57 protein-coding genes, 7 tRNA genes and 1 other RNA gene (2 of these 65 cut by a window edge) are annotated in these 57,671 nt (G+C 41.8%); 35 read left to right on the top strand and 30 right to left on the bottom strand.

The window, feature by feature from the left end; genetic code table 11:
- Positions 1-194, bottom strand: partial view of an alkaline phosphatase gene (locus FTU70_RS02560; RefSeq protein ID WP_180059961.1) — the start only. It extends 1,579 nt beyond the left edge of the window; only the first 194 of its 1,773 coding nucleotides appear in the window; the start codon lies at positions 192-194; its stop codon lies off the left edge, out of view.
- Between the two features lie 209 nt (positions 195-403).
- On the opposite strand from FTU70_RS02560, the gene FTU70_RS02555 reads away from it, so the two are divergent.
- Positions 404-489: transfer RNA gene (locus tag FTU70_RS02555), tRNA-Leu, on the top strand.
- Between the two features lie 119 nt (positions 490-608).
- Positions 609-1,034: a hypothetical protein gene (locus FTU70_RS02550; protein WP_167845853.1), complete on the top strand. Its 426-nt coding sequence runs from the start codon at positions 609-611 to the stop codon at positions 1,032-1,034.
- Positions 1,035-1,059: 25 nt separating this feature from the next.
- Here the strand turns inward: FTU70_RS02550 and FTU70_RS02545 are convergent, their stop codons facing one another.
- The 4 genes from FTU70_RS02545 to rlmE form a co-directional block, all read right to left on the bottom strand.
- Positions 1,060-1,374 carry a DUF5713 family protein gene (locus FTU70_RS02545; RefSeq protein WP_131260668.1) on the bottom strand — a complete coding sequence of 105 codons (315 nt, stop codon included), beginning with the start codon at positions 1,372-1,374 and terminating at the stop codon, positions 1,060-1,062.
- A 91-nt stretch (positions 1,375-1,465) separates the two neighbouring features.
- Positions 1,466-2,320 carry a dihydropteroate synthase gene (gene folP / locus FTU70_RS02540; RefSeq protein ID WP_218946801.1) on the bottom strand — a complete coding sequence of 285 codons (855 nt, stop codon included), beginning with the start codon at positions 2,318-2,320 and terminating at the stop codon, positions 1,466-1,468.
- Between the two features lie 174 nt (positions 2,321-2,494).
- On the bottom strand, positions 2,495-4,384 hold the full coding sequence (gene ftsH / locus FTU70_RS02535) for an ATP-dependent zinc metalloprotease FtsH (RefSeq protein ID WP_004972155.1): 1,890 nt from the start codon (positions 4,382-4,384) through the stop codon (positions 2,495-2,497).
- Between the two features lie 136 nt (positions 4,385-4,520).
- Positions 4,521-5,171, bottom strand: a complete 651-nt coding sequence (gene rlmE, locus FTU70_RS02530) for a 23S rRNA (uridine(2552)-2'-O)-methyltransferase RlmE (RefSeq protein ID WP_004972157.1) — start codon at positions 5,169-5,171, stop codon at positions 4,521-4,523.
- Between the two features lie 297 nt (positions 5,172-5,468).
- Here rlmE and yhbY point away from each other — a divergent pair, with 297 nt between their 5' ends.
- Positions 5,469-5,792, top strand: coding sequence for a ribosome assembly RNA-binding protein YhbY (yhbY, locus tag FTU70_RS02525; RefSeq protein WP_004972158.1), 324 nt, complete (start codon positions 5,469-5,471; stop codon positions 5,790-5,792).
- A gap of 6 nt (positions 5,793-5,798) precedes the next feature.
- The gene (locus FTU70_RS02520) at positions 5,799-6,338 is read left to right on the top strand and encodes a DOMON-like domain-containing protein (RefSeq protein ID WP_180059959.1); all 540 of its coding nucleotides are present in this window, start codon (positions 5,799-5,801) and stop codon (positions 6,336-6,338) included.
- A 124-nt stretch (positions 6,339-6,462) separates the two neighbouring features.
- Here FTU70_RS02520 and FTU70_RS02515 read toward each other — a convergent pair whose 3' ends face one another.
- On the bottom strand, positions 6,463-6,945 hold the full coding sequence (locus FTU70_RS02515; RefSeq protein WP_167845852.1) for a hypothetical protein: 483 nt from the start codon (positions 6,943-6,945) through the stop codon (positions 6,463-6,465).
- A gap of 323 nt (positions 6,946-7,268) precedes the next feature.
- On the opposite strand from FTU70_RS02515, the gene carA reads away from it, so the two are divergent.
- The 6 genes from carA to FTU70_RS02485 all read left to right on the top strand — a co-directional run bounded on the left by carA (position 7,269) and on the right by FTU70_RS02485 (position 13,943).
- Positions 7,269-8,408 (top strand): glutamine-hydrolyzing carbamoyl-phosphate synthase small subunit, encoded by a 1,140-nt coding sequence (gene carA / locus FTU70_RS02510; RefSeq protein ID WP_154320968.1) that lies wholly within the window; start codon positions 7,269-7,271, stop codon positions 8,406-8,408.
- A 15-nt stretch (positions 8,409-8,423) separates the two neighbouring features.
- A complete protein-coding gene (gene carB, locus FTU70_RS02505; RefSeq protein ID WP_004972166.1) occupies positions 8,424-11,654 on the top strand; it encodes a carbamoyl-phosphate synthase large subunit in 3,231 nt (1,076 codons plus the stop codon).
- Positions 11,655-11,736: 82 nt separating this feature from the next.
- Positions 11,737-12,213 carry a transcription elongation factor GreA gene (gene greA / locus FTU70_RS02500; protein WP_004972169.1) on the top strand — a complete coding sequence of 159 codons (477 nt, stop codon included), beginning with the start codon at positions 11,737-11,739 and terminating at the stop codon, positions 12,211-12,213.
- Between the two features lie 50 nt (positions 12,214-12,263).
- The gene (locus FTU70_RS02495; RefSeq protein WP_225532530.1) at positions 12,264-12,539 is read left to right on the top strand and encodes a hypothetical protein; all 276 of its coding nucleotides are present in this window, start codon (positions 12,264-12,266) and stop codon (positions 12,537-12,539) included.
- Between the two features lie 135 nt (positions 12,540-12,674).
- Complete coding sequence (locus FTU70_RS02490) at positions 12,675-13,313, top strand: CatB-related O-acetyltransferase (RefSeq protein ID WP_096901002.1); 639 nt, start codon at positions 12,675-12,677, stop codon at positions 13,311-13,313.
- Positions 13,314-13,502: 189 nt separating this feature from the next.
- On the top strand, positions 13,503-13,943 hold the full coding sequence (locus FTU70_RS02485; protein ID WP_004972175.1) for a universal stress protein: 441 nt from the start codon (positions 13,503-13,505) through the stop codon (positions 13,941-13,943).
- Positions 13,944-14,098: 155 nt separating this feature from the next.
- Here the strand turns inward: FTU70_RS02485 and FTU70_RS02480 are convergent, their stop codons facing one another.
- The 3 genes from FTU70_RS02480 to FTU70_RS02470 form a co-directional block, all read right to left on the bottom strand.
- Entirely contained in the window at positions 14,099-14,434 is a 336-nt protein-coding gene (locus tag FTU70_RS02480) for an MGMT family protein (RefSeq protein ID WP_004972177.1), read from the bottom strand.
- A gap of 84 nt (positions 14,435-14,518) precedes the next feature.
- Positions 14,519-15,424, bottom strand: coding sequence for a neutral zinc metallopeptidase (locus FTU70_RS02475; RefSeq protein ID WP_096901006.1), 906 nt, complete (start codon positions 15,422-15,424; stop codon positions 14,519-14,521).
- 34 nt (positions 15,425-15,458) lie between these two features.
- Entirely contained in the window at positions 15,459-16,385 is a 927-nt protein-coding gene (locus FTU70_RS02470; protein ID WP_004972181.1) for a DUF808 domain-containing protein, read from the bottom strand.
- A gap of 206 nt (positions 16,386-16,591) precedes the next feature.
- Here FTU70_RS02470 and trpS point away from each other — a divergent pair, with 206 nt between their 5' ends.
- The gene (gene trpS / locus FTU70_RS02465) at positions 16,592-17,605 is read left to right on the top strand and encodes a tryptophan--tRNA ligase (RefSeq protein WP_004972183.1); all 1,014 of its coding nucleotides are present in this window, start codon (positions 16,592-16,594) and stop codon (positions 17,603-17,605) included.
- Positions 17,606-18,199: 594 nt separating this feature from the next.
- Here trpS and sucD read toward each other — a convergent pair.
- The 9 genes from sucD to sdhC all read right to left on the bottom strand — a co-directional run bounded on the left by sucD (position 18,200) and on the right by sdhC (position 30,276).
- Positions 18,200-19,093 carry a succinate--CoA ligase subunit alpha gene (gene sucD, locus FTU70_RS02460; RefSeq protein WP_180059957.1) on the bottom strand — a complete coding sequence of 298 codons (894 nt, stop codon included), beginning with the start codon at positions 19,091-19,093 and terminating at the stop codon, positions 18,200-18,202.
- A gap of 11 nt (positions 19,094-19,104) precedes the next feature.
- The gene (gene sucC, locus FTU70_RS02455; RefSeq protein ID WP_070153939.1) at positions 19,105-20,271 is read right to left on the bottom strand and encodes an ADP-forming succinate--CoA ligase subunit beta; all 1,167 of its coding nucleotides are present in this window, start codon (positions 20,269-20,271) and stop codon (positions 19,105-19,107) included.
- 174 nt (positions 20,272-20,445) lie between these two features.
- A complete protein-coding gene (gene lpdA / locus FTU70_RS02450) occupies positions 20,446-21,879 on the bottom strand; it encodes a dihydrolipoyl dehydrogenase (RefSeq protein ID WP_004972188.1) in 1,434 nt (477 codons plus the stop codon).
- 60 nt (positions 21,880-21,939) lie between these two features.
- Positions 21,940-23,154, bottom strand: a complete 1,215-nt coding sequence (odhB, locus tag FTU70_RS02445) for a 2-oxoglutarate dehydrogenase complex dihydrolipoyllysine-residue succinyltransferase (protein ID WP_004972191.1) — start codon at positions 23,152-23,154, stop codon at positions 21,940-21,942.
- Positions 23,155-23,170: 16 nt separating this feature from the next.
- The gene (locus FTU70_RS02440; RefSeq protein WP_180008596.1) at positions 23,171-25,993 is read right to left on the bottom strand and encodes a 2-oxoglutarate dehydrogenase E1 component; all 2,823 of its coding nucleotides are present in this window, start codon (positions 25,991-25,993) and stop codon (positions 23,171-23,173) included.
- Positions 25,994-26,876: 883 nt separating this feature from the next.
- A complete protein-coding gene (locus tag FTU70_RS02435) occupies positions 26,877-27,587 on the bottom strand; it encodes a succinate dehydrogenase iron-sulfur subunit (RefSeq protein ID WP_004972196.1) in 711 nt (236 codons plus the stop codon).
- A 14-nt stretch (positions 27,588-27,601) separates the two neighbouring features.
- Complete coding sequence (locus FTU70_RS02430) at positions 27,602-29,500, bottom strand: FAD-binding protein (RefSeq protein ID WP_004972199.1); 1,899 nt, start codon at positions 29,498-29,500, stop codon at positions 27,602-27,604.
- 12 nt (positions 29,501-29,512) lie between these two features.
- Entirely contained in the window at positions 29,513-29,878 is a 366-nt protein-coding gene (sdhD, locus tag FTU70_RS02425; RefSeq protein ID WP_004972200.1) for a succinate dehydrogenase, hydrophobic membrane anchor protein, read from the bottom strand.
- A complete protein-coding gene (sdhC, locus tag FTU70_RS02420) occupies positions 29,878-30,276 on the bottom strand; it encodes a succinate dehydrogenase, cytochrome b556 subunit (RefSeq protein WP_026438062.1) in 399 nt (132 codons plus the stop codon). The genes sdhD and sdhC overlap by 1 nt, the downstream gene beginning before the upstream one ends.
- Positions 30,277-31,430: 1,154 nt before the next feature.
- Here sdhC and gltA point away from each other — a divergent pair.
- From gltA to FTU70_RS02405, 3 genes are all read left to right on the top strand, one after another.
- Positions 31,431-32,705: a citrate synthase gene (gene gltA / locus FTU70_RS02415; RefSeq protein WP_004972202.1), complete on the top strand. Its 1,275-nt coding sequence runs from the start codon at positions 31,431-31,433 to the stop codon at positions 32,703-32,705.
- 195 nt (positions 32,706-32,900) lie between these two features.
- Positions 32,901-33,416 (top strand): hypothetical protein, encoded by a 516-nt coding sequence (locus FTU70_RS02410; protein WP_004972203.1) that lies wholly within the window; start codon positions 32,901-32,903, stop codon positions 33,414-33,416.
- 355 nt (positions 33,417-33,771) lie between these two features.
- A complete protein-coding gene (locus FTU70_RS02405) occupies positions 33,772-35,397 on the top strand; it encodes an NAD+ synthase (RefSeq protein WP_004972204.1) in 1,626 nt (541 codons plus the stop codon).
- Between the two features lie 143 nt (positions 35,398-35,540).
- Here FTU70_RS02405 and FTU70_RS02400 read toward each other — a convergent pair.
- Positions 35,541-35,617 (bottom strand) — tRNA-Met (locus FTU70_RS02400).
- Between the two features lie 193 nt (positions 35,618-35,810).
- Here FTU70_RS02400 and FTU70_RS02395 point away from each other — a divergent pair.
- Complete coding sequence (locus FTU70_RS02395; protein ID WP_179996279.1) at positions 35,811-36,224, top strand: hypothetical protein; 414 nt, start codon at positions 35,811-35,813, stop codon at positions 36,222-36,224.
- Between the two features lie 39 nt (positions 36,225-36,263).
- Here FTU70_RS02395 and FTU70_RS02390 read toward each other — a convergent pair.
- The 4 genes from FTU70_RS02390 to coaD all read right to left on the bottom strand — a co-directional run bounded on the left by FTU70_RS02390 (position 36,264) and on the right by coaD (position 37,575).
- A tRNA-Met gene (locus tag FTU70_RS02390) sits at positions 36,264-36,340 on the bottom strand.
- 73 nt (positions 36,341-36,413) lie between these two features.
- An RNA gene (gene rnpB / locus FTU70_RS02385) (RNase P RNA component class A) lies at positions 36,414-36,791 on the bottom strand.
- A 27-nt stretch (positions 36,792-36,818) separates the two neighbouring features.
- A complete protein-coding gene (locus tag FTU70_RS02380) occupies positions 36,819-37,082 on the bottom strand; it encodes a YfhL family 4Fe-4S dicluster ferredoxin (RefSeq protein WP_004972206.1) in 264 nt (87 codons plus the stop codon).
- Position 37,083: 1 nt separating this feature from the next.
- Positions 37,084-37,575: a pantetheine-phosphate adenylyltransferase gene (gene coaD, locus FTU70_RS02375; RefSeq protein ID WP_004972207.1), complete on the bottom strand. Its 492-nt coding sequence runs from the start codon at positions 37,573-37,575 to the stop codon at positions 37,084-37,086.
- Positions 37,576-37,754: 179 nt separating this feature from the next.
- Between coaD and smpB the strand changes: the two genes are divergently transcribed.
- The gene (gene smpB / locus FTU70_RS02370) at positions 37,755-38,231 is read left to right on the top strand and encodes an SsrA-binding protein SmpB (protein ID WP_004972209.1); all 477 of its coding nucleotides are present in this window, start codon (positions 37,755-37,757) and stop codon (positions 38,229-38,231) included.
- A 78-nt stretch (positions 38,232-38,309) separates the two neighbouring features.
- Here smpB and FTU70_RS02365 read toward each other — a convergent pair whose 3' ends face one another.
- From FTU70_RS02365 to rluD, 3 genes are all read right to left on the bottom strand, one after another.
- Positions 38,310-38,879: a flavodoxin family protein gene (locus FTU70_RS02365; protein WP_004972210.1), complete on the bottom strand. Its 570-nt coding sequence runs from the start codon at positions 38,877-38,879 to the stop codon at positions 38,310-38,312.
- A gap of 39 nt (positions 38,880-38,918) precedes the next feature.
- Complete coding sequence (gene pgeF, locus FTU70_RS02360) at positions 38,919-39,662, bottom strand: peptidoglycan editing factor PgeF (protein WP_167845845.1); 744 nt, start codon at positions 39,660-39,662, stop codon at positions 38,919-38,921.
- 71 nt (positions 39,663-39,733) lie between these two features.
- Positions 39,734-40,786, bottom strand: coding sequence for a 23S rRNA pseudouridine(1911/1915/1917) synthase RluD (gene rluD / locus FTU70_RS02355; protein ID WP_004972212.1), 1,053 nt, complete (start codon positions 40,784-40,786; stop codon positions 39,734-39,736).
- A 71-nt stretch (positions 40,787-40,857) separates the two neighbouring features.
- Here rluD and FTU70_RS02350 point away from each other — a divergent pair, with 71 nt between their 5' ends.
- Together FTU70_RS02350 and FTU70_RS02345 are read left to right on the top strand one after the other, a co-directional pair.
- Positions 40,858-41,838 (top strand): outer membrane protein assembly factor BamD, encoded by a 981-nt coding sequence (locus FTU70_RS02350; protein WP_154320974.1) that lies wholly within the window; start codon positions 40,858-40,860, stop codon positions 41,836-41,838.
- A gap of 198 nt (positions 41,839-42,036) precedes the next feature.
- Positions 42,037-43,992, top strand: coding sequence for a DNA primase (locus tag FTU70_RS02345; protein ID WP_131260678.1), 1,956 nt, complete (start codon positions 42,037-42,039; stop codon positions 43,990-43,992).
- 63 nt (positions 43,993-44,055) lie between these two features.
- On the opposite strand, the gene hemA is transcribed toward FTU70_RS02345, so the two are convergent.
- Positions 44,056-45,330: a glutamyl-tRNA reductase gene (gene hemA / locus FTU70_RS02340; protein ID WP_131260679.1), complete on the bottom strand. Its 1,275-nt coding sequence runs from the start codon at positions 45,328-45,330 to the stop codon at positions 44,056-44,058.
- 78 nt (positions 45,331-45,408) lie between these two features.
- Here hemA and FTU70_RS02335 point away from each other — a divergent pair, with 78 nt between their 5' ends.
- The 11 genes from FTU70_RS02335 to panD all read left to right on the top strand — a co-directional run bounded on the left by FTU70_RS02335 (position 45,409) and on the right by panD (position 51,508).
- Entirely contained in the window at positions 45,409-47,124 is a 1,716-nt protein-coding gene (locus FTU70_RS02335) for a tetratricopeptide repeat protein (RefSeq protein WP_180059955.1), read from the top strand.
- Positions 47,125-47,127: 3 nt separating this feature from the next.
- On the top strand, positions 47,128-47,706 hold the full coding sequence (gene lolB, locus FTU70_RS02330) for a lipoprotein insertase outer membrane protein LolB (RefSeq protein ID WP_179994697.1): 579 nt from the start codon (positions 47,128-47,130) through the stop codon (positions 47,704-47,706).
- Between the two features lie 19 nt (positions 47,707-47,725).
- A complete protein-coding gene (gene ispE, locus FTU70_RS02325) occupies positions 47,726-48,556 on the top strand; it encodes a 4-(cytidine 5'-diphospho)-2-C-methyl-D-erythritol kinase (RefSeq protein ID WP_131260682.1) in 831 nt (276 codons plus the stop codon).
- Positions 48,555-48,629, top strand: a tRNA-Gln gene (locus FTU70_RS02320). Before ispE ends, FTU70_RS02320 begins: the two co-directional genes overlap by 2 nt.
- 27 nt (positions 48,630-48,656) lie before the next feature.
- A tRNA-Gln gene (locus FTU70_RS02315) sits at positions 48,657-48,731 on the top strand.
- A gap of 19 nt (positions 48,732-48,750) precedes the next feature.
- Positions 48,751-48,825: transfer RNA gene (locus FTU70_RS02310), tRNA-Gln, on the top strand.
- A gap of 93 nt (positions 48,826-48,918) precedes the next feature.
- Positions 48,919-48,993, top strand: a tRNA-Gln gene (locus FTU70_RS02305).
- A gap of 36 nt (positions 48,994-49,029) precedes the next feature.
- A complete protein-coding gene (locus FTU70_RS02300; RefSeq protein WP_004972226.1) occupies positions 49,030-49,983 on the top strand; it encodes a ribose-phosphate pyrophosphokinase in 954 nt (317 codons plus the stop codon).
- A gap of 101 nt (positions 49,984-50,084) precedes the next feature.
- Complete coding sequence (gene rplY, locus FTU70_RS02295) at positions 50,085-50,381, top strand: 50S ribosomal protein L25 (RefSeq protein ID WP_004972228.1); 297 nt, start codon at positions 50,085-50,087, stop codon at positions 50,379-50,381.
- A gap of 18 nt (positions 50,382-50,399) precedes the next feature.
- Positions 50,400-50,981 (top strand): aminoacyl-tRNA hydrolase, encoded by a 582-nt coding sequence (gene pth, locus FTU70_RS02290; protein WP_179990210.1) that lies wholly within the window; start codon positions 50,400-50,402, stop codon positions 50,979-50,981.
- Between the two features lie 146 nt (positions 50,982-51,127).
- Positions 51,128-51,508, top strand: coding sequence for an aspartate 1-decarboxylase (gene panD, locus FTU70_RS02285; protein ID WP_004972232.1), 381 nt, complete (start codon positions 51,128-51,130; stop codon positions 51,506-51,508).
- 96 nt (positions 51,509-51,604) lie between these two features.
- Here panD and FTU70_RS02280 read toward each other — a convergent pair whose 3' ends face one another.
- Entirely contained in the window at positions 51,605-52,090 is a 486-nt protein-coding gene (locus tag FTU70_RS02280; RefSeq protein ID WP_179989235.1) for a DUF1289 domain-containing protein, read from the bottom strand.
- A 217-nt stretch (positions 52,091-52,307) separates the two neighbouring features.
- Between FTU70_RS02280 and FTU70_RS02275 the strand changes: the two genes are divergently transcribed.
- The 5 genes from FTU70_RS02275 to FTU70_RS02255 all read left to right on the top strand — a co-directional run bounded on the left by FTU70_RS02275 (position 52,308) and on the right by FTU70_RS02255 (position 55,792).
- The gene (locus FTU70_RS02275; protein ID WP_104853141.1) at positions 52,308-53,240 is read left to right on the top strand and encodes a rhodanese-related sulfurtransferase; all 933 of its coding nucleotides are present in this window, start codon (positions 52,308-52,310) and stop codon (positions 53,238-53,240) included.
- A gap of 342 nt (positions 53,241-53,582) precedes the next feature.
- Complete coding sequence (locus tag FTU70_RS02270) at positions 53,583-53,870, top strand: hypothetical protein (protein WP_096901025.1); 288 nt, start codon at positions 53,583-53,585, stop codon at positions 53,868-53,870.
- 75 nt (positions 53,871-53,945) lie between these two features.
- A complete protein-coding gene (locus tag FTU70_RS02265; protein ID WP_096901026.1) occupies positions 53,946-54,560 on the top strand; it encodes a DedA family protein in 615 nt (204 codons plus the stop codon).
- A gap of 48 nt (positions 54,561-54,608) precedes the next feature.
- Positions 54,609-55,025: an ABZJ_00895 family protein gene (locus FTU70_RS02260; RefSeq protein ID WP_004972241.1), complete on the top strand. Its 417-nt coding sequence runs from the start codon at positions 54,609-54,611 to the stop codon at positions 55,023-55,025.
- A 224-nt stretch (positions 55,026-55,249) separates the two neighbouring features.
- Positions 55,250-55,792, top strand: coding sequence for a hypothetical protein (locus FTU70_RS02255; protein WP_131260684.1), 543 nt, complete (start codon positions 55,250-55,252; stop codon positions 55,790-55,792).
- A 105-nt stretch (positions 55,793-55,897) separates the two neighbouring features.
- Here FTU70_RS02255 and FTU70_RS02250 read toward each other — a convergent pair whose 3' ends face one another.
- Together FTU70_RS02250 and FTU70_RS02245 are read right to left on the bottom strand one after the other, a co-directional pair.
- On the bottom strand, positions 55,898-56,422 hold the full coding sequence (locus FTU70_RS02250; RefSeq protein ID WP_004972244.1) for a YecA family protein: 525 nt from the start codon (positions 56,420-56,422) through the stop codon (positions 55,898-55,900).
- Between the two features lie 68 nt (positions 56,423-56,490).
- On the bottom strand, positions 56,491-56,700 hold the full coding sequence (locus FTU70_RS02245) for a PA3496 family putative envelope integrity protein (protein ID WP_004972246.1): 210 nt from the start codon (positions 56,698-56,700) through the stop codon (positions 56,491-56,493).
- Positions 56,701-57,073: 373 nt separating this feature from the next.
- Here FTU70_RS02245 and rpoD point away from each other — a divergent pair, with 373 nt between their 5' ends.
- A protein-coding gene (gene rpoD, locus FTU70_RS02240) for an RNA polymerase sigma factor RpoD (protein ID WP_004972247.1) crosses the window boundary here: on the top strand, positions 57,074-57,671 show its start. Its footprint extends 1,289 nt past the window's final position; the window shows 598 of its 1,887 coding nt (coding positions 1-598); it begins with the start codon at positions 57,074-57,076; the stop codon falls past the right edge of the window.

The raw sequence follows: 57,671 nt of genomic DNA, 5'->3' as shown, positions 1-57,671 counted from the left end.
CGTGTCCATAAAATGATACGATCATGCAGCGGATCACCACTGGCGACACCATGCAAAAACTGCACCTTTAATGCATTTTCTGCTGTATTTTCATTGTCATCACCACATGCAGTTAATGCGACTGGCAATGACAACGCCCCAAAACCAGCCAAACTTTTTTGAATCAGCTCTCGGCGAGTTAAGCGAATGTTCATGAATATTCCTTTTATTTTTCTTGAGCGCTCAACATAGAAATTTATGATTTCGCTTTGATCTCAAATTCATGAAATATTGATGACAAACAGCAGAAATATACTGCAAACCGAACTTTTTTCAAGCTAATAAGTTGAATTGATTGAAAAGAAAGCAATTGTAAATAAATTTACTTGCCAAGATTTATTTCGTCCTCTATTATTGCGCACATGCCCGAGTGGTGAAATCGGTAGACACAGGGGATTTAAAATCCCCCGCCCTCAAAGCGTGCCAGTTCGAGTCTGGCCTCGGGCACCATTTTAATGAATCAAATCATTCAAATGGTGCAAATAAAGAACTCCAGCATTAAGCTGGTTTTTTTATGCCTAAAAAATATAATATTGAAAACGATAACACTTATGTGCCGATGATTTGAAATGTCTCTACAACGCTTTATCTTCTCTTTCAAATGGGTGATCTGTTTATGCTGCTTGCTCAGTTTTGCAAGCCATGCACAAAATCCCAGCCTTGAGTCAGCAACCGAATCCGTAAACCCAATTGAAACTGATGCAGAATTTTATGATGTTTTTGCAGGAACATTGCAATATAAAAATCAAGAATTACAATTACGTCGTTGCAGCTTAGGCAACAATTTATATTTATTAAATTTCCAAAATCCTGAAGAAGAAAAGCAACTCAAAACTTTGCTGCAACAAAATACAAAGTTTTGGGTCAATTTAATTGCACAGCCGAATGAACATAATGGGCTATATACGTTGAATGTTCGGGAAATTGCAGAACTACATACACAGCAAAGTTGCCATTTGGATGATGTTTTAGATGATTTATTGAATCACCCATAAATTAAAGCTGAAAGAGAGTGACCTATCACCACTCTCTCGTTGCAATCAACTCTTCCATTTCAATCTCGAAATAGCCTTGATCTTGCAGCACCATCATCATCGCCTCAGCAATATAATCTGCTGCGGTATCGTCCAAATCTGAATCCAGATCTTCAAATTGTGGTTTCATTTTATTGATGGCTTGCACGGTCTGATCAGCAAAATGATAAATATCCGTTTCAGATAAATTGGATTTAGACACGTGTTTTGCAAACTGTTGAATCAGTTGTTTTAACTCAGCAACTAAAATATCAGGATAAAATTCATCATCAAACATCGGGAGAAGTAAATCTGCAAACATACAGGCACTCAAAAATACAGAGATTCAAGCGTGCCTATATAGCATAAGCAGGGCTTTAATTCTAGCTTCGCCCCAAATCTATAAACAGCGATTAATTTGCTAACAGCATTGCTTGCCAGACTTTAATGGCATCAGACATAGCCTTAACATCATGCGCACGCACCATACAAGCACCTTGCTGAATACTGAGTAAATGTGCCGCTACAGAACCAACTGCACGCTGTGTTGGCTCTGCCCCACCCAAAGCTTCACCAATAAAGCGTTTACGAGACAATGCCGATAAAATTGGATACCCCATACCATTCAGTTGATGCAACTCATTTAACAATTTCAGATTCTGTTGTACATTTTTCGCAAAACCAAAACCTGGATCAATCATGATATTTTCAGGCTTGACCCCTACCGCCAAAGCATCAGCGACACGTTGCTGCAATTCTGCAATCACATCTGCAGTGACATCATCATATTGATCTAAATTGTTCATGGTGGTCGGTTCACCACGCATGTGCATAATAATCACGGGGATATTTAACTCAGCAGCTGTTTGCAACGCATTTGGACGGGTCAGCGCACGTACATCATTCCAGATATGCGCCCCCGCAGCTACGGCAGCACGAATCACTTCAGGCTGTGACGTATCAATCGAAAGTACCACATCATAAGCAGATAAGGCTTCTACCACAGGAACCACACGACGAATTTCTTCTTCTACACTCACAGGACTAGCTCCCGGACGTGTTGACTCTCCACCCACATCAATTACGGTGGCACCATCAGCAATCATTTCCAGGGCTTTTACTACTGCCTGATCTTTCTGATTGTGCAGCCCCCCATCGCTAAAGGAATCCGGAGTCACATTTAAAATTCCCATTACATGCGGCTGAGATAAATCTAAACGCAAACGTCCACATTGCAATACGCGCTTGGGTAATGGCATCAGCTGCATGCTGGTCTTCCTTTCAATTTGAAAAGCTTATTTTAACAAGGCTAATTTTGAAGATGTTGAATTCTTTTCAGTGCGCTTCAACATTACCAATATTCCTGTTGCAACGGCGCATAAACCACACGAATAAAAAAAGAGCCTTTATACAAAGACTCTTTTTAACATTATGTGAACTGATTAGCTCGCTGGTAATGGTGGCGGTGTGCTTGGACCATCAGTTGGTGTTACATCAATCACAGGATTGTCTGCAATATACACTTTCGGTGGCTGTGGCTCACGACCTTCCATAATGTCGCGGATTTGGTCACGATCAATGGTTTCCCATTCCAACAATGCTTTTACCATTGCGTGGGCAATATCTTGGTTATTTTCCAAAATATCGCGGGCAACTTTATATTGCTCATCAATAATACGACGAACTTCAGCATCCACTTGTTGTTGGGTTGCTTCAGAAATCGTACGGCTGCCTAAACTACCCATGAATGATTGTTGTGTATCATCTTCATAGACCATTACGCCTAACTTGTCAGACATACCGTATTTGGTCACCATCGCACGCGCCAATTTGGTTGCACGCTCAAAGTCATTCGATGCACCTGTTGACATTTGATTAATAAAGACTTCTTCTGCAATACGACCACCAAACAAGATAGACAAGTCGTTCAGCATTTTGTCTTTATAATGGCTAGTTTGGTCATGTTCAGGCAATTGCCATGTCACACCCAATGCCCAGCCACGTGGCATAATCGTTACTTTATGCACAGGGTCTGTACCCGGCAGCATTTCAGCAACAATCGCATGACCTGCTTCATGATAAGCCGTTGCACGACGTTCTTCTTCACGCAGCACCATCGACTTACGTTCAGGGCCCATATACAACTTATCTTTAGCATCTTCAAAGTCGTGCATATCCACCGTATTTTTATTACGACGGGCAGCAAACAATGCAGCTTCATTCACAAGGTTTGCCAATTGCGCACCAGAGAAGCCTGGTGTACCACGTGCCAAGACTTTGACATCTACACCTGTAACTGAAGGCAGTTTTTTCAAGTGAACATTCAGAATTTGCTCACGACCTTTAATGTCTGGCAAGCCAACCATGACTTGACGGTCAAAACGACCTGGACGCAATAAAGCTTTATCCAGTACATCGGCACGGTTTGTCGCAGCGATAACAATAATGCCTTCATTGCCTTCAAAACCATCCATTTCAACAAGCATTTGGTTAAGTGTTTGCTCACGTTCATCGTGACCACCACCTGTACCTGAACCACGGTGACGACCTACCGCATCAATCTCATCAATAAAGATGATACACGGTGCATGACGTTTAGCTTGCTCGAACATATCACGGACACGAGAAGCACCCACACCCACGAACATTTCAACGAAGTCAGAACCAGAAATGCTAAAGAATGGCACTTTGGCTTCGCCAGCAATGGCTTTGGCCAATAAGGTTTTACCTGTACCCGGTGGACCCACCATCAACACACCTTTAGGAATAGTTGCACCTAAACGCTTGAATTTAGCAGGGTCTTTTAAGAAATCTACAATTTCAACCACTTCTTGTTTTGCTTCGTCACAACCTGCAACATCGGCAAATGTGACTTTAATTTGGTCTTCAGACAACATTTTGGCTTTAGATTTACCAAAGCTCATCGGGCCGTTTTTACCACCTGCACCGCCACCCATGTTGCGCATAAAGAACATGAATAACAAAATGATTAAAAGTACAGGGAAACTTGCGATCAATAGTTGCATTAACAAACCTTGACGTTGAGGTGCAGTACCTTCAACAACAACGTTGTTTTTAATCAGATTCGGCATCAGTTCAGGGTCTTGAACTGCTGGACGAATGCTTTCAAAGGACGAGCCGTTGACTTTTTCGCCACTAATTCTTTCGCCATCAATTGTGACTTGCTTAATTTGACCAGCATTCACCGCTGTAACGAACTCTGAATAGTTCATTGCAGTTGGCTTTTCACTGTTATTGATGTTGCTGAAAATTAGAATCAGCACACCAAGTATAATCAGCCACAATACGGCATTCTTGAAGAGATCGCTCAAAGCTTTATTCCCATATCAATCTAATTTGATCATGCCCGTTACTGGGTGACCTTTCATTCAAAAAGCTGAAGATCAGCTAGACAATTCATTAAAAACGTACAAAATGCACAATTTTTAACGGCTTGGCAAGTAAACTTTATTTAGACGCTTTTTTACGTCCTTGTCCAATAAGGAATACTTCTTTGGAACGCGCGCGTGAAGCAGCGGGTTTTGCTGTCTTTAACACATCAAAACTGTCCACGACCTGTTTACGAAATTCGTCAAATCCCGAACCTTGGAACACTTTGACCACAAACTGACCATTAGGTCCCAATACGCGATTGGCAAAATCGAGAGCCAACTCACATAAGTAAATTTGACGCGGTTGATCTACAGCTTTATTACCTGATGTATTGGGGGCCATATCGGAAATTACAACGTCTACCGTGCGTCCGTTTAAAATATTTAACAATTTTTCGAAAACTTCTTCTTCGCGGAAGTCACCTTGTAAAAAGGTCACATCTGGTAGTGCATCCATTTCCAAAATATCGGAAGCGATCACCAAACCTTTGTCGCCGACAAGTTTCCCTGCGATTTGCGACCAACTACCCGGTGCTGCACCTAAGTCCACCACCGTCATGCCCGGTTTGATCAGTTTATATTTTTCTTGAATCTCAAGTAGTTTGTATGCAGCACGTGCACGATACCCTTCTTTTTGCGCTCTTTTCACAAAGGGATCATCTAGGTGCTCTCTCATCCACGCACGACTACTTTTGGATAACTTTTGGTTGGTAATGCGTGTTGCCATAACTCTCTTAGTAACGAATAGCCATCTAAATTGCGATTGTACGTGAAAATTAGCAAGCTTGCAGTAGACATCTGTATCTAAATGCCAATAACTAACAAGTTTTTTCTATTAAATCCATCGCTTATTTCTGTACTGTGGCATAAAAAACCTCTCTCATCACTAATGGATAAACCTAAGCAAATGTTCAATTTTGATATTTTTGTACTGCTGCAAGATCGCGGATTATTTGCATAGAATTTACAGCGTTTCAAATTGGCTTTTGTTATACTAAGCCGTTTTTAAAATTAGGTTATCTTTATGGCGGCTCTCTCTATTCAGGAACGCAAGCGTTTACGTCAAATTGGTCATGCACTTAACCCTGTAGTGATGGTTGGCGGTCAAGGTTTGACTGAAAATGTAATTGAAGAAACCAACCGTGCTTTAAACGATCACGAATTGATTAAAGTTAAAATTGGTGGTGAAGACCGTGAAGTACGTGCAGCTGTAATTACTGAAATTGCTGCAGCAACAGGTTCTGAAGTGGTACAAACAATTGGTAAAATTGCTTTACTTTATAAAAAAGCAGCAAAACAAAATGCCAAGTTGTCAAATTTAGTTCGTCACGCTCATTTGTCTAACTAAGCTTATATGGCAAGTTACGAACTCAGCGCCTTTGATCGTCAGTTTCAAGCGATTTCTTTGGTCGGTGCAATTGAACAACAAAGTCCGTTTAGCTTAAATGTAGGTTATTGGCTGCGTGATCCGAATCAGTGGGTCGAATGGCCTGCATTGGTAGCTTCACATCCACGTCAGGACTTTTTGTGGAAACAGACCTGCTTTGAAATTTTCATTGGCGTTCAGGGCGAAGATTTTTATCGTGAAATCAATCTCTCCTCTTCTCAAGCTTGGCAAGCCTATGCCTTTGAAGAATATCGTTATCCTGAGCAAATGCCACCTGTGGCCGCTTATGATATTGAGTTGAATCAGCTAAAACGTACGCATTACGGTTTAAATGTCAGTTTGGATTTAACCGAATTTATGCTGAAACATAAACTGAAATGGACAGATTTGTTTATTGGGCTGACGGCTGTGCTCAAAACCAGTCAAGGCGAGCAATTTTATGCCATGCAACACAGCAGCCCTGCCGCCGATTTTCACAATAAGCGCGATTGGCTACATCAGTTCTAACTGTGATTAATAGTAGTTTAGATTGAAACAACTAGTTTTTGGTTTGAGCAAGAAATTTAAATAAAAAGTGAGGCGCATGACCTCACTTTTTTTTATGGCTGAATCAGCAACAGATTAAACTGGATTATGCTTGATCAGTTTCATCATTAGTTTCAGTTTTTGATGGATTTACTTTTTTCCACGCTTCTAGTGTGTGCTCTTTAGAACGCTTAAAAGTTTCAGCCAATTGATCTTTGTGTTTTACTGAAATGCTGCTGACATCTTCTTTCAACTCTTTACCAAGTTTAGAAAGATCTTCAATAATTGCGCTAAATTCAGTTTTTACAAAGTCTTTTAATTCGCCTAAATCTTTAGGTGAACTACCAAATTGTGCTTTTAAAGCTTCAATTTTTTGCAACACATCTTGCTTTAACTGACCCAATTGCTCTTGCACGCTGGCATTGAGTTGTTTTGCTTCGGCTTGAAGTTTTTCTTGCGTTTCCGCAACTACATCAAGCACCTGCTCTTTGGCATCATGCGTTACTTTTTCAAGCCTTTCAGCGCCTTCACTTACTGCTTTGATTGCACTGTTTTGTGGTTCAGTGGCTGATTTATCTTGTTCAGTCATTCGCTTTTACCCAAGGTCGTTGTTGTCTATAAATTAAGCATAAGGCAATTTAGACTCAAATGGGTTTTGGATTGTCTAACAATCGTAGATTGCTTACATTTGGACTACACGCTAAAACATAAACCTAGCAAAAAAAGCAAGTCTTTTATCTTACATATTCGTTAGATTCACAATGGACTTTTGGCGAGTTCATGCGTATAATGCAATGTTAAGTTCAAGCGAGCAGACATAGGAGGGTAGGTTTAAATATTGACCTTCCTTTTTTTTCGTCTACTCGCTTTTTTACAGCCCTATTTTTGTGGTTTTAGTTCAGGAGCTTTGGTTTGAGCACCCCCGCCATTTTAGCCCTCGCCGACGGTACAATCTTTAAAGGTACGTCTATCGGTGCAACGGGAAGCACGACTGGTGAAGTCGTTTTTAACACTGCCATGACTGGCTATCAAGAAATTTTGACCGACCCGAGTTATGCACAACAACTTGTGACTTTAACTTACCCACATATTGGGAACACTGGTTGCAATGATGAAGATGTTGAGTCAGGTCGAATTCATAAAGTATGGGCAAACGGTTTAATTATCCGTGATTTGCCTTTATTACACAGTAACTTCCGTTCTACTCAATCTTTAGGCGAATACTTACAACAACACAATGTTGTTGCAATTGCCGATATTGATACCCGTAAATTGACCCGTATTTTACGTTCCAAAGGTGCGCAAAACGGTTGTATTCTTGCTGGTGAAAATATCACTGAAGAAGAAGCAATTGCAAAAGCACGTGCATTTGGCGGCTTAAACGGCTTAGATCTTGCAAAAGTATGCTGCGACCCTGAAGGTTTTGAATGGACTGAAGGTTCATGGGAACTTGGCAAAGGCTTTACTCAACCTGAACTTAAATATCATGTGGTTGCATACGATTACGGTGTCAAAACCAACATCCTGCGTATGCTCGCAGACCGCGGTTGCAAATTAACCGTTGTTCCTGCACAAACCCCTGCTGAAAAAGTCCTTGCGTTAAACCCAGATGGCATTTTCTTGTCAAATGGCCCTGGCGATCCTGCTGCATGTGACTACGCAATTGAAGCTGTAAAAACAATTGTAGAAACCACGAATACTCCTGTATTTGGTATCTGTTTAGGTCACCAAATTCTTGCACTTGCATCAGGTGCAAAAACAATGAAAATGCCGCACGGTCACCACGGCGCAAACCATCCTGTACAGAACTTAGAAACTGGTACAGTGATGATTACTTCTCAGAACCACGGCTTCGCGGTAGATGAAAGCACCTTACCAAGCAATGTATGTTCAACGCATCGTTCATTGTTCGATGGCACAAACCAAGGTATTCATCGTACAGACAAGCCTGCATTTAGCTTCCAAGGTCACCCAGAAGCAAGTTCAGGTCCACATGACTGCGCACTCTTGTTCGATCATTTCATCGAACTTATTGAAGCCGCTAAGAAGTAATTAAGGAGCGAAATAATGCCTAAACGTACGGATATTAAAAGCATCTTAATTATTGGTGCTGGTCCTATTGTTATTGGTCAGGCTTGTGAGTTTGACTATTCTGGTGCTCAAGCATGTAAAGCGCTGCGTGAAGAAGGTTACCGCGTTATTTTGGTAAACTCGAACCCTGCGACCATCATGACTGACCCTGCAATGGCAGATGCAACTTATATCGAGCCAATCACTTGGCAGACTGTTGCAGCAATCATTGAAAAAGAACGTCCAGATGCAGTACTTCCGACCATGGGTGGTCAAACTGCATTGAACTGTGCGCTTGCATTAGATGCCAACGGTATTTTAGCCAAATACAATGTTGAATTAATTGGTGCAACCAAAGACGCGATTGAAAAAGCCGAAGACCGTAAATTGTTTGATGAAGCAATGCGCAAAATTGGTCTTGAGTGTCCAAAAGCAGCAATTGCTGAATCTATGGAAGAAGCACTTGAGATTCAATCTCGCTTTGGCTTCCCTGTGATTATTCGTCCATCATTCACCATGGGTGGTTCTGGTGGCGGTATCGCATATAACAAAGAAGAATTCCTTGAAATCTGTGAACGCGGTTTCGATCTTTCTCCAACCAAACAATTATTGATTGATGAATCACTTATTGGTTGGAAAGAATATGAGATGGAAGTTGTACGTGATAAAAACGACAACTGTATCATCGTATGTTCAATCGAAAACTTTGACCCAATGGGCGTGCACACTGGTGACTCAATCACCGTTGCTCCTGCGCAAACTTTGACGGACAAAGAATACCAATTGATGCGTAATGCATCTTTAGCGGTACTTCGTGAAATTGGTGTAGAAACAGGTGGTTCTAACGTTCAGTTCGGTATTTGCCCGAATACTGGTCGTATGGTTGTGATTGAGATGAACCCACGTGTATCTCGTTCATCTGCACTTGCATCTAAAGCCACTGGTTTCCCAATTGCAAAAGTTGCAGCGAAATTGGCTGTGGGTTATACCCTTGATGAACTGAAAAATGACATCACAGGCGGTACCACTCCTGCGGCATTTGAACCATCAATTGACTACGTTGTCACTAAAGTTCCACGTTTCAACTTTGAAAAGTTCCCGCAAGCAGACGCGACTTTAACCACGCAGATGAAATCTGTAGGTGAAGTCATGGCGATTGGTCGTAACTTCCAAGAATCTGTAAACAAAGCCCTTCGTGGTTTAGAAACTGGCGCTTGTGGTTTTGACGAACAAATTGAAGTGGGTGCTGAAGGCGCACGCGACAAGATTTTAGTTGAATTGAAAGTTCCAGGTCCTGAGCGTATTTGGTACGTGGCAGACGCATTCCGTCACGGCTTTAGCTTGGACGAAGTTTTTGAAGCGACCAAAATTGACCGTTGGTTCTTGATTCAAATTCAAGACATCGTGAACACTGAAAACGAAATCAAAACTTTAGGTTTTGGCGATCTAAACGCTGACAACATCCGTTCGTTCAAACGTAAAGGTTTATCTGACTTGCGTATTGCGAACTTGATGGGAATTTCACAAAAGCAATTCCGTAAACACCGTTGGAACTTGGGCGTAACCCCAGTTTACAAACGTGTGGATACCTGTGCTGCAGAGTTTGAATCTGACACAGCATATATGTATTCAACTTACGATGAAGAGTGTGAATCAAATCCTTCAGCGAAAGACAAGATCATGGTGATTGGCGGTGGTCCAAACCGTATTGGTCAAGGTATCGAATTCGATTACTGCTGTGTACACGCTGCGCTTGCAATGCGTGAAGATGGTTTTGAGACCATCATGGTGAACTGTAACCCTGAAACAGTATCTACCGATTACGACACTTCAGACCGTTTGTACTTTGAACCAATTACTTTGGAAGATGTACTTGAAATCGTACGTACTGAAAAGCCAAAAGGCATTATCGTACAGTACGGTGGTCAAACTCCATTGAAATTGGCACGCGCTTTAGAAGAGGCAGGTGCGCCAATTATTGGTACATCACCAGATGCAATTGACCGTGCAGAAGACCGTGAGCGTTTCCAGCAAATGATTCAACGTCTGCAATTGCGTCAGCCTAACAACAGCATTGTAAAATCTGCTGAAGAAGGTATCGCAGAAGCAGCGAAAGTGGGTTACCCGCTCGTTGTTCGTCCATCTTATGTATTGGGTGGTCGTGCAATGGAAATCGTGTATAACGAAGAAGAATTGAAACGCTACTTGCGTGATGCAGTTCAAGCATCTAACGATGCACCTGTACTGTTAGACCGTTTCTTGGATGATGCGATTGAAGTTGACGTAGACTGCGTATCTGACGGTAAAGATGTGGTGATTGGCGGTATTATGCAGCACATCGAACAAGCAGGTATTCACTCTGGCGACTCAGCATGTTCAATTCCACCTTATTCATTGTCAGATGAAGTACAGGACGAAATGCGTCGTCAAACTGTTGCAATGGCAAAAGAGTTGGGCGTTATTGGTCTAATGAACGTACAGTTTGCAGTGAAAGGCAATGACGTTTATATCTTGGAAGTGAACCCACGTGCATCACGTACTGTTCCGTTCGTTTCTAAGTGTATTGGCGAATCATTGGCTAAAGTTGCAGCACGTTGTATGGCAGGTCAATCTTTAGAAGCACAAGGCTTTACTAAAGAAATTATTCCGCAACACTTCTCTGTGAAAGAAGCTGTGTTCCCATTCAACAAGTTCCCTGGTGTAGACCCTGTGCTTGGGCCTGAGATGAAATCTACAGGTGAAGTGATGGGTGTGGGCAAAACTTTTGGTGAAGCATTCTATAAAGCTGTGTTAGGCTCGAATGATCGCTTACCAGGAATCCCAACTGAAGGCGAAGTAAAACATGCATTCTTATCTGTACGTGAGTCAGATAAACCGCATGTGGCGCGTATTGCAAAACAATTGGCTGATTTTGGCTTCAAACTTGTTGCAACGGGTGGTACGCATAAAGTCATCACCGATGCAGGTATTGAGTGTGAACGTGTGAATAAAGTGACTGAAGGTCGCCCACACATTGTAGACCGCTTGAAAAATGGTGAGATTCACCTCATCATCAATACTTCTGAAGGCAAACAAGCTCAGCAGGATTCATTCTCAATCCGTCGTTCTGCATTGCAAGGTAAAGTGTATTACACCACGACCTTGAATGGCGCAGATGCTGTATGCCAAGCCTTAGCGATTAAATTACCAATGGATGTATATCGCCTGCAAGATCTTACTGTAGGTTAATACATTTCAATAAAGTCCCGTCACCTTTCGGGTGGCGGGCTTTTTTCATTTATAGACTTCAATATTTTTAAAGAGGGACAACATGCAACGTTATCCTATGACGCCTGAAGGTAAACACGCTTTAGAGCAAGAATTACAACAACTTAAATCGGTTGAACGTCCACGTATTACTGCAGCGATTGCAGAAGCGCGTGAACATGGCGATTTAAAAGAAAATGCTGAATACCATGCCGCACGTGAACAGCAAGGTTTCTGCGAAGGTCGTATCCAAGACATCGAAGGTAAATTAGGCGCTTGCCAAGTAATTGATGTTAAAGAATTGGAACAAAACGGACGTGTGGTTTTTGGTGTGACTGTGACCATTGAAAACCTAGACACCGAAGAGCAAAAAACCTACAAAATTGTAGGTGATGATGAAGCTGATTTTAAAATCAATAAAATTTCAGTGAATTCGCCTATTGCACGCGGTTTGTTGGGCAAAAATGAAGGCGATGAAGCCAAAATTGTCACTCCGCAAGGCGAAGTGGAATATGAAATTGTGAATGTAGAATATCTTTAAGTTTTAATAAAGATGACTACACGCGATGCCCCTCTTTGAGGGGTTTTTTATTGCCTATAAATCATACAGCCGAGCTTATAGATTATACTGCGATAAAAATAGAGGAAAATAAGATGGAAAATCGCATCATTCATGCATTTGTTTATGCGCTTTCTGGGGCTGTGTTAGGACTGATTTTAATTCCAGTCTGGGGACTCTTTATCAATACACAAACCAGTCCTGTCAGTATCGTATTGGCATCATCACTCTTTTTTGCTATTTGGGGATTCTTATTTCCAAACAGTGTTAAAAATGTTTTTATGTATTTGTGGAATTTTTTAAGATAGATACTTTAAGCTTTCAAATCACTAAAGTGTAGTGGTCAACTAATATTTTGAACATTCCCTCTCCTTCTAGGAAAGGGCTAGGGAGAGGTTCAAAATTTCAGATATAATCCCCTCATCTCTCCACACGAAAAAACCATGTCCGAAACGCTGATTAATTCCCCTGTTAAACACTGGTGCGAATTTGAGTTCATCTCCAAAACTGTGAAAAACCCCAACATCCACATCAAAGGCAATTACTCTTATTATTCAGCCTATTGGGATCAGGGTTTTGAACGTTGTGTGGTGCGTTATTTACATGACAAACCTGCAACAGCAGACAAGCCAATTGATCAATTACATATTGGCAATTTTGTCTGTTTTGGTGCGGAATGCGTGATTATGATGGGTGGCAATCAATTGCATCGCAGTGACTGGGTTTCGGCTTTTCCGTTTGATACTCGCAGTTTTGTTGCGGCAGGTGATACCACAATTGGCGATGGCTGCTGGATTGGCAGTCGCGCCATGATTATGCAAGGTGTTGAACTAGGCGAAGGTGCAATTGTGGCGACAGGTGCAGTGGTTACGCAAGATGTACCGCCTTACGCTATTGTGGCAGGTGTGCCTGCCAAAGTAATTAAATACCGCTTTAGTGAAACAGAGATTGCTCAACTTTTGGCGCTAAAACTGTATGATTTTGATGAAAAATATTTACTGAAAATCCGCGAACAATTGCAGAGTAATGATGTCAATCAACTGATCGATTTTTTGACAAACACGCAAACAAAAAATGACTAAAACTTTAGTTGAATTGAAAGCACAGCTTCATAATTTCATGCTAAATTAAGGTGAAATAAGGACTTACAGCACTCAATTATCTTTATGAAATTACTGGGTTTTATTCTATATGAATTCAGCGTAAGATAAGACAGGACTCAGAGCGAATATTTTATTAAAGTATTGAAATTACAATAAGGAGAAACACTCATGGCTTACCAAAACATCCTCGTACCAGTGGACGGTTCTGAAACTTCTTTTGCCGCTGTTGCAAAAGCTGCTGAACTTGCAAAAGCATTTGGTAGTAAAATCACTGTGGTACAAGTACTTACACTTGACCCGTATATTGCTGCAGAATACATCACTGCAAACCAAACCAATGACTTGATTGAACGCGCTCGCGCTTCTATCGTAAAAACTTTAGAAGAAGCAAAGCAAAAATTCACTGAACAAGGTGTTGAAGCTGAAACTAAACTACTTGAAGGTCAAGTAATTGCACGCGAAATTACCAATGCTGCAAAAGACTTAAATGCTGACCTTATCGTGATTGGTTCACATGGCCGCACTGGCTTGAAAAAATTATTCTTAGGTAGCGTTGCGCAAAGCATCCTAAGTGAAGGTACAACACCTGTATTGGTTGTACGTCAATAAGATTGCGTGTTCCTCATTTCTACGGAAGTGAGGAACTTCCCCTCTCATTTAGATTTCTTTGTTTGTTCTAAAATTTTTATTTGCAGCACTCTATTCAGCAAATTTTCTCAGTATCACCATATCTCAATATTAAACGCTCGATTTAGCAGCTCAGTTTAATTCTGCCATTGGTATTGTTTTAAATTCACCTTTTCTGCAATTACCACAATCCCTTCTTCCTGTAATTTTAAAGTTTGTATATTTTCTCCTTGGGCGTTTAGTTTGCTTAGGCTAATTTTTCCTTGCGCATTAATCACCCGATGCCACGGCACAGTATGTTCTGCCGATAAATGCCTGAGGACATAACCGACCAAACGTGCATGTTTGGGCAGACCCGCTAGGCGTGCCACTTGCCCATAGGTCGCAACCTGACCTGCTGGAATCAAACACACCACGTTCAAAATCATGTGTGCTAATTCATCACTCGGTTTACGGCTTAACGTTGTTTGCATCTATCCACTCGCATTCATTTAGCCTATAAAAAAGGAGCGACTGGCAGCACTCCTTTTGTTTATAAAACTTGATTTTTAAGTCAGTTAAATTGCGGCATTGAATGTATCACAATCACTGATCAAGCCTGATTTTAAGCCAGTCTGGAACCATTGTACGCGCTGTGCACTGGTACCATGCGTAAAGCTATCAGGCACGACTTGCCCACGTGCACGTTTTTGTAAATAGTCATCGCCAATTTTATGTGCCGCATCCATTGCTTCTTCAATATCACCTTGTTCGAGGAATTGAGTACGTTGATGGTTATGATGCGCCCACACTCCCGATAAACAGTCCGCTTGTAATTCCTGACGTATCGAAAGCTGATTACCCTGTACTTCGCTGACTTGCTGACGTGCTTTATGCACTTGTTCTGAAATCCCTAAAATGGTCTGAATATGATGCCCAACTTCATGCGCCACCACATAGGCTTGAGCAAAATCGCCCGCCTGATCATTTCGGCTTAATTCAGTCTGATTTTGTTCACCACCAATGCCCATTTGCTGACGCATGGCTTGGAAGAATGAAGTATCAATATATACTTTTTGATCGGCAGGACAATAAAATGGCCCCATTGCCGATTGTGCCGTACCACAGCCAGAATTGACCACACCTGTAAATAACACCAGTTTAGGTGGTATATATTGGCTATTTAACTGCTGCTGAAACACTTGTGACCACGTATCTTCTGTATCGGCCAAAACAGTGCCCACAAACTCCATCGCCTCTTGTTGTTCAGGACTTGGATTATCTAAACCTTTAGTTTCAGCACTTTGCGCATGTGAGGTGACTTGCTTGGTCGCTTGATAAGCCGATTGCGGATCGATGCCAAAGAACTTCCATGCAACAAAGGCCACCACTAAGCCCAAAATACTGATACCGCCCGCTTTTGCTCCACCGCCACCACGGCGGTCTTCTACATTCGTGCTAACTCGACGACCTTTCCAACGCATTATTCTTATCCTTCTCTTAAACTCTGATAATAGATTAAGCCGATTTAGACTTTGACCACACTTTTTGAACAAGTGCGACCACAATCACCACCAAGATGCCTGCCAAAATACCCACGACAAGGTTCATCAACATTGGCGTGACTGAACCTACAATACTGCCCATCGTTGGGATGTCTTGTACATACTCTACCGTATCTTCTGTGAAATGGTGCACAAAAGGAATAGCATGATTGATAATTCCTCCACCAACCAAGAACATCGCTGCAGTACCCACCACAGATAAAGTCTTCATTAAAATTGGAGCAAATGCCAGTAAACCACTCCCAATACGTTGTTTAAAATTGGCAGCTTGTTCTGTGAGGTATAAACCAATGTCATCAATTTTGACAATTAACGCAACGAACCCATAGACACCCACCGTCATGGCAATCGCAATTAAACTTAATACTGTCACTTTGGTTAGAAAGCCTGCCGCAGCTACAGTCCCCAAAGAAATCACCACAATTTCCGCCGATAAAATAAAGTCAGTACGCACAGCACCTTTAATTTTTTCGGTTTCATAAGCCGCAAGGTCTTGCTCAGTTTGAATTAGCTCAAGTTGCGCTTCTTTAGCCGTTTGGGCTTTTTTGTGTTGTAAGGTGTGCATGATTTTTTCCACACCTTCATAACTTAAAAATAGACCACCAACCACCAATAAAGGATTGATTAACCACGGCGCAACGACACTAATTAATAACGCGAGCGGTACTAAAATTAGCTTATTGATGAATGAACCTTTAGCCACACGCCATACCACAGGCAACTCACGCTCTGCACGTACACCACTGACTTGCTGCGCATTCAACGCCAAATCATCGCCCAAAACCCCTGCGGTTTTTTTTGCAGCCATTTTGCTCATAACTGCCACATCATCTAAAACTGTTGCAATGTCATCTAATAAAAGTAATAAGCTGCTCGCCATTGCGTTGTTATCCTTATATGATTTTCAAGTTATTTTAAAACTGAATTTATATAGGGTCTGTATTTACTTCATTAATTTTTACAGCAAAATTTTTTACAGTAAATTCTATTCAACTCACTTAAGGAAGTGACATTGAAAAATGTTATGCCTTACAATGTAGCAATTCATCGGTACATAGATGTCGTAGATACGACTTGGAATAAAAAATGAGTAATCAAGATAATCGTCCTGTGATTTTGACAGGCGATCGTCCAACTGGACAACTACATTTAGGTCACTTTGTGGGTTCTTTACGTTCACGTGTAGGTTTACAAGACTCACATCATCAACATCTGTTACTTGCCGATGCTCAAGCCTTAACTGACAATGCCGATAACTTTGAAAAAGTCCGTCGTAATATTATTGAGGTAGCAACCGATTATTTAGCGGTGGGGATTGATCCAACAAAAACCACCATTTGCGTGCAATCTTGCCTGCCTGCATTAAACGAACTCACCATGTTGTATTTAAACTTCGTGACTGTGGCACGTTTGGAGCGTAACCCAACCATTAAATCTGAAATTCAGATGCGTGGTTTTGAGCGTGATATTCCTGCAGGTTTCCTGTGCTACCCTGTAGCTCAAGCAGCCGATATTACTGCATTTAAAGCAACGGTCGTTCCTGTAGGTGAAGACCAAATTCCAATGATTGAACAGACCAATGAAATTGTGCGTCGGGTGAATCGTCAAATTGGTCATGACTTGCTACCTGAATGTCAGGCATTGTTGTCAAATGTCGGACGTTTACCTGGTTTTGATGGTAAAGCGAAAATGTCAAAATCACTGGGCAATACCATTGTGTTAGATGCCACAGACAAAGACATTAAAAAAGCTGTCAATGCAATGTACACCGACCCAAATCACCTGCGTATCGAAGACCCAGGTCAGGTTGAAGGCAACGTAGTATTTACTTATTTAGATGCCTTCGATACCAACAAAGAAGAACTTGAAGAACTGAAAGCGCATTATCGTCGTGGTGGTTTGGGCGATGGTACGGTGAAAAAGCGTTTGGAAGGCATTCTAAAAGAATTGATTGGGCCGATCCGTGAACGTCGTATCGAACTTGCTAAAGATCCTGACTACATTATGGATATTTTGAAAACAGGCACCGACAAATGCCGTGATATTACCCAGCAAACTTTAGATGAAGTGAAAGCTGGCTTGGGTGTATTCCGCTTCTAAGCATTTTGTAGATACAAATATTTTAAAGTCTCTTATTCACATGAATAAGAGACTTTTTATTTGAGTGAAAAATCAACATAAGATGACGTGATTCACAAAAAACACTTATTACTTACGTGATTTAACATCACGTAACCTGAATACTGCGGATTAGTATTTCTTCTCAGTTTAGTATACTTACATGCTTTAGGAGTAATCCTAATTTCATAACATTTCTCCGTTATCGAAGCTGTGAAAGCAGATTCGTTTTCATACGCAATGATCACCCCAATCATTGCGTATTTTTTTTATTTGAATCAGCTGTTTATACAGCTTGTTCAACAATAAAAAATCATTTCCCTAGATGCAAAAACTACTTGAACGGCTTTGTCGCACAAAGATTTCATAACTATATGATTTAAAAGTTTTGATTATTTTTTGATACAAAATTAAATTTATTTAAACCAGATGCTTACATATTTATGCAACAAAGCAATACCAAATTAACTCATAACAAATACTTTATCTTTTAAGTATGGCTAATTTTTCAGCATAAGAAAATCCCCAATATTGGGGATTGAGTGCTAAATAAAATCAAGCTCTTCAAAATTTGACTTATTTAAGCATACCTTGATCTTTTAATACTTGCCACATGGTAGAACCCAGTTCTGCAGGGCTACGCGTATAAGCAATTCCAGCACGCTCAAAGGCTGCAAATTTTTCTTCCGCAGTGCCTTTACCGCCTGAAATAATTGCACCCGCATGTCCCATACGCTTACCTTTAGGTGCCGTCACTCCTGCAATATAACCCACCACAGGTTTGCTGACATTCGACTGGATATATTCCGCAGCCTCTTCTTCTGCTGTACCACCAATTTCACCAATCATAATAATCGCATCGGTATCTGGGTCGTCTTGGAACAGTTTTAAAGCATCAATTTGGTTCATACCTGGAATCGGGTCACCACCAATTCCGATACAAGTCGATTGTCCTAAACCTAACTTAGTGGTTTGTGCCACAGCTTCATAGGTCAAAGTACCTGAACGTGAAATAATGCCAATTCGTCCTGGTTGATGAATATGCCCTGGCATGATGCCAATTTTACATTCACCTGGTGTAATCACACCTGGGCAGTTTGGTCCCACCAAACGTGTACCATTGCCATTGGTTTCTAAATAACGCTTGGCTTTGAGCATGTCGATGGTTGGCACACCTTCCGTAATCACCACAATCAAACCTACTCCAGAATCGACTGCTTCTACAATCGAATCTAAAACAAACGGTGCAGGCACATAAATCACCGATGCATCTGCACCTGTTTCACGTACAGCTTCTTTCATGGTGTTAAATACAGGTAATTCCAAATGGGTTTGACCACCTTTTCCTGGCGTTACCCCACCCACCACTTTAGTTCCATAATCAAGTGCTTGTGCTGAGTGAAAAGTACCATTTTTACCAGTGAAACCTTGTACCAATACTTTGGTGTCTTTATTAATTAATACGCTCATCCTGATTCTCCTTAAGCTTTCACTGCAGCAACAATTTTTTCTGCGGCATCAGACAAGCCGTTTGCAGAAATAAGTTTTAATCCTGATTCATCGAGTAATTTTGCACCAAGTTCCGAGTTGTTCCCTTCTAGGCGAACCACTACAGGTACTGTCACATTTACTTCCTGAACCGCTGCAATAATTGCTTCCGCAATCATGTCACAACGTACAATTCCACCAAAAATATTAATCAGTACGCCTTTAACCGAGTGATCTGCCAAAATAATTTTAAAGGCTTCAATTACGCGTTCTTTGGTTGCACCACCACCTACATCCAAGAAGTTCGCAGGCTGACCACCATAGAGTTTAATAATATCCATAGTTGCCATTGCTAAACCTGCACCATTCACCATACAACCGATATTGCCTTCTAAAGCAACATAGTTCAGGTCAAATTCTGATGCACGCAATTCACGTTCATTTTCTTGTGTTTTATCGCGCAGTGCCAAGACTTCAGGCAAACGATACAGCGCATTGGAATCAATACCGACTTTGGCATCGACACATAAAATGTCGCCATTTTCACGTACAGACAATGGGTTAATTTCAAATAAGGCAAAATCATTGTCGATAAATGCCTGATAAGCCGCTGTCATAATCTTCACAAACTGCGTGATTTGACTGTCTTTGAGTTTTAATGCAAAAGCCACTTCACGTGCCTGAAATGGCAATAAACCCACTAAAGGATCAACTTCTACTTTAATAATTTTTTCTGGGGTTTCTTCTGCCACTTTCTCAATTTCAACACCACCTTCAGTAGATGCCATAAAAGTGACGCGACGGCTAGAACGATCTACCACTGCACCCAAATACAGTTCACGCTCTACAGGATAAACATCTTCAGCCACTAAAATACTGTTTACAGGCTGACCATAGGCATCGGTTTGATAGGTGACCAAACGTGTTCCAAGAATTTGGTTGGCATAGTCTGCTGCTTCTTGTGCAGATTTTACGACCTTCACGCCGCCCGCTTTACCGCGACCACCTGCATGCACCTGAGCTTTCATCACTGCAAATTTACCGCCCAGTTGCTCGAAAGCTTGCACGGCTTCTACGGCTGTAGTTGCCAAAATGCCTTCTTGTACTGGCATACCATATTTTTTTAATAGCGCTTTTGCTTGATACTCATGTAGATTCATTGACTAACCTTTTACTACTTCTTTTATTCAGTTATCACCACCAATATCAAACCTGCGTTTTAATATTGCTTTCCTTGTGTGGTGTTTTTCCTATGCTCTTTACTTTTAGATGATTATTCCCATAAATACAACCATCAAATGCAAAAAGAGCGGCCTAAGCCGCTCTTTTTAGTGTTATTTGCGTTTACGCTGAATCGCGTGAATCGCACGCCCATCTACAGCTAAAGCGGCTTCATGCACCACTTCAGAGAAGGTTGGGTGACCAAATGTCATTAATTGTAAATCTTCAACTGAAGATACAAACTCAAGTGCAATCATACCTTGGTGAACGATGTCAGACGCAGCAGGTCCAATCACGTGCATACCCAATAAACGATCTGTTTTTGCATCTGCAACAAACTTCACGAAACCAGCACCTTCGCCTGCAGCTAAAGCACGACCATTTACCGCGAAACCGAATTGACCAGTTTTCACTTCGTGGCCTTTTTCTTTCGCTTGCTCTTCAGTTAAACCAACCCACGCCGCTTCAGGGTGTGTGTAGATTACTGAAATGATTGTGTCGTAGTTAACTTGTGCAGCATGACCGTGAATACGCTCAACTGCCATTACGCCTTCTTCCATTGCTTTGTGTGCAAGCATTGGACCACGTACTAAGTCACCAATTGCATATACACCTTCAACAGAAGTTGCACACCAATCGTTTACTTCAACCAAACCACGTTCAGTCAGTTTAATACCGCAGTCATCTGCCAATAAACCTTCAGCATAAGCACGACGACCTACACAAACGATCAATTTATCGAAAGTTTGTTCTTTGTCTTCGCCGCCTTGGGTATATTTAACAGTCACTTCACGACCATTAACTTCAGTACCTGAAACTTTCGCACCGATACGGATATCCATACCTTGCTTAGTCAATAGTTTTTGGTAGTCTTTCGCCAAAGCTTTGTCAGCCATTGGTAAGAATGCATCCATTGCTTCAAATACAACAACTTCTGCACCTAGACGACGCCATACTGAACCAAGTTCAAGACCAATTACGCCTGCACCAATCACACCTAAACGCTTAGGCACTTCTGGGAATTCTAATGCACCAGTAGAATCAACAATAATGTCTTGATCTACAGGAGCAACAGGAATATTTACAGGAACTGAACCAGTCGCAAGAATCACATATTTAGGCTCTAAAACTTGAGTTTCACCTTCGTGAGAAACGAACTCAACTTTTTTACCTGCAAGTAATTTACCTGTACCTTTTAACCACTCAACACCGTTACCTTTTAATAACTGATCAATACCGCCAGTTAATTGGTCAACGATTTTGTCTTTACGTGCTAATAGCTTCGCAAGGTCAAACTGTACTTCACCTGTGGTGATACCATGATCAGCCAAGTGATGAACCGTATCTTCATAACGATGTGAAGAATCAAGTAATGCTTTAGATGGGATACAACCCACGTTTAAGCATGTACCGCCCAAAGATGGTTTACCTTTGTGAATACGTTTTTCGATACACGCAACTTTAAAGCCAAGTTGAGCCGCACGAATTGCCGCTTCATAACCACCTGGGCCACCGCCAATAACAACAAGATCAAATTGTTGAGACATTTTTATCTCCAAAAATGGGCTTAGAGGATCGCTCCAAGCCCACTGATTTATTCTTTAGAATTAAAGGTCAAGGATGAGTTTAGCTGGCTCTTCTAACAATTCTTTGATTGTTACAAGGAAACCTACAGCTTCTTTACCATCAATTAAACGGTGGTCATAAGAAAGCGCTAAGTACATCATTGGCAAGATTTCAACTTGACCATTTACCGCCATAGGACGCTCTTGGATTTTGTGCATGCCCAAAATAGCAGTTTGTGGCGTGTTTAGAATTGGTGTAGATAACAATGAACCGAAAGTACCACCGTTAGTAATGGTGAATGTACCGCCAGTCATATCTTCAATACCAAGCTTACCGTCACGTGCTTTGTAAGCATAGTCACGAATACCGTTTTCAACTTCAGCATAGTTCATGCGGTCTGTATCACGTAATACAGGAACCACTAAACCACGGTCAGAAGAAACCGCTACACCGATGTCGTAGTAACCGTGATATACGATATCTTCACCATCAATAGAAGCGTTTACTGCTGGGTAACGTTTCAATGCTTCAGTTGCAGCTTTTACGAAGAAAGACATAAAGCCTAAACGTGCACCATGGCGTTTCTCAAATGCGTCTTTGTATTGTGCACGCATTTCCATGATTGGCTTCATGTTCACTTCGTTGAATGTTGTCAACATTGCAGTTTCTTGAGTCGCTGCAAGTAAACGCTCTGCAACACGCTTACGTAAACGTGTCATAGGAACACGTTTCTCGATACGCTCACCTACCGCAACGCTTAATGGCGCAGCTGCAGCAGCAGGTTTAGCTTGATGATTTGCAACATCTTCTTTAGTGATACGACCACCACGACCTGTACCTGACACGTCTGCAGCATTGATACCTGTTTCAGTCAACGCTTTACGTACTGCCGGTGCTTGGTCAGCAACAGGTTGTGCACGCTCAACAACTGGCGCAGCGCCCGCTTCAGTTTTCGCCGCAGCTTGCTCTACTTGTGCTTCAGACTGAACTGCTTGAGTTTGAGCAGCGCCAGAAACAGCACCCGCTTCAAATTGAGCAATTACTTCGTCAGAAAGAACTGTATCGCCTTCGTTTTTGATGATTGCAGAGATTGTGCCATCAGCAGGAGCGACTACTTCCAAAACAACTTTATCGGTTTCAATATCACAGATCACCTCATCACGTGAAACTGCTTCACCTGGTTGTTTGTGCCAAGTTGCAATCGTACCGTCTGCAACTGACTCTGGAAATACCGGTGCTTTAATTTCGGTTGCCATTACTTCGAATCTCCTGTTATTCAGCTACGATCGCAAGCGCGTCATTGATGAGCTGAGCTTGTTGTTTTGCATGCAAATATGGTGAACCACACGCTGGTGCTGCAGATGCTTCACGACCCGCATAACTAATGCGAATCTGTTTACCAGTTTTCATTACGTCATCATATAAACGTGGCGCGATGAATAACCAAGCACCTTGGTTCTTCGGCTCTTCTTGAGTCCAAACTAATTCTTTTACGTTTGGATAAGAAGCAAGAACTTCAGCAAGACGTTGTTCTGGATATGGGTACAACTGTTCAATACGAACAATTGCAGTATTGTTCAATTCTAATTCACGACGCTTTTCAAGCAAGTCGTAATACACTTTACCACCACACAATACCAAACGCGTCACGTCTGATTTGTTGATGTTGTCAATTTCATCAATCACAGTCTGGAATGTACCAGTTGCAAGCTCATCAAGGTTAGACACTGCTAACTTGTGACGAAGTAAAGACTTCGGCGACATGATGATCATTGGCTTACGGATTGGACGAATCGCCTGACGACGTAAAGCGTGGAAAATCTGTGCAGGTGTTGTTGGTGTCATCACTTGCATGTTTTCTTCCGCACAAAGCTGTAAGAAACGCTCTAAACGTGCAGATGAGTGCTCAGGACCTTGACCTTCAAAACCGTGTGGAAGAAGCATCGTTAAACCACATACACGCTCCCATTTGGTTTCGCCAGATGAGATGAACTGGTCAATCACCACTTGAGCACAGTTTGCGAAGTCACCAAATTGTGCTTCCCAAATGATCAAGCTCTTTGGAAGTGTCGTTGCATAACCATATTCGAATGCCAATACTGCCATTTCAGACAATAAAGAGTCGTAGATTGCAACACGTGGTTGGTTCTCTTTGATATGGCATAACGGAATATAAGTTTTACCATCGACTTGGTTGTGCAATTTCGCATGACGGTGTGAGAAAGTACCACGACCTACGTCTTCACCAGTCAAACGAACTAAATAGCCTTCATCCAACAAAGTTGCATAAGCTAAAGTTTCAGCTGCACCCCAGTTCAGTGGCATTTCACCTGTTTGCATTTTCAAGCGATCGTCAATCACTTTGGCAACTTGGCGCTGCATCACGAAACCTTCTGGAAGTTTACGCATGGTTTGACCAAGTTCTTTCAAACGCTCAACAGGGAAAGTTGTATCCCAAACGTCTGTATAGTCGTGACCCAAGTATGGCGACCAATCTACAAACATTTTGGTATTTGGCTCAAGTACCAATGCGTTCGCAACGTGATTACCCGCTTCTAAATCTGCGCGGTAATCTTCAATCATTTGATCTGCTGCTGCGCGATCCAACACACCTTCTTGCACCAATTGGTCAGCATACAAAGTACGTGTAGTGGTCTTTTTGTTGATCACTTGATACATCATTGGCTGAGTTGCTGCAGGTTCATCAGCTTCGTTGTGACCACGACGACGGTAGCAGAACAAATCAATCACAACGTCTTTACGGAATGTATGACGGAAATCGTGTGCCAATTGAGATACAAAAATCACCGCTTCAGGATCATCGCCATTCACGTGGAAAATTGGCGCCTGAATCATTTTTGCAATGTCAGTACAGTATTCAGTAGAACGTGCGTCACGTGGGTCAGATGTTGTGAAACCAACTTGGTTGTTAATCACAATGTGAACTGTACCACCTACGGTATAACCGCGAGTTTGTGACATTTGGAAGGTTTCTTGGTTAACACCTTGACCTGCAAATGCGGCATCACCGTGAACGATTAATGGCAATACATCATCACCACCAATGTCTTTACGACGTACTTGGCGCGCACGTACAGAACCCTCAACCACAGGTCCAACAATTTCTAAGTGCGATGGGTTAAACGCAAGTGCCAAGTGCACTTCACCACCCGGAGTCATCACGTTAGATGAGAAACCTTGGTGATATTTTACGTCGCCAGAACCTTTTTTATGCAAGCTCTTACCTTCGAACTCACCAAATAGGTCTGCAGGGTTTTTACCCATGATGTTCACAAGCAGGTTCAAACGACCACGGTGTGGCATGCCAATCACGACTTCTTTACAGCCAACAGCACCCGCACGTTGAATGATTTCATTCACCATAGGGATAAATGATTCACCGCCTTCTACACCAAAGCGTTTCGCACCAACGTATTTATTACCTAGATATTTTTCTAGACCCTCAGCTGCTGTTAAGCGTTCAAGAACGTGTTTCTTTTGATCTGCAGTAAATGTGAACTTACCACGTGCGCTTTCTAAGCGTTGTTGAATCCAGCGTCTTTCTTTGGTATCAACAATGTGCATGTATTCTGCACCAATTGAACCGCAGTAGATCGCCTGCATGGCATCAACCATTTCGCCTAGTGTTGCTTCAGACTTACCAATTTCCAAATTACCTGTATGGAAAACAGTATCTAAATCAGACTTGGTTAAACCATGTGCAGCAAGATCAAGATCTGGCACGTCTTCACGTTTTGCCAAACCTAGTGGATCTAATTTTGCTTTTTGGTGACCACGGTTACGGTAAGCAGCAATCAGTTGCAACACGCCAATTTGACGTTGTTCATGTTCAGAACTCACTGAACCTTGAACAATCGCTTGAACGCGATTTGAATTACGACCTAATAAAAGGAATTGCTCACGTACATTACTGTGTGGTTGATCACCCTTCGGGAATTTATCGAAATATTCGCGCCAATCAGCACCGACTGATTCCGGTGACGTCAAATAATGCTCGTAAAGTTCTTCAATATACGCTGCACTATCAGCGGAAAGTTCAGTGTCAAGACGCAGTGCGTCAGCAACTTCTTGCATTTGTGGACCCATTTCCTATTGCAAAAACATTTTCCAGGATGCTTTTTAAGCAAAACCCATGATTGATAATGTCAAATTGGTAACATGACATTAGTCCCCAGTTGACATATGTCATGAGGCGTTATCACTACATTAGGAAAACCCAATGTCATTTATGAATCATAACGCCCTCATTGGCATCATCACTCATTTATATACTCGACCCAAGCCGAGCAATTTTTTGCAAAATCGTTTTAGAAAAAATAAGTGCTCAGTCTTAGCTTTTCTAATACGACTTTTCTGCAATAGTCCTGATTTAATAACACATCATTTGCACTTAAAATGTTGATAAAATGTACGAAAATTCAACATTTTTCAGATATAGTCATTTGTTAATCGTAACATGATCTCAGAAATGCAATTGATTTTTTTGACACATACCTCCTATAAATTGGCGAAATACACTGATTCTATTTTCATCTAACATATGGTGCTTTATTTAAAAAACAGATGCAATTTAGACCAAAGTCCAACACCGCTATTTCAGATAAAATAAAAGAGAGCACATCTCTCAATCTGCCCTCTCACTTACACGTTACATGATAACATCTAAAAATAAATATTGCAGCTAAACTTGGCATTTGCCCATGCTTTACAACAAAATAGCAGCACTGGATTACAATTGTGTGCAACTTTAGTCGGCTAAATGCTGTTTTTGTCTATTTATCCAACAGTTATACCTAAAAAATATCAAATACTCACTTTTTAATCACTTCTTTGCATGCAACATTTTTCATTTATGTACTCATCAAAAACAAGCAACTTATCACACGACTTTTATCGTAATTTTGGCACAAAAAAAAGCACACCTAGGTGTGCTTTTTTCAACTGATCACGCAGTCTATTAGCCAGCCATATCTAAAAGCATGTTACGGATGTGACCGATTGCTTTAGTTGGGTTCAAGCCTTTAGGACATACAGATACACAGTTCATAATACCTTTACAACGGAACAAAGAGAATGGATCGTCAAGACGAGCCAAACGCTCTTGAGTTGCAGTATCACGCGAATCGATAATGAAACGATATGCATTCAACAACGCTGAAGGACCCAAGAACTTGTCTGGGTTCCACCAGAATGATGGGCATGAAGTTGAACAACATGCACAAAGAATACATTCATACAAACCATCAAGATGCTCACGCTCTTCTTGAGATTGTAAACGCTCTTTTGGTGGCGCAGGTTGGTTGTTGATCAAGAACGGATGAATCTTGTTATACTGATCGTAGAACTGATTCATGTCTACAACCAAGTCTTTAATTACAGGAAGACCCGGAAGTGGACGAATTGTGATCACTTCTGGTAAATCGTTTAGGTTCCAAAGACACGCTAAACCGTTTTTACCATTGATGTTTACACCATCAGAACCACAAATACCTTCACGACATGAACGACGGAATGTCAAAGATTCGTCTTGTACTTTCAATTCAAGAAGTGCATCAAGCAACATACGGTGCTTATCAGTCAATTCAAGCTTAAAAGTTTGCATGTACGGTGCTTTATCCTTATCAGGATCGTAGCGGTAGATATTAAATGTACGAGTACCTCTACTCATCTTACTTCTCCCAATTAGAATGTACGTGGTTTAGGTGGAATAGCAGCTACAGTAAGCGGCTTGTAACGTACTGGTTTGTACTCAAGACGGTTATCTGTAGAGAACCATAAAGTATGCTTCATCCACTCATCATCACGACGACCATAAGAATAAGTTGGGTGATCTGGTGGTAACTCAAAGTCTACAACCGTATGCGCACCACGACATTCTTTACGTGCAGCAGCTGAGATTAGTGTCGCTTTAGCAACTTCATACAAGTTTTCAACTTCTAATGCTTCTACACGTGCAGTGTTGAATACTTTAGATTTGTCTTTCAAATGAATGTTGCGAACACGTGGCTCAAGCGCAAGAATTTGTTTCACACCTTCATCAAGCAATGCTGAAGTACGGAATACACCTGCGTGGTCTTGAACGATGTTACGAATTGCATCAGCAACTTCTTGAGCGTTTTCACCTGAAGTCGATTCGTCAAGTTTACGAATACGGTTCACAGTATTTTCAAGTACAGTTGTTGGAAGTGGTTCGTACTCACCATCATGTTGCTTAGTCACATACTCAATGATGTGTTGACCAGCAGCCTTACCAAATACAACCAAGTCAAGCAATGAGTTTGTACCTAAACGGTTTGCACCGTGTACAGATACACATGAACACTCACCAATTGCATAGAAACCTTTTACTGGTTTAGCAAAGTCACGGTCACCCGCGTTGGTTGTATATGTATCAGTTTCTGCGTTGTAGTTCGCAACCAACTCTTGAGTTTCACGGCTTTCTGGAACAACCACTTGACCATGAATATTGGTTGGAATACCACCCATTTGGTAATGGATTGTAGGCACAACAGGAATTGGCTCTTTAGTACAGTCAACGTTCGCGAATTTCTTACCAATCTCAAATACAGATGGAAGACGCTTCATGATTGTGTCTGCACCTAAGTGCGTCATATCAAGCAAGATGTAGTCTTTGTTTGGACCACAACCACGACCTTCTTTAATTTCTTGGTCCATAGAACGTGATACGAAGTCACGTGGCGCCAAGTCTTTCAAAGTTGGTGCATAACGCTCCATGAACGGTTCGCCTGAATCGTTACGAAGGATACCACCCTCACCACGACAGCCTTCCGTTAACAATACGCCCGCGCCCGCAACACCTGTTGGGTGGAACTGCCAGAATTCCATATCTTGTAATGGAATACCTGCACGCGCAGCCATACCAAGACCGTCACCAGTGTTGATATATGCGTTTGTAGATGCACGGTACACACGACCTGCACCACCTGTAGCAAACAATGTCGCTTTCGCTTGGAATACTGCGATTTTACCTGTTTCTTGGTCAATTGCAGTCACACCTAGTACATCGCCAGCTTCGTTACGGATCAAATCAAGAGCAATCCATTCTACGAAGAATTGAGTACCCATTTTCACGTTGCTTTGATAAAGCGTGTGAAGAAGTGCGTGACCTGTACGGTCAGCTGCAGCACATGCACGTGGAACTGCTTTTTCACCGTAGTTTGCAGAGTGACCACCGAATGGACGTTGGTAAATTGTACCGTCTGCGTTACGGTCAAATGGCATACCCAAGTGTTCTAATTCATAAACCACTTGTGGCGCTTCACGCGTCATGAATTCAATCGCGTCTTGGTCGCCCAACCAGTCAGAACCTTTTACCGTGTCGTAAAAGTGGTAGTGCCAGTTATCTTCTTGCATGTTACCAAGAGATGCACCAATACCACCCTGCGCTGCAACAGTGTGTGAACGTGTAGGGAATACTTTAGTCAATACCGCAACTTTCAAACCTGCTTGAGCAAGTTGGTAAGATGCACGCATACCTGAACCACCACCACCAACAATGACTGCGTCAAAGAATTGGTGTGGAATATTTGTATAATCTTCTTTAGGGTTAATCGCGCCCATGATATTTTCCTATCAATTCGCCCAGAAAATCTGGATTGCCCAGATTGCGTATGCAAAAACAGCAATAATCACTGCTGAAGTCAGCACTAGGCGTAAACCTGAAGCTGAAGGACCCATTTGACGAGTAGTCACATAGTCAGTGAATACTTGCCACATACCGATCCAAGCATGTGCAACAAGAGATAAGACTGCCAATAAAGACATAATCTTCATTGGTAATGTCATCATAAAGCCGTACCACTGTTCAAAGTTGAATCCACCGTTAAGAAGAATCCAACCAAATACCACAACGGTATAAACAGCAAGAACAACAGCACTAATACGTTGGATAAACCAATCGCGAGAACCTGAACCCGTTAAACCTGTAGCACTTTTCATTAGATTACAATCCATACAAATGCTGCAACGATACCGATAGCAGACAAGATCAATGAAATAGTAGCTGCAATGCGACCACTTTGCAGTTCTTCTGCAAAACCAAGGTCAGCAAGTAAGTGCTTAACACCAGCAATGAAGTGATAGATTAAGCCGGCTACAAATACCCATACGATAAAGCGCACAAAGAAACCGTTAAAAATTTCTTGAACTTGAGCAAAACCTTCAGGTGAAGACAAAGACTTGTCTAACAACCATAAAAGTACCGGTACGAGTAAAAATACGATGACACCAGAAAGACGGTGTAGAATTGATGCAATAGCCACGGGCGATTTTAAGTTTACTTCTAAAACTTGACCCATGGACAAATTGACAGGTCTGTTGCTTTTCACAGCGGGCATCCTGTAAGTAAAAACTCCATCCGGAGTTTGTTGGAATAAATTCGAAGGAAAGCTGGCATTGTTAGGCAAATTCATGCCTAACCTTAAAACGACACTGAATTATAAAACGTCAACTGTTAAAATACAAACAACTCTACTCGGCTTTTTGGCTAAAAAACCCTTAAATAAGAATCATTAACAAGTATAAAGACAAACCAATTACCATCCACAACCACACAAGCAAACATAAATCTATGTTTTTAAATAAATTATTAAAGTGAAAACTCTTGATGACACAATCAGTGGCTTTAGAATATTTAGACTAAAGATAAATTTGTACTTTGTTTTTCAGATGTTCTTCGGGTTTTCACATACTTATATATAAGTAGCAGCACTATATATGTGTGTACTCCACTGTTTGCAGCAATTTACAACCACAACACAAGACTCTTAGATCCAGACAGCCCATCACTTTGCTTTGGTCAAGGTACACCTGATCATGGATTAAACTTTAATGTCGGCACATACCTCAATCTTTTTATACAACTTATATTTACTTTAAACACCACACCTAAATAAATATTAAAAATGATAATCATCATGCGAATGAATGACTTATCCAGTATTTTTTGTATCTGTATGGATAAATAACCGCGCTTTATTCACAAAGATTTCATCATTTCCCACTCAAAATATGATGGATCATGGCTATTTTCAGGAGTTTAATCAGTCATTTTTTGATCAATCAATATCGAATTTAAATACCAGACTTACTGCCTATTACAAACAATCTGACCACCCTACCGTGTATGTAAAAACGTGTAAGTTATGAGAATTAGATAAATTTAAGTATTGGACTGAATCCTGCTAAAGAAATAGCACATCAAAACTAGTATTTAAAATTGCTTACAATTAATCCGTATTGATGATTTTTTTCTGCACATCCGACAAATTTTGACTTATGATACGGCGGCTGTGCTGTGATTTTATTGATTTTTTTACTGGAATTTTTTCGGCTTTTTCTATAAACAGTCGTCTGCTTAATCCATAAGTATAATTGACAAAATTTCAGTACTCTCTAATCTTAGAGCTAATTTTTAATCCGTCTGACTTGCGCATTAAAAGATTGATACTTCGAGTCAGATCAACATTCACCAGGACAGGAGATCTATTGAATGTCTGAAGCAACTGGCAAAAAAGCCGTATTACAGCTTGATGGAAAAGAAATTGAATTACCAATTTACAGCGGCACATTAGGCCCAGATGTAATTGACGTTAAGGATGTGTTGGCGGCAGGTCACTTTACTTTTGATCCTGGTTTTATGGCAACAGCGTCTTGCGAGTCTAAAATTACGTTCATTGATGGTAACAAAGGTATTCTTTTACACCGTGGTTACCCAATTGACCAATTAGCGACTAAAGCTGACTACTTAGAAACTTGCTACTTATTATTAAATGGTGAGCTTCCAACTGCAGAACAAAAAGCTGATTTTGACGCTAAAGTTCGCAACCACACTATGGTTCACGACCAAGTAAAACGTTTCTATAACGGTTTCCGTCGTGACGCTCACCCTATGGCAATCATGGTAGGTGTTGTTGGTGCGTTATCTGCGTTCTATCACAACAACTTAGACATCGAAGATGTTAACCACCGTGAAATCACAGCGATTCGTTTAATCGCGAAGATTCCTACTTTAGCGGCTTGGAGCTACAAGTACACTGTTGGTCAACCATTTGTTTACCCACGTAACGACTTAAGCTACGCAGAAAACTTCTTGTACATGATGTTTGCTACACCAGCAGACCGTGATTACAAAGTAAACCCTGTTCACGCTCGCGCAATGGATCGTATTTTCACGCTTCACGCTGACCACGAACAAAACGCGTCTACTTCAACTGTACGTTTAGCAGGTTCTACCGGCGCTAACCCATACGCATGTATCTCTGCAGGTATTTCTGCACTTTGGGGTCCTGCTCACGGTGGTGCGAACGAAGCTGTTCTTAAGATGCTTGATGAAATCGGCTCTGTAGAACACGTTGCTGAGTTCATGGAAAAAGTGAAGACTAAAGAAGTTAAACTTATGGGCTTTGGTCACCGCGTTTATAAAAACCATGACCCACGTGCGACTGTAATGAAGCAAACTTGTGACGAAGTACTTAACGACTTAGGTATCAACGATCCACAACTTGCACTTGCAATGGAACTTGAGCGTATTGCGTTATCTGATGAATACTTCATCAAGCGTAACTTATACCCTAACGTAGACTTCTACTCAGGTATCATCCTTAAAGCGATTGGTATCCCAACAGAAATGTTTACTGTAATTTTCGCACTTGCACGTACAGTTGGTTGGATCAGCCACTGGTTAGAAATGCACAGCGGTCCTTACAAAATCGGTCGTCCTCGTCAGCTTTACACTGGCCACACTCAACGCGACATCAACCGTTAATTCGGTCTGCGTTGTAGCATGTAAAACGACACGACAAAAAAACCACCTTCGGGTGGTTTTTTATTGCTTTTATTTAGCCGATAAAACTCGTTACTGCTTTACTTATTCCAAACAACCACCAAGCCACAAAATAAAATTTAGATCATTGCAGATTTAGGCTATATTTTTGATGTCAGCTACTTACAACTCATTTCTATGCTACAACTGCATTTATTCATTCTCAGCTTATTGATGCGACTGCTCAAACTAGATCAGTTTAGATGTCGAAGCCTAACTGCAATGGAAATACAGTTGTGCCAATCTGTGTTTGGCAATCTGATTGACTACAGCCAAGTCAAAGTCATGAACCATCCTTATTTGCCTTGGCAGCCACAGCACATTTTTATGGCCCCCTGTGGCTATATTCATGTGCGTAATCGGCATTATCTAGCCGACTACAGCCAAGCACACCGTGGCTATCAAGCGATCTTTATTCATGAGATGGCGCACATTTTACAGCATCAACATCACATCAATGTCTTACTGCGTGGTGCGGTATTGCAAACCGCGTATTTTTTGAGTTTTAAGCGTTACAATCCATATCATTATCGCTTAATTGAAGCGAAACCTTTTTTTGCTTACAACATTGAGCAACAAGGTGAAATTGCCAAAGATATTTTTCTTAAAAAAATAGACAATATTATTTTAAACAGCCCGCACCGCTCGACTTAGCTCACTCATCTTGGTACATGCTTATTTCACGAAAAACACATGCATCATACAACCTAAAAATATAATGCTTTTCAAATAAATAGCATAAAAATTCTGTCACATTTCAATGATATTCTTGCAGACAAGACAATAAAGTGTATTCGATGCTAGCATCTATTCTAAATTAAGATAAAATAGCAAAAGTCTCCATTTTTGCACTGCAAAATAAGATCTTTATCTGTTAGATAATAAATGGTTTTTATTTGTGCCTTTCGGCAGTCGTTTAATCCACAATACACTACGCTGAAATTTTTATAACAATAATCATCAGCCACTTACGTGTATTCTACACCTATAGGAATAGGACTTAATTTAAATGAAATCTTTTAAAATTGCCCTTGCACAGTTCTCTCCACACATTGGCAATCTCGAAGCAAACGCGCAAAAAATGCTTGAACAAGCAAATGAAGCGAAAAAACAACATGCAGATTTGATTATTTTTCCTGAACTTTCAATTTTGGGCTACCCTGCAGAAGATTTATTACTGCGCCCAAGCTTGAATCAACGCACACAACAAGCATTTGAACAATTACGTGAAATTAAAGATATTGTTTTAGTTTTCGGCTTTGTCAATGAAACTGAAGATGGTCAGCGCTTTAACTCGGCTGCCGTCATGAAAGATGGCAACATCTTAGGTATTTACAACAAGCAAAATTTACCAAATTATGCTGTATTTGATGAAAAACGCTATTTTGATGAAGGTCATCAACACTTAGTTTTTGAATACCTTGGTCATAAATTTGGCGTTTTGATTTGCGAAGATTTATGGTCTTTGCCAACCGTGCAGCAATTGGCACAGTTGAATGTAGAAACTGCATTGGTCTTGAACGCATCGCCTTATGAAGTGGGTAAACCGCAGCATCGTGTACAGACCATGACCGAACTGGCAAAACAATTACATCTCAATGTGGTGTATGTAAACCAAGTTGGCGGTCAAGATGATTTAATCTTCGATGGTACGAGCTTTGTGATTAACCAAGCAGGCAATGTTGCATTACAAGCCCCAACCTACCAAGAAGGTTTATTCTACGCAGAATATGACGCTGCACAGAAGCACTTTAAAACTGCCGAAATTAGCCCAGCTTTAGACACCCTTGCAGAAATCTATCAAGGTTTAGTATTAGCAACCCGTGACTATGTGCAACGCTCTGGCTTTCCAGGTGTAATTCTAGGCTTGTCGGGTGGAATTGATTCAGCGCTCACTCTTGCTATTGCGGTTGATGCAATTGGTGCAGATAAGGTACAAGCGGTAATGATGCCATACACTTATACCGCGCAAATTAGTGTGGAAGATGCTGCAGAGCAAGCCAAAACTTTAGGCGTGACTTTTGGTATTGCCGAAATTCACCCGATCGTAAATAGCTTTATGCAAACGCTGTATCCTTTCTTTGGTAACAGCCCTAGCGATACCACAGAAGAAAATCTACAAGCCCGTGCCCGCGGCACAATCTTAATGGGTCTGTCGAATAAGTTTGGTAACCTCGTGCTTTCTACAGGTAACAAATCTGAGTTAGCAGTTGGCTATTGCACGCTTTATGGCGATATGGTCGGTGGTTATGCGGTACTCAAAGATGTGTACAAAACCATTGTGTTTGAACTGGCTAAATACCGTAACAGTATTGCCGATACTCCTGTGATTCCTGAGCGTGTGATCACGCGCCCACCTTCAGCAGAATTACGTCCTGACCAAAAAGACCAAGATTCTTTACCACCATACGAAGTGCTCGATGCGATTTTGTATGCGTATATTGAAGAAGATCAGAGCCAAGAAGACATCATTAGCAAAGGCTTTGAACGCGCGATGGTCGAGAAAGTCATTCAATTGGTTGATCGCAACGAGTACAAGCGTCGCCAAGGTGCATTAGGACCACGTATTAGTTCACGCGCTTTTGGTCGTGAACGTCGCTATCCGCTCGTTAATGGTTGGAAAGCAGGGATTTAACGCTAAAGCATTGCTTAAACAAAGATATAAAAAACCAAGCTACGGCTTGGTTTTTTTGTACCTGCCATTAAACCAATGCTGCAAAAAGTAGCCTAAAATTTTGACATAAAAAAAGACCAAGCTGAGAGCTTAGTCTATAAAAATGGTGGCTATGACGGGACTTGAACCTGTGACCCCCGCATTATGAGTGCGGTGCTCTAACCAACTGAGCTACATAGCCATAAACTGTGTGCGCATTATCTAAACTTAGCCCTGCATCGTCAAGTATTTTAATTTACAAACGCTCACAGTTTAAGCAAAAACAGTGCAATTTGTTTAATTTTAATCAAATTACTATTTTCTTACGGAGATTCTTAAATATTTGCAGCAAAATCTATATCAAGTCACACAGAAAAAAGAGAATAAATTCAACCATGATCTTGAAGTCTATAATACTGAATAGCCTTGTTGTTGGCTTAAGTTCCTGCGCTTTGGTTTCACCTATTTTTGTAGATTACAACGGTGTACGGCGTGATGTTGCGCAATTTATTAATTCTAAAATGAGTTATAGCATCGCAGACCGACGTGTCTTGGTTGCTTATGCCAAAGGGCAGCAAAAGATTTTAACGGCACATCAACTCAATGCTGCAGCGCAGCAACAACTGGCTTATGAGCGTGCTGTAGGGCGTTATTGTGCATCACAACACATTTCGCTAAAAAAATTAAATCAGGTCGATGCCAAAATTTTTGCTCACTCTGATCAACAAGCCAATTGGCAACAGATTCAAAACCTACAAATGCAGATTCAACTGGATACAGCTCAAATAGATTGCACAGACAAATTTTAAACAAAAAAAAGACCACGTTAGTGAACGTGGTCTGAAAAATGGTGGCTATGACGGGACTTGAACCTGTGACCCCCGCATTATGAGTGCGGTGCTCTAACCAACTGAGCTACATAGCCAAAAACTGTGCGCGCATTATCTGCTGTAATCTAGGTAACGTCAAGCCTTATCACGCATCAATTGCTTAAAATTTGGTGAAGTGAACCGATAAGCCGGGTTCTGTCGAGAACGATCATTCCTCTAGGCGTACAATCACTCATACGCTCAAGCGACCTACCCGAATCCAGTACGGGCCGTACCTCAGGATTCCTATTTGGTCTTGCTTCTGGTGGGGTTTACCATGCCATGAACTGTTACCAGCCATGCGGTGCGCTCTTACCGCACCCTTTCACCCTTACCTTCAATTTCTTCCGAAAAAGAAACCATACGAAGGCGGTCTACTCTCTGCTGCACTTTCCGTCGGCTCACGCCGCCCAGGCGTTACCTGGCACCCTGCCCTATGAAGCCCGGACTTTCCTCCCCTGTTTCAGTCACGGAGACCTCCACAGCAGCGATCGTCTGGTTCACTTCGAAGGCGCATCTTAGCAAAATTATAAGTTAATTGCTTGCGCTTTTTTGAGCAATCAGTTTTTTATATTTTTCCAGCAATTGTTCCTGTGTTTCTACATGCTCTGGATCGAGCGGAATACAATCGACTGGGCAAAATAACTGACACTGCGGCTGCTCGTGATGTCCTACACATTCAGTACATAATGCTGGATTAATCTCATAAATCAGCTCACCCATATAAATTGCCTCATTTGGGCATACAGGTTCACAGACATCACAGTTAATACATTCATCGGTAATATATAAAGACACGCTACCAACCTTGTCGTAATTTACGCTCAAAGGCTTCGACCACAACAGGTGCAACAAATTTAGTCACATCACCTTTTAAGCGTGCAATTTCACGAACTAATGTAGAAGAAATAAATGAATATTGCTCTGAAGGAGTCAGAAATACCGCTTCATATTTCGCATCTAATTGACGGTTCATATTTGCCAACTGAAATTCGTATTCAAAATCTGAAACAGCACGCAAACCACGCAAAACTGCAGTCGCATTTTGCTCACGGAAAAAATTAACCAATAAACCATCAAATCCGACAAATTCAACATTAGGCAAATGCTTTAAAGATGCCTGTGCCAATTCCACACGTTCTTCCAAAGTAAAAATTGGATTTTTATGATGTCCAATGGCAATTGCGACCACGACTTCATCAAACATTTTTGCAGCACGTGTCACCAAGTCAATATGACCATTAGTAATCGGGTCAAAGGTGCCCGGATAAATTACGCGAGTTTTAGACATCCATTATGCTCTAGTTGGTTTTGTCAAAGTTAGTTTAACAAATACAAAAAATTTTAGTGAACTAAAGTCTACCAAATTATGAAATATCAAAGCAGTTTAGCCAACAGTTGTGATGATTTTGATTTGTCAGCAAGCCTTGGTTTGAGGCACAATAGTCATAAGTTTGGAAGTAATTGAATATGGCGAAGCTAACTGTAGTTAAAAAAAATACGGGCGGAACAATTGCACAGAATAAACGTGCACGCCACGATTATTTTATTGAAGAAAAATTTGAAGCAGGACTTTCTTTGCAAGGTTGGGAAGTCAAATCTTTGCGTGCAGGACGTATGACTATTACCGAAAGTTATATCCTGTTTCGTGACAATGAAGCCTTTTTATTTGGTGCACAAATTCAACCACTCTTGTCGGCTTCAACGCATGTAGTGCCTGAAGCGACCCGTACCCGCAAACTCTTACTTTCACGACGTGAAATTGAAAAGTTGATGGGTGCAGTCAATCAAAAAGGTTATTCTTGCGTACCTTTAGCATGTTATTGGAAAGGCCCTTTAGCGAAGCTTGAAATTGCTTTGGTGAAAGGTAAACAATTGCACGATAAACGCGCTTCTGAAAAAGACCGCGATTGGCAGCGTGATAAAGCACGTTTGATGCACAAATAATTTTGCACATTCCGCCCATAAAAAATGCTCGAGATCAACATCGAGCATTTTTTATGGAAGTTGTAAAACTAAAAATGCTTAGTCTTTAAGTTTTAATTCCACCAAATATTTACCAAATTTGACTGCAGTTTCCAAATCACCTTCGGGTGGCGTAACTTCAACACTGGCATTATCAGACTGCGTCATTAAACCCAAAAAGCTCGACATGCGGTTAATATCGTGTGGACTACGCCCTGTCGGCATAAACGGTAAACCTGACCACAACATGCCATGCTGCATCGCAAATAAATTAATTTGTTGCAGCACCGCCAGTTTATCGCCACTTAAACCACCGCCATTGGTAAAACCTGCCGCCAGTTTGCCCTGCCAAGTTCTGGCCAACCAACGCTTAGACGATTGCTCCATAAACTGTTTTAAAGCCGAAGTAATGCTGCCCATATAAGTTGGACAGCCCATAATGATAATATCGGCTTGATCTAGGCTATCCCATTCAATTTCAGCCACATCCATCAAAGTCACCTGAGCATCCATTTGCGCAGCACCTTGTGCAATATGCTGTGCCACCTTAGCAGTATGACCATAAGGACTGTGATAAACCACCGCCACACGAATAGCAGCGCAAGAAGATGTTGAATGAGTCACTGACATGAGAATGTTTAAAACCAAATAATTAAGTCAAGTTTAACACTAAGCCTGCATAAACACGAATGTTGCCATACGTCCTGTACGTGCTTGACGGCGGTAAGAATAGTAATCATCGGCTTGTTGATACGAGCACTGATCACCGCCCAAGACCGTTGTAACACCATGCTGCTGCAAAATAAAACGCGCGATCGCATACAAGTCAGCAAGATATTTACCTTGCTGCTGCCCTGCAATAAAAGCCGTGTCTAATTCAGGATATTTATCGCAAAATGCCTGTTTCACCTCAGCCCCAACTTCAAAACACGGCTGACTAATAGCCGCACCCAACCACGCCCATGTTGGAGCACTTTGCATTTCGACGATGGTGTTTTCGATAATACCGTTGGCAAGACCACGCCAGCCTGCATGCAGATTCGCAACCTCAGTGCCTTCGGCATTGCCCAAAACCACAGGTAAACAGTCTGCGGTCATCATCATTAAAGCATGCGCTTTACGCTGAGTGACCAAACCATCGCCTTCTAAAGCTTCACAAGTGATTTGCTCATTAATGGTCTGACACAACACGCTATGTGTTTGCGTCATCCACGTCATTTTATCGACCCCATATTCAGCAAACTCTGCCAGTAAACTCATACGATGCTGCTGCACACGCCATGCATCATCCTGCACATGCAGCGCCAGATTAAAACCAGATACATCGGCACAGTCTGTCGCTAAAGCTTGCACATGTTGTATGCGGGTTTGCCCAACATACACACCTGCAGGTAATCCTTGAACAAATTGCATAAATCTATCCTTAGTCGTTTTCTGGCATTGCCGTATCTGAGTTGATCTTGTTAATGCTGTCTATGCAACAATTAATAGGCAGCATTTTCACTGCGTAACACGTCTACCAATTGTTTAAAGTCTTCAGGCCACGGCGCTTCAAACATCATTTCTTCTTGAGTACGTGGATGCACCAAACCGAGTTTGACGGCATGTAAGGCCTGACGTTTAAAGTTACGCAAGGTATCGTTTAATAATGCCGATGCGCCTGCTGGCACACGTACACGTGGCGTATAAACAGGATCGCCAACCAAACCATAACCAATATAACTTAGATGCACACGAATTTGATGAGTACGTCCAGTTTCCAAACGCGCCTGAACACGAGTGAAATGCTGAAAGCGTTCTTTAACATTGTAATGTGTGACGGCGTCTTTGCCGCCCGGCAAAACAGCCATTTTCACTCGATCTACAGGATGGCGTTTAATCGGCTCATCGACAGTGCCTCCCGCAATCATGTTGCCGTACACCACCAAGTCGTATAAACGATAAACTGACTTTTTCGCCAGTTGCTTGGTCAAGGCAAACTGTGCTTCCAGATTTTTGGCAACCACCAGCAAACCCGAAGTATCTTTATCAATACGATGCACCAAACCTGCACGAGTTAACTCTGCCGATTTTGGATAATGATGCAGCAAGGCATTTACCAGAGTTCCAGAGCTATTTCCCGCCCCCGGATGCACCACCATACCCACAGGTTTATTAATCACCATGATGTCATCATCTTCATAAATAATATCCAGTGGAATATCTTCAGGTAGGCTGCGGGTTTGCGCTTCAAGCTCGACTTCTAGGGTAAGAAGCTCATCACCTTCACACTTATATTTAGGTTTGACCGTGTTACCATTTACCAACAAATGACCGTCTTTGAGCCACTGTTTTAGCTTTTCACGTGAAAATTCACTCCAAATGATGGCTGCAACTTGGTCGATGCGTAGTCCTAAGTGGCTGTCATCCAATTGAAATTGCAACGATAAACGTGTTGCAGTTGAGTCTGAAGTATGGTTATCTGCATCCTCAGCATCTTCAAGTAAATTGAACTCAGTTTCAGGTAAATTGGAATGGGTAGATTGTGCTTGACTCATTTGCTCATTCAGACAAAAGTGGTTTAATAGCGCAATTGTAGCTCATTGCCCGTATTAACAGAGGAATTTTTATGTCGCTACCACGTTATAAAATAACAATGCTTGCTCTTTCACTCGGCGTTGCGTCTGCAATTGTGGGCTGTAGCAGCAATCCAAAAAAAGAAGTGGTCGATACTGGTCCGCAATCTAGCGAACAGGTTTATATTGAAAAGGCAGAAAAAGCACTGGATCGTGGTCAATACACCGATGCCGTTAAGCATCTTGAAGCTTTAGAAACCTATTATCCAACGGGTGATTATGCGCAGCAAGCGCAGCTTGAATTGTTGTATGCAAAATTCCAGCAAAAAGATTATGAAGGCGCAATTGCTGTTGCAGATCGTTTTATCCGCATGAACCCGCAGCATCCTAAAGCCGATTATGCCTACTATGTACGTGGTGTGGCGAATATGGAACAAAACTATGATGGTTTGTTGCGTTATACCTCGCTCAAGCAATCACACCGTGATGTTAGCTATTTAAAACTGGCCTATCAAAACTTTGTCGATTTTATCCGTCGCTATCCATCAAGCACTTATGCGGTAGATGCTGCACAGCGCATGCAGTTTATTGGTCAGGAACTGGCGGAAGCCGAAATGAATGCGGCACGTTATAACATTAAACGTAAAGCATGGGTGGCTGCAGTAGAGCGTTCATTGTGGGTAGTTGAGCATTATCCGCAAACTCCGCAAATTCCAGAAGCGTTGGCAACGGTGGCTTATGGTTATGGCAAACTGGGCGATCAAGCCACAGCTCAACAATATATTGATGTGTTGAAACTGAACTATCCAAATTTGGTTAAAGCAGATGGTAGCGTGAATTTACGTGCTGCCCGTCATGACGCAAGCTGGATTAACCGTGCAACTTTGGGTATTTTCGGACGTGAAGCGCAAAGCAGCACTGAAACACAACAGTCAGATACTAAAGCACAAGCAGAGCCATCACGCAGCCTCACCAACCGTTTGAGTTTTGGCTTGCTCGATCGTCCAAAATCTCAAAACGACAGCACTGAATAAAACCATTCCGACTGATTTTTCAGTTTTGAAAAATGCAAAGGGCAAGTTATGATACTTGCCCTTTGTTCTTTTATGGGCTTGTTTCCTGTCCTAGAAAAAGATACAAAAGAGAATACTCATTGAGTCAATCAGCACAGTCTGATGTATTCAACCTGTTCGGCGAACCTTTCACTACCAAGAGATAACAGACAAAACCGTATGGCCATTCCACAGCACACGATTGATCAAATTTTAGATCGCACTGATATTGTCGATCTGATTAGTCAGCGCGTGAAATTAAAAAAAACTGGTCGTACCTATTCGGGCTGCTGCCCGTTCCATCAGGAAAAAACCCCGTCTTTTCACGTTTACCGTGACAAGCAGTATTATCATTGCTTTGGCTGTCAGGCAAATGGTAACGCCATCCGTTTTTTAATGGATATTGATAACCGCAATTTTGTAGATGTCATGAAAGACTTGGCCAGTCAAACAGGCATCGAACTCCCAAAAGATCAGCACGACAATAAAAAACTCTCTTATAAACGTGAAGCCAAAAAGCCAACACCGATAGCTCAACCCAAACCAACAGCAAAAGACCAGAATGAAACTTCTGCAGCTCAAACCACATCAAGCGAACATACTTTTGAAGCTTCTGGCATCGACTTTGATCCTTTTGCCGAGTTTCAAAGTGCTGAATACGCAAACTCGGAATTTCAAAACAATGCCGACCCGTTTGCAGGTTTTGAGCAATGGGACACCATGCAGGACACACCTGCACAAGAAGGCAACTTATACGACTTGCTAGAAAATATAGCGCAATATTATGAGCAGCAATTGCCGCACAGCCCTGCCGCGCAACAGTATTTTCAAAAACGTGGTTTAACCGCACAAACCTTGCAGTTTTGGCGCTTGGGTTACGCACCCGAAGATTGGCAGCATTTAGAAAAAGCCTTTCCGCAAGACATTGCAGGTTTAAAACTGCTAGGCTTAATTCGTACCAGTGACAAGGGACGTGACTTCGATTTATTACGTGATCGGGTGATTTTTCCAATCCGTGACAGCAAAGGACGTGTGGTCGGCTTTGGTGGTCGCGCACTTAATGATGAAATCAAACCCAAATACATCAACTCGCCCGATTCGGAAGTGTTTCATAAAAACCAATTGCTCTATGGTTTATATGAAGGACGCAAACAAAAAGCCCAAGATTATTTAATGGTCGAAGGCTATATGGATGTGATTGCCTTGCAGCAATACGGCATTCATGGTGCTGTAGCGACACTCGGTACAGCCAGTAATACCGATCATTTAAACATTCTATTCCGCCAAAACAACCGCATTACCATCGCGTTTGATGGCGATGCCGCAGGTCAAAAAGCCGCACGTCGTACACTGGAAATTGCACTGCCTTTGCTCAATGATGGACGTGAACTGAAGTTCTTTGTTTTACCCAATGAGCACGACCCTGACTCACTTATTCGTCGTGAAGGCATCGAAAATTTCCGACGTTTATTAGATCAAGCACCTTTGCTATCAGATTTTGTCTTTGCGCATCTCACCCAAAACCATAATATCAGTACCCCTGAAGGCAAAAGTCAGGTCATGGGTGAACTGCGGCAGTTGACCGAACTTTTGCCCAAAACGGGTTCTTATCGCTATTTGCTGCAACAGTTTTTCCGTGAAAAGTTAGGCTTTAACCGTAAATGGCAGGCACAGACCAATAACGATGCATCTTTGAGTTTTAGCACCAAAGTCGATGCCGAAGAATATGTGATTGCGATTCTAATCAATCACCCGTATTTGTATATTCACTTTGAACCGTTACGTGCGCTGATTCCAAATGATCATCTGCTACACCAAATCTTAAATATTTTAAATACTATTTTTGATGATCTACCCGATGATCCTGAACAAGCCAAATATTATATTTTGGGTGCATGCTCAGCGTATCACTATGAATTACAGCGCATTTTACAACAAGCCAATGTCAGTGATTACACGACTTCTCCTGAACACGTCGATAAATTGGCGCAGGATTTTTCAACCAAATTGCAATACGACTGCTTACAGCAAAAAATTCGCTCCAAAAAATTCAGCAGCATTGAAGAAATGAAGCGCTTGAAACATCAAATTTATGAAATTGATAAAAAAAGATCGCTGACCTTGTTAGAGGAATAAGCGATCTGATTAGATTAAGTTTGTATCATCAAAAATCTTTTTTGTGAATCACGTTAATCTTGCTTATTTGCGACGATGTTTGGCAGTCGCTGCTAAATTTTCCTGCATAAACTCAAAACATTCAGGCTCATCACCTTTGGCTGCTTCACGCAATAAAATAGAAGTTGGATGCAGCAGTTTTTGGGTTAAACGATAGGAAAATTCCTGCAGAACCTGTGCAGCATCTTCACCTTTGGCAATACGCGCCATCGCCAAATTTAATTCTTCCTGACGCAAGCTTTCGCCATGTTCACGGTAAGCATGAATGGTCGCACCTGCTTGCTGAACTTTTTGATGGGTCACCAACTCAGTCACAAGCTGATTGACCATTAGCTCTGCTTCCACAGCCGCCTGACGACGCTGCGCCAAGTTTTCATCAATCACGCTTTGCAGGTCATCGACCCCGTACAAATACACGCCATCCAAGTTTTCAATTTTAGGATCAATATCACGTGGTACGGCCAAATCGACCAACAACATTTGCTGATAGCGACGTTTCTTTAACGCTGCTTTTACTTCAGGATAAGCAATCACCTGATGCAAACTACCCGTACAGCTTGAAATTACATCAGCGCGGTGTAAATTGGCCGCTAACTGATCAAATTCAATAATTTCAACTTCAACCCGATGCGCAATTTCTTGTGCCAAAGCTTCGGCACGAGCGCGGGTACGGTTACAAATTAAAATTTTAGCGACGCCCATCTCGGCCAAATGCTTCGCCACAAGGCTATTCATTTCGCCTGCAGCCACCACCATCACTGTTAGTTTTTCAGGATGGCTAAATACTTGTAACGCCAGTTGCGCTACCGCATAACCCATCGACACAGCATGGCTGCCTACGGCAGTTTCTGAACGTACCCGTTTGGCAGCATAAAACGCATATTCAAAAATTCGGTTGAGTTGTTGCGAAACCGTATGTGAGTCTTTGGCTAAAGACAGCGCAGTTTTGACCTGACCTAAAATTTGCGGCTCACCCAACATGAGTGAATCTAGCCCACTGGCTACGCGCATTAAATGCGACACCGCCTGTGCATTTTCATAACGATAAACATGACGACTCAATTGCTTCGCATCAATACCATTGACGTGTGCAAGCCAATCCAACACCTGTTCTGGATGTTCAGACATGGCGTAGACTTCGGTACGGTTGCAGGTAGACACCACCACCAAATCATTCAGTTCGGGATGTTGGCTTTGCTCAGCAAGTAAGGCACTTAACTTTTCTGGGTTAAATGCAATTTGCTCGCGCAACTCTACAGAGGCGGTTTGATGGTTGACACCCAATGCAAAGAAAGACATATCAGATCATCATTTCGCTAAATTTATGCTATTGTGCAATAACGGTGTCATAAAAAGCATTACTTGGATCAAGAAAAATTGCGTCAAACAAATAGCCGACCATACGGCGCGACAATTAAGCAATATTCTACCACATTCTTACTGGTCGGTAGCATGGCTTCAGTTGCTCATCTTAGAGCATCTGAAGAAATTTATCATGCAAATTCAAATTATAATGCGGTAAAACAAACCATGGTGGCAGAATTTGCCTTGGCTTATGGCGATATTCCAACTGCATTACACAACTACACGGTCTTGGCAATTAAGAACAATTCGACTTCCATTAAACAACGCGCCCTGAATATTGCCATTGAACAAAATGACCTACGTGCCGCATTAGATATTGCAACACATTGGGTGGTACAAGAACCATCCGATGTCCCTGCACTGTTTTATTTGGCGCACATTGCACTCAAAGCGCATGAATATGACTTGGCTGCAGAAACCTTAGATAAAATTCTAAATATTGATGCCACGGCTGACTTAGAACAAATTTTGGCGGGAATTTCCCCTGAATCTGTAGAAGACCGTGAATTTCTGATTCAAGCCCTGCGCACCAGCAAAGCCAAAGACAATCCATCTATTTTGGTATTGATTGCAGGTTTAAAAGCGCAAAATGGACAATATCAAGCCGCGCTCGACACCATTAACAGAGCGTTGCGCAAACGCCCGAAAGTCACTGGCTATATTTTAATGAAAGCCAATTTGTTGAGCGTACTTGGCAATGAAGAAGAAACGGCAGCTTGGTATGCAAAATCCAGCCGTAAACACAAAAATAATTTTGAAGTCCGTTTAGCCGAAGCCAAATATTTGGTCAAAAAAAATGAAGCAACTTTGGCGCTAACAAAGCTAGAAGCTATTTTAAAAAAATGGCCTACGGAAGATGAAGCCTTATTTATTGCAGGTTTGACCAGTATTGACTTGAAACAATACGAAAAAGCCGAAAAATATTTAGTAGAGTTGCGCTATTCAGCCCAATATCAAAACGAAGCCTATTTCTATTTGGCAGTCAATGCCGAGCGTAAACAGCACTTTGAAACAGCCAAAGCCTATTATCGTTTGGTGGATGGTAGCCTCTATACGGTTTCACGTCGCAACATGATCAGTATTTTTGCCCAGCAAGATAAACTGAACGATGCCCTGCGCTTTTTAACGCAGGAACGGGTCAACTATCCGCAGCACGCCAGTTTTTTATATCAGGCACAGGCCGATATTTTAAAACGTATGGATAATAAAAAAGCAGCACTGCGTTTGTTAGATGAAGCCATCAAAAACCTGCCCGATGATCCTGACCTGATCTATTCAGAAGTCTTACTATTGGATGCACATCAGGAAAAAGACAAACTGGATCAACTGCTCACCAAGTTACTGGAAATTGAGCCGAACAGCCCAACCTATTTAAATGCCTACGCCTATACTCTTGCACTGCAAAATCGTCGTTTGGATGAAGCGCGTCGCTATGTAGAGCAAGCACTTGAGTTTGCACCTGAACAAGCCTCTATTTTAGATACTTTAGGTTATGTCAGCTATTTGCAAAATGACTACACCGCTTCGGCACAAGCTTTAGAAAAAGCCTACGCCCTGAGTCATAGTGCCGCGATTGGCTCACGTTATGCAAAATCGTTGTATATGCAAGGCGATATTCAAAAATTCAGCCAAGTGTTACAACAATTACAACAAAATCATCCGAATGATCCGCAATTGCAACAATTAAATTCGCTATTGTTACCGCAGCCAGTTAAAAGAGTTAAATGATTCATGCGTTTATTTTCAAAATTAGGATTAACCCTTTTTGCCACCAGTAGCCTTGTACTGACAGGTTGTCAGCCTTTCGTACAAAAACCAGCCAACATTTCACAGCAAGTTGAAGCCGAAAATCAATTTAACCTACAAGGCAAAATTGGTGTGCGCACTCCGCAGCAATCTGGCAGTGCCTTTTTTACTTGGGTACAGCAGCAACAGCAGTTTGATATTGAACTGAGCGGTATTTTGGGTGTGGGTAAAACGCAAATTAGTGGACAACCGGGACAAGTCACCCTCAACAGTGCCAAAACAGGGTTGATTTATGCCGAAAGTCCTGAAGAACTGTTAGAACAAGCCACAGGTTGGCAAGCGCCCATCACCCACTTGGTCGATTGGGTACAAGCCCGACCTGCAACGGTCAATGCCCAAATTCAAAAAGACCCCCAACAGCGCCCGACTCAATTTATTGAAGATGGCTGGACAGTCGATTTAAGCTATAACGACAGTGCCAGTTTGCCAAACCGTCTGATTTTGAAACAAGCACTTGAATCAGGGCAAGAAAACCGTATTACAATGCTCATCCAAAATCGTTAATCACTTGCCAAGTTTCGCCATGATTCGTGTACCCTCACCTGCCAAATTAAATCTGTTTTTGCACATTACTGGGCGTCGTGACAACGGCTACCATGAATTGCAGACTATTTTTCAACTGATTGATTTATACGACTGGCTAGAATTTGAAGTCAATGATACTCAAAGCATTCAAATTCAGGGTTTAAACAGTGTCAATTTAGAGCAAAACCTGATTTACAAAGCCACGCAAATTTTAAAACCCTACGCGAAACAAGCCACAGGTTTAAATATTAAAATTGAGAAGCACATCCCTATGGGTGCAGGGCTTGGCGGAGGTTCATCCAATGCCGCAACCACCTTAATTGTAGTCAATCAACTTTGGCAATGTGGCTTGGATACTCAAAAACTAGCTGAACTTGGTTTACAGCTCGGAGCAGATGTACCGATCTTTGTGCATGGTCGTAATGCATGGGCAGAAGGCATTGGTGAACAGTTAACATTCATAGACTTAGCCCCAAAACAATATATTGTGTTAAAACCTGACTGTTTTATCAGCACTCAACTACTTTTTTCACAAAAAACATTGACAAGAAACACGAAGCCCACTAAATTCTGCGGCTATCAGATAAAGCCATCTGACTTTGGAAATAATTTTGAGCCTGTGGCACGAAATTTATACCCCGAAGTTGATGAAGCAATGCGTTATTTAGACCAATTTGGTCAAGCAAAGCTTACAGGTACAGGTGCTTGTGTCTTTACTGAAGTGACTGCAGAAATGAATGTAGACGACATTTTGGCACACTCACCATGTACTGCGTACGTTGTGAACAGCTTAGATGAATCTCCATTACGACATTTCACAGTACAATAGGGGTATCGCCAAGTGGTAAGGCACCGGTTTTTGATATCGGCATCCGTTGGTTCGAATCCAGCTACCCCTGCCATCTCTTTCACCTGTAGATTACTGTATTAGGGGTATCGCCAAGTGGTAAGGCACCGGTTTTTGATATCGGCATCCGTTGGTTCGAATCCAGCTACCCCTGCCATCTTACAGTGATCAAATCTAGGGGTATCGCCAAGTGGTAAGGCACCGGTTTTTGATATCGGCATCCGTTGGTTCGAATCCAGCTACCCCTGCCATTTTCTCGCATTAGACAGAACCCCCAATATTACCGCTATCCTGTTAATTTACCTTGACAGAACGCAGTAAAAATATTAAAGTTCTGCCGCATTAGGGGTATCGCCAAGTGGTAAGGCACCGGTTTTTGATATCGGCATCCGTTGGTTCGAATCCAGCTACCCCTGCCATCTATTCTTACATACACCAACCGCCAAGGGTGCTTCATGCCCAATCTTGTCGTTTTTAGTGGAACCGCGCATCCACAATTCGCTCAAAAAGTCGTAAGCCACTTGCACATTCCTTTAGGTGCTGCATCAGTTTCTACCTTCTCTGATGGTGAGATTGCTGTAGAGATTACCGAGAATGTCCGTGGTAAAGACGTATTTATCGTACAACCTACTTGTGCGCCAACCAATGACAACCTCATGGAAATCTTGGTGATGGCTGACGCGTTGCGTCGTGCAAGTGCAGGTCGTATTACTGCCGTTATTCCTTACTTCGGTTATGCCCGCCAAGACCGTCGTCCTCGTTCTACACGTGTTCCAATTACCGCTAAAGTGGTTGCAGATATGCTCACCACTGTAGGGATTGACCGTGTAGTGATGATTGACTTGCACGCAGACCAAATTCAAGGTTTCTTCGACATCCCTGTAGACAACATTTATGGTACGCCTGCGCTATTGGCTGACCTGCGTCAACAGTCACACGACAATCTCATGGTAGTTTCACCAGACGTTGGTGGTGTGGTTCGTGCACGCGCTGTTGCAAAACAAATGGGTGATATCGATCTTGCAATTATCGATAAACGTCGTCAAAAAGCGAATGAATCACAAGTGATGCATTTGATTGGTGATGTAAAAGATCGTGACTGTGTCATTGTAGATGACATGGTGGATACTGCAGGTACATTATGCAAAGCTGCCGATGCACTTAAAACTTTTGGTGCTCGCCGCGTTGTTGCTTATGCTACCCACCCTGTACTTTCAGGCAAAGCGATTGAAAACCTGAAAAATTCTGTGATTGATGAACTGGTTGTTACAGACACCATTCCTCTTTCAGAAGAAGCTCAAGCACTTGGTAAAATTCGCCAAGTATCTGTAGCAAGTATGGTTGCAGAAACAATTCGCCGTATTAACAACGAAGAATCTATTAGCGCAATGTTCGATTCTTATCTATAATAGAGCGCTAAATTTTCAAAGCCCTGCCACTTGGCAGGGTTTTCTATCACTAGATTGGTCGCAGATCTAGTTTATTTAAACTCAAAATAAGGATGTCTATCATGGCAAACTTCGTATTAAACGCTCAAGCGCGTGAAGCAGCTAACCAAGGGAAAGGTGCGAGCCGCCGCCTTCGTCACGCTGCATTAGTTCCAGCTATCATTTATGGTGGCGACGCTGAGCCTGTAACAATCACTTTAGAACTTCGTGAGCTTGTAAAAGCTTTAGAAAGCAATGCTTTCTTTGAAGAAGTTGTAGAAATCAAAGTAGGCGACAAAGTTGAAAACGTGAAAATCCAAGCGTTACAACGTCACCCTGCTAAAAACACACCTATGCACGCTGACTTCAAACGCGCATAAGTGTTCATGGTATAATTAGTGGCTAATATTTCACTGATTGTTGGTTTGGGCAACCCTGGTAAAGAGTATGCCCAAACCCGCCATAATGCAGGCTTCTGGTTTGTAGAACGCCTTGCAGATCAATATGGCATTACATTAAAAGCCGATCCTAAATTTCACGGGATCAGCGGACGTGGTAATATCGAAGGTCAAGACATTCGTCTGTTATTACCCACAACCTTTATGAATCGTTCTGGTCAAAGTGTTGTTCCCTTCGCCAAATTCTATCAAATTGCACCTGAAGCAATGCTGATTGCTCATGATGAACTGGATATGAACCCAGGGATCATTCGCCTAAAAACGGGTGGTGGTCATGGTGGACATAATGGTTTACGTGACATCGTGCCGCACACAGGTCCAAACTTCCATCGTTTACGCATTGGTATTGGGCATCCGGGTTCAAAAGAACGCGTGTCTGGTCATGTACTGAGCAAAGCACCAAGTAGCGAGCAAACTTTAATGGATGATGCACTTGCACATGCATTAGGTCGTATCAAGTTACTGGTCAATGGCGAAGTACAACAAGCCATGAATCAAATCAATGCCTATAAACCGAACTGATGAATCCACAATTGTTGAACAATCACACTTGCCATGTCGCAATTTTCAGAGCAAAATGCGCTTTCTGCTCGGAACTGACATCCAGCAAGCAGTGTTTGAATTCAACCATAAGATAAAATCTTAGGTCCACTAAGGAGACGCTCACCATGCTATCTCGTTTATTAAAATGCAAAATCCACCGTGCTTTTGTAACTCATGCAGAACTTCACTACGAAGGTTCATGTGCAATTGACGGAACACTCATGGATTTGGCTGGCATTCGTGAATATGAAGAAATCCACGTATGGAACGTGACCAATGGTAAGCGCTTCACAACTTATGCAATTCGTGGTGAAGACAACTCAGGCATCATTTCAGTCAATGGTGGTGCTGCACACCAAGCCGATGTAGGCGATATTATTATTATTGCAACCTTTGGTGACTTCACTGAAGCAGAAGCCAATGCACACGAACCACGTTTGGTCTATGCAAACCCAGACAATACCGTGAGTCACACTGCAAACTGTATTCCTGTACAAGTGGCTTAAGCCATTCCTGTACAAAATAAAAAAACTCGCAAATTTTGCGAGTTTTTTTATGGTTCAATAAAAGTCTTTCTAACCTTTAATCGCAAGAATTACAAATTAATCATCTTGCAAGCTATGCAATAAGCTATGGCTAATACCATCAGCCCTTAAAAATGCAAAATCATAACTTGCGGTTGCAAGCGCCAACACGCGACGTTCAAACTCCTGCCACAAAGGTCGCACTTCTTTGTAGTGAATGCCCAAGCCGCTTTCATCGGTAAAATGTCGATTTTTTTCACAAATTTTCAGTGCATGGTACAGCTTACGCCCTTTTGAAGCATCATCACGTAAACGCACCCGCTTAGAGCGGATAAACCCTTCGACATGACGCAGGTCAGCAAAAGGCAACATAGGCACTAAAATCTGATCGAGCTGTGCATCTAAACGACGCCAAACGGCAGTGTGTTGTTCAGACGTATAACTGTTCCATTGAATCACTTCATGGTTAAAGCGACGGCAACCTCGACAGACAGCATCACCAAACACCGTAGAACAACGACCTGCACACGGGGTTAAAGTGGCAATTTGACGATCCTTACTCAACACAACACTCCAATATTTAACAACACCTGTTGGCGCATCAACATGAACACAACATTCTTCTTTGAAACGAGTGGCATCATACCCCGTTCTGCTACATTTTTAAAATGTTGTGTCGTGCTTTAAAACCATGTACCGCACTCGGTTTTCTCGCATATTCACACAAAGCAGGTTAGAATATGCGCCTTAAATTTTTGTCTTTCATCTATTGGAGTACTCCATGAACGCTACTGTAGAACAGCTTGCACCTGTAGAACAGCCAGCGACCACGACTTGGGTTGTTGCCGCACTTTATCAATTCAAAGAAGTTGCAGATCCTGCCGATCTTCAACAACGCTTATTAGATTTGGTAAATTCAATCAACCTTTGCGGTACTCTTATTGTGGCAGGTGAAGGCATTAATGGAACTGTAGCGGGTGATCGTGCCGCGATTGATCAAGTTCACCAATTTCTGTTGAATGAAGGCTTTACTACAATGGAATACAAAGAGTCGCACAGCTCTGAAAAGCCATTCCGTAAAATGAAAATCAAGCTGAAAAAAGAAATTGTGACTTTGGGTGTAGAAGTAAAACCACGTGATTTAGTCGGTCACTACCTAGACCCGAAAGAATGGAATGAACTGATTGCTCGTGACGATGTCATTCTGATTGATACCCGTAATGACTATGAATACAAAGCAGGAACGTTTAAGGGCGCAATTGACCCGAAAACCGAAACGTTCCGTGAATTTCCAGAATATGTGAAACAAAACCTAGAACAGCATAAAGATAAAAAAATTGCGATGTTCTGCACAGGCGGGATTCGTTGTGAGAAGTCGACCTCTTTATTGTTGCAAGAAGGTTTTACCGAGGTTTATCACTTAAAAGGTGGCGTACTTAAATACTTAGAAGAAACACCAGCCGATGAAAGCTTATGGGAAGGTGAATGTTTCGTATTTGATGGCCGTACTGCGGTGACACATGGTATGCAAGAAGGTCAAAACACCAAATGTCATGCTTGCGGTTGGCCATTACTGCCTGAAGAAGTTGAATTACCAAGCTATGAACACGGTGTATCTTGTGTGTACTGTATTGATAAAACCAGTGAGAAACAAAAAGAAGGTTTCCGTATGCGCCAATCACAAATTGCCGCAGCTAAACGTAAACGTCTGTAATCCGTACAGGCTCATACACATCAACAAGGTCTAACAAAAGCCATGTTGATGTTGTATCGACCACTCTAATCATATTGAAAAAGTCCTCATCCAGTATGGGGATTTTTTATGTCTACATATATGCTTCACGCAAGATTACATAGAACATAAAAATACAACGCTTGTTTACCAAGCATTGCGCAATATCCCCAGATTGGGTGATAGCATTCAATCAAAATAAGCCACAAAATCTGTGGCTATATTGGTGCAGATGTTCAGTACAAACTCAACATCTCCCATAACCCAAAATTCAAGGATCGTTATGTATTCCTAAATTTATATGCCGCAATCAGGAGTGACGCTATGCCTAAAACAACAATTTCAAATTCAATGCACACACTACGTTTTACGCCTGTAAAATCTGTGACTGCTACGCATAGCGCAACAATGCAAGATGGTTTGGAACATGAATCTCATACTTTTATTGTGGCTTTAGGTGCAATTTTAGGCGGTATTATTGCGGCATTTGTTGGCTATCATCTACAAGCGCATTTCTTGAATTACGCCCTGCTCTGTGCCATTCCTATACTTGTGGCATATAGCTTAAGACGTGTATATATCTATACCCTGACCCATGCAGAGCTTGATTAAGTCTAAATTGCGCAAGACTTTACTGTTCGTCCAATACTGCTTAGGATAGAAGCACTTTTCTAAAGCACAACTTGCATGAACTTAACTGAATGGATTATTTCCATTATGGAACAACTGGGCTACCTTGGTATTGCCCTGTTAATGTTTCTGGATAATGTTTTTCCACCCGTTCCTTCTGAAATTATTATGCCCTCTGCAGGCTATTCTGCATCGCAAGGGCAATTACTGCTATTGGGTGTCATCATTGCAGGCTGTATCGGCTCGTTGTTCGCAGCGGCAGTGTTATATTGGGTAGGTTATCGCTGCAAACATGAAAGTATTTACCACTGGGTCAATCGCTACGGTAAATATCTATGGATTAAAGAACAAGACGTCCGAAACTCCCTGCATTGGTTTGAACAATATGGACATCGGATTGTATTTTTTGGGCGCATGATTCCCGCTATTCGTTCTCTCATCAGTATTCCTGCAGGCATGAGCCACATGCCATTTTGGAAATTTATGTTTTATAGTGGTTTAGGCACAATAATTTGGACCACTTTTTTAGCTTGCGTGGGTTATTATTTTGGTGAAAACCAACAATTGATGCAGCAAATTTTCAGTCAGGTCAGCCATGTCATTATAGGCTTGGTGCTCTTAGTCATCGCCATTTTTTTATACCGTAGGCATCGCCGTAAAATGCGTGACTAATGCTTGTGTTGCTGCGCAATTGAATCAATTTTTTGGGGAAAATCAGACATGAAACCATATTTATTATTTTTTGCTGCGGTTTACAGTATTACGCTGGTCTTACTCATTACCGTATTGATTTTTGGTCTGAACTTAGGTGGCTTGACCTTGCTCCCTGCATTAATTGCCGCAGCATTCATTAGCGCAGGACATTTTGTCAAAAAAGAACAACGCTTACCGAGCAGTGATGAAAAAATTCAACTGGTTTGGGGCTCAAGTGCGGTGGCAATTATTATTGGTAGCTTCTTTGTGTTTTTCTTGGTGCTGATGAATCCGAATGCAGAAGCCATTTTAAAAGCTGCAGATAAAGCAGGACTAGCACTGGCTGCGGTGGTGATGCTGTGTTTGATTGCGATTCATGGTGCAGTTTTTCATGTTGCCTATGGTTGGTATGCGAACCGTTATTATCAAAAAAAGTACTTATAAGCTTACCTAAAGTACGTATTTCACACTGAACCGCAACATCAAACACTTAAAATCAACATCAGGCTGATATATCACACATAAATTTACGTCTGACATGCGCTGTAACTGAAATGCATTCTGAATAGGCTATAAGCCTACATTGTAGCAGCGTAGATTAAGCCTATCATAGCGATTTATGAATATAGGAACGCTATAACGCATACAAAGATAAAAAGGTGATTCGAATGTCAGATTTTGAACGCAATGAAAAAATTGACCGTGATGTGGTTAAGAACTTACCAAAAGAAGAACGTGATCGCTTAAATGCCGATCCAATTACAGGAGAACCTGGTGCACACCCTGTCGGTACTGGTTTAGGTGCTGTTGGCGGTGCGGCTACTGGTGCAACAGTAGGTGCGCTGGGTGGTCCAGTAGGTGCTGTGGTCGGTGGTGCTGTAGGCGCTGTAGTGGGTGGTTTGGCAGGTAAAGGTGCAGCAGAAGTTGTGAACCCTACCGAAGAAGAAGCTTACTGGCGTACCAATAGCTTAAATACAACCTACTTTACAGAAACACGCAACCATTATCATGATTTAGATTATGATCGTGACTATCAAAATGCCTATCGCATTGGTTATGAAAACCGCCCACATTATGATACGCACACACGTTTCGAAGATGTTGAGCCCGATCTAAGAAGCAAATGGGGGCAAATTAAAGGCAGTTCACGCTTAACGTGGGAACAAGCTAAATTTGCTGTCAAAGATGCTTGGGATCGTGCGACACGCTAATTGGTAACATGATCATTGAAGCGCCATAATAAAAAACGCACTGCGATTTGCGCAGTGCGTTTTTTTTATGAGGATTACATATTACACAATATGTAAACCAAGCCATTAATCAGGCGTGTGGTACATCAAATATAATTCATTCAGGTTTTCAGGAATTTCTTCTGCAATTTCGTCCATTAACTGACCATTGCGACGGAAAGATTCCATTTGTGGATCTTCTTCATCAATGCCGCTAAACACCATCATTGGCAAAGTTAAATCAACCAATTGCTCTTCAAATTCAGGCGTAAACCATGCTTCTTCGTTTAAGAACATCGCATCGACAAAGCCAACGCTCCAATCACCCAAACTTGAATCAACTTCTGCTTCTTCAATTTCAAATGGAAACTCAATGCCTTCTTCATTGGCTAAACTTTGGCGAATGCTTTCTAACCAAGCCTGAATTTGCGCAATAATTTCAGCAGGCACTTTCTTTTGGTTGCCTTCAAACAATTCATTTAACCATGGGTCAAATTGAGGTCCAACTGCAATGGCACACAAGAAACCATGCGTTGCAGCGAAGTCTAGACCATACTCGTTTTGGTCACCATCTAGATATTCACTTAACAGGTCTAAATCTAAAGCAGTCATTTCAAATCCATCGGTGTCAATTTAGGGGTGTAGCATAGCATTTTCAATGCCAGATACAGTACCTGATTTTAGTCATCTTCATCGTCAAAATCGTCGTCATCGTCAAAATCATAATCAAAATCTTTGAGCTCACGTTCCAAACGACGTTGTGCGAGTAAATCATCAATCAAACGGCGCTTTTCTAAAGATTCTTTCGCGCTTATTTTGTTTGATGCCTCATCGAAATTAACATCATCATCACCGTAGTTATCATCTAGTTCAAAATCTGTAGAAGACACTAAAACTACCTCAGAATGAAAAAATGTGAAGGGTCTAGCCGCTATTTATCTGCCTTTATAAATATTGTCAAGTTTTATTTATTTTTTTCAAAAAACTGCAACATAGACAGCTTGCAACATTGCGGCAAATTTGTGTATTTATGAACAAGTTAGTATCATTATTTGAGATTCGCCCCAATCATAAAAATATTTTGCGGGCAAAAAGGAAATTGACTTGAAAAACAGTAATGAAGCCCCATATTCCTATCACATTCTTCATTCAAACATCATTTTAAAATCATGCTTGATTGATCAATTCACCCCCTATTTAAAGCGAATTGTGCTATCATGCACGGTTTTTCACTGCCACAGATTCAACGAAGAGTAAGCAAAGATGAGCGATATGAATTCCCCTACTTCGCAAGTAGCGGCTCTGATTAGCCGAGGCAAAGAGCAAGGTTACCTAACTTACGCTGAGGTTAACGATCATCTCCCGGACTCAATCACAGAAAGCGAGCAGATTGAAGACATTATTCAAATGCTTCAAGACGTCGGTATTCCTGTGCATGAACGTGCGCCTGAATCTGATGATGCAATGTTCGAGGATAATGCGGAAGCTGCCGACGAAGTTGCTGAAGAAGAAGCTGCAGCGGTACTTGCCTCTGTAGAAAATGAGCCTGGTCGCACCACAGACCCTGTGCGTATGTATATGCGTGAAATGGGTACGGTTGAGCTGTTAACGCGTGAAGGTGAAATTAGCATTGCGAAACGTATTGAAGAAGGGATTCGCGATGTACTTCACTCGATTGCCTACTGGCCAAACGCAGTGCAAGTGGTACTGCAAGAATATAAAGATTATGAAGCAGGCGAACGTCGCCTTGCCGATATTTTATCAGGTTATTTAGACCCTGAAACCGATGAAGAAATTCCAGAAGTTTTAGAAGACGAAGCCGATTTAGACAAAGAAGAAGACACCAGCAACAAACCAACCA

It is taken from the genome of Acinetobacter sp. YH12135, assembly GCF_013418565.1.
GTDB lineage: Bacteria > Pseudomonadota > Gammaproteobacteria > Pseudomonadales > Moraxellaceae > Acinetobacter > Acinetobacter towneri.
This window is presented reverse-complemented; position numbering and strand designations above follow the sequence as displayed.

Bases quoted from the DNA above. Each gene is read 5' to 3' on its own strand.
- FTU70_RS02490 (WP_096901002.1), top strand. From the start codon at position 12,675: ATGTCCGAAACGCTGATTAATTCCCCTGTTAAACACTGGTGCGAATTT.
- FTU70_RS02410 (WP_004972203.1), top strand. From the start codon at position 32,901: ATGCTACAACTGCATTTATTCATTCTCAGCTTATTGATGCGACTGCTC.
- lpdA (WP_004972188.1), bottom strand. From the start codon at position 21,879: ATGTCTCAACAATTTGATCTTGTTGTTATTGGCGGTGGCCCAGGTGGT.
- gltA (WP_004972202.1), top strand. From the start codon at position 31,431: ATGTCTGAAGCAACTGGCAAAAAAGCCGTATTACAGCTTGATGGAAAA.
- FTU70_RS02270 (WP_096901025.1), top strand. From the start codon at position 53,583: ATGCCTAAAACAACAATTTCAAATTCAATGCACACACTACGTTTTACG.
- FTU70_RS02365 (WP_004972210.1), bottom strand. From the start codon at position 38,879: ATGTCAGTGACTCATTCAACATCTTCTTGCGCTGCTATTCGTGTGGCG.
- odhB (WP_004972191.1), bottom strand. From the start codon at position 23,154: ATGGCAACCGAAATTAAAGCACCGGTATTTCCAGAGTCAGTTGCAGAC.
- folP (WP_218946801.1), bottom strand. From the start codon at position 2,320: ATGCAGCTGATGCCATTACCCAAGCGCGTATTGCAATGTGGACGTTTG.
- FTU70_RS02255 (WP_131260684.1), top strand. From the start codon at position 55,250: ATGTCAGATTTTGAACGCAATGAAAAAATTGACCGTGATGTGGTTAAG.
- FTU70_RS02430 (WP_004972199.1), bottom strand. From the start codon at position 29,500: ATGGGCGCGATTAACCCTAAAGAAGATTATACAAATATTCCACACCAA.
- FTU70_RS02515 (WP_167845852.1), bottom strand. From the start codon at position 6,945: ATGACTGAACAAGATAAATCAGCCACTGAACCACAAAACAGTGCAATC.
- ispE (WP_131260682.1), top strand. From the start codon at position 47,726: ATGATTCGTGTACCCTCACCTGCCAAATTAAATCTGTTTTTGCACATT.
- FTU70_RS02345 (WP_131260678.1), top strand. From the start codon at position 42,037: ATGGCCATTCCACAGCACACGATTGATCAAATTTTAGATCGCACTGAT.
- FTU70_RS02545 (WP_131260668.1), bottom strand. From the start codon at position 1,374: ATGTTTGCAGATTTACTTCTCCCGATGTTTGATGATGAATTTTATCCT.
- carB (WP_004972166.1), top strand. From the start codon at position 8,424: ATGCCTAAACGTACGGATATTAAAAGCATCTTAATTATTGGTGCTGGT.
- FTU70_RS02405 (WP_004972204.1), top strand. From the start codon at position 33,772: ATGAAATCTTTTAAAATTGCCCTTGCACAGTTCTCTCCACACATTGGC.
- FTU70_RS02250 (WP_004972244.1), bottom strand. From the start codon at position 56,422: ATGACTGCTTTAGATTTAGACCTGTTAAGTGAATATCTAGATGGTGAC.
- FTU70_RS02435 (WP_004972196.1), bottom strand. From the start codon at position 27,587: ATGAGTAGAGGTACTCGTACATTTAATATCTACCGCTACGATCCTGAT.
- FTU70_RS02350 (WP_154320974.1), top strand. From the start codon at position 40,858: ATGTCGCTACCACGTTATAAAATAACAATGCTTGCTCTTTCACTCGGC.
- FTU70_RS02265 (WP_096901026.1), top strand. From the start codon at position 53,946: ATGAACTTAACTGAATGGATTATTTCCATTATGGAACAACTGGGCTAC.
- sucD (WP_180059957.1), bottom strand. From the start codon at position 19,093: ATGAGCGTATTAATTAATAAAGACACCAAAGTATTGGTACAAGGTTTC.
- pgeF (WP_167845845.1), bottom strand. From the start codon at position 39,662: ATGCAATTTGTTCAAGGATTACCTGCAGGTGTGTATGTTGGGCAAACC.
- FTU70_RS02300 (WP_004972226.1), top strand. From the start codon at position 49,030: ATGCCCAATCTTGTCGTTTTTAGTGGAACCGCGCATCCACAATTCGCT.
- rplY (WP_004972228.1), top strand. From the start codon at position 50,085: ATGGCAAACTTCGTATTAAACGCTCAAGCGCGTGAAGCAGCTAACCAA.
- rluD (WP_004972212.1), bottom strand. From the start codon at position 40,786: ATGAGTCAAGCACAATCTACCCATTCCAATTTACCTGAAACTGAGTTC.
- FTU70_RS02550 (WP_167845853.1), top strand. From the start codon at position 609: ATGTCTCTACAACGCTTTATCTTCTCTTTCAAATGGGTGATCTGTTTA.
- FTU70_RS02395 (WP_179996279.1), top strand. From the start codon at position 35,811: ATGATCTTGAAGTCTATAATACTGAATAGCCTTGTTGTTGGCTTAAGT.
- FTU70_RS02485 (WP_004972175.1), top strand. From the start codon at position 13,503: ATGGCTTACCAAAACATCCTCGTACCAGTGGACGGTTCTGAAACTTCT.
- smpB (WP_004972209.1), top strand. From the start codon at position 37,755: ATGGCGAAGCTAACTGTAGTTAAAAAAAATACGGGCGGAACAATTGCA.
- coaD (WP_004972207.1), bottom strand. From the start codon at position 37,575: ATGTCTAAAACTCGCGTAATTTATCCGGGCACCTTTGACCCGATTACT.
- FTU70_RS02475 (WP_096901006.1), bottom strand. From the start codon at position 15,424: ATGCGTTGGAAAGGTCGTCGAGTTAGCACGAATGTAGAAGACCGCCGT.
- trpS (WP_004972183.1), top strand. From the start codon at position 16,592: ATGAGTAATCAAGATAATCGTCCTGTGATTTTGACAGGCGATCGTCCA.
- FTU70_RS02275 (WP_104853141.1), top strand. From the start codon at position 52,308: ATGAACGCTACTGTAGAACAGCTTGCACCTGTAGAACAGCCAGCGACC.
- FTU70_RS02480 (WP_004972177.1), bottom strand. From the start codon at position 14,434: ATGCAAACAACGTTAAGCCGTAAACCGAGTGATGAATTAGCACACATG.
- FTU70_RS02440 (WP_180008596.1), bottom strand. From the start codon at position 25,993: ATGCAAGAAGTTGCTGACGCACTGCGTCTTGACACTGAACTTTCCGCT.
- sdhD (WP_004972200.1), bottom strand. From the start codon at position 29,878: ATGAAAAGTGCTACAGGTTTAACGGGTTCAGGTTCTCGCGATTGGTTT.
- yhbY (WP_004972158.1), top strand. From the start codon at position 5,469: ATGGCGGCTCTCTCTATTCAGGAACGCAAGCGTTTACGTCAAATTGGT.
- FTU70_RS02520 (WP_180059959.1), top strand. From the start codon at position 5,799: ATGGCAAGTTACGAACTCAGCGCCTTTGATCGTCAGTTTCAAGCGATT.
- FTU70_RS02470 (WP_004972181.1), bottom strand. From the start codon at position 16,385: ATGGCGAGCAGCTTATTACTTTTATTAGATGACATTGCAACAGTTTTA.
- sucC (WP_070153939.1), bottom strand. From the start codon at position 20,271: ATGAATCTACATGAGTATCAAGCAAAAGCGCTATTAAAAAAATATGGT.
- lolB (WP_179994697.1), top strand. From the start codon at position 47,128: ATGCGTTTATTTTCAAAATTAGGATTAACCCTTTTTGCCACCAGTAGC.
- hemA (WP_131260679.1), bottom strand. From the start codon at position 45,330: ATGTCTTTCTTTGCATTGGGTGTCAACCATCAAACCGCCTCTGTAGAG.
- rlmE (WP_004972157.1), bottom strand. From the start codon at position 5,171: ATGGCAACACGCATTACCAACCAAAAGTTATCCAAAAGTAGTCGTGCG.
- panD (WP_004972232.1), top strand. From the start codon at position 51,128: ATGCTATCTCGTTTATTAAAATGCAAAATCCACCGTGCTTTTGTAACT.
- FTU70_RS02260 (WP_004972241.1), top strand. From the start codon at position 54,609: ATGAAACCATATTTATTATTTTTTGCTGCGGTTTACAGTATTACGCTG.
- sdhC (WP_026438062.1), bottom strand. From the start codon at position 30,276: ATGCCCGCTGTGAAAAGCAACAGACCTGTCAATTTGTCCATGGGTCAA.
- greA (WP_004972169.1), top strand. From the start codon at position 11,737: ATGCAACGTTATCCTATGACGCCTGAAGGTAAACACGCTTTAGAGCAA.